This window comes from Sulfitobacter sp. HNIBRBA3233 (genome assembly GCF_040149665.1).
Classification (GTDB): domain Bacteria; phylum Pseudomonadota; class Alphaproteobacteria; order Rhodobacterales; family Rhodobacteraceae; genus Sulfitobacter; species Sulfitobacter marinivivus.
In genome coordinates, this window is sequence record NZ_JBEFLP010000001.1 from 1 (window position 1) to 56,638 (window position 56,638).

The following is a 56,638-nucleotide window of genomic DNA, read 5'->3' on the forward strand; positions in this document are numbered from 1 at the left end:
CGACATCGTCTGATCCCCGACCGACTCCGCCCCCGACGCGAAACACCCGCCGCTCCCCGAAAGGGGGGCGGCGTTTGGCTTGGCAAACCGGCACAGGCCCTTGTGCGGTGCGGTGCTGGCCAGGACCGCGACAAATGCGTTGCCCAGACACCGTCACGTTGCTGTGCTCCGCTCGCCACTGTCCGCAGCGGCACAGGGATGGGTCAGACGTCAGTGCCGGGAAAACTTTGTCAAACTTGAGCTCGGTGCGGAGGCTATGAACTTTTGAATGATCGACGGGATGAATGGGCTCGCGAATTGCTCTTTAAAACGACAAGCAGCGCCCGTTTCCGGGGAGAGCTGCTTGGTGGAGAATCCTTCACCACGTTGCCCCAAATCGAAATCCTGATCGAAAAGTGTCGCCATTGAGATATGATCACATCGCAACGCGCCGAGGGCTACCGGAGGGCAATGCGCAAAATCACCGGCCCGATAGACCAAAGTCCGCGCATGCATTAACACTTGAACCGGACCAATCGACGGGGCAGTCCACTGGCGTAATTATGCTGCATAAACGGCAAGGCGGTGATGACGTCTGCGGAAACGGCTTCGCTCGCGAAACTGAATAATTGAAGCCACGACAAGAAGTGAGGAGGAGTATTCGATGACTGATCTGGACGGGCGCATCGCTTTGGTAACGGGGTCCGCCACGGGACTTGGTCGCTCAATCGCGGTCAAGCTTGCGGAACGTGGTGCGGATGTGATCATCAACTACTCACGTTCCTCTGCAGAAGCGGAAGAAGCCGCTGATCTGTGTCGGGCAGCGGGGTCGCAGGTCGAAGTCATCCAGGCGAACGTTGCCGATCCGGCGGGCTGCAAGGCACTCGCCGAGGCCGCCGCGCGGCGGGGGCGACTGGACATCCTTGTCAACAACGCAGGAATAACACGCCACGCGCGCGATCATTCCGATCTGGATGCCTTGTCCAAGGATGATTTCATGGACACCTACGAAGTCAACGTCGTCGGCCCTTTCATGATGCTGCAAGCGACCAAACCCCTTCTCGAAACGGCGCATCAAACCACAGGACGCGCCAGCGCTGTGCTCAACACCTCTTCCATCGCCGGTATCAAGGGCATCGGATCCTCCGTTGCCTATGCCGCCAGCAAAGGTGCGCTGAACACCATGACAGTTTCTCTGGCCCGTGCCCTTGCCCCGGCCATTCGTGTCAACGCCATCTGTCCGGGGTTCATCGGCACACGTTGGTTCAAGGACGCAATGGATGAGCAGGCATTCGAAAAGACGGTGCGCGCAGTCGAAGCAAAGGCCGCTCTGGGCGTTGCTTCGGGGCCGGATGACATTGCGGACGCCGCACTGTTTTTTGTGTCGGATGCATCACGCCACGTGACCGGTGAACTCCTGCTCGTCGATGCCGGGATGCATTTGAACCGATAGCCGTCATGATCCGGTTGGCCGTTTTTTGTCTAAAGCGAAGAGATAAAGAGCTTTCGGGTAGGTGAGGTGCCGTTATCGGCGCTTCCCTACCTGCATCTTGCGATCAGGCGCTTCGCTGCGGTCCTCAAAGAGCTGGATATTTGGGTATCGCGTTTCCTGCATACGGGGCAGTTTCTGGGACTGAAATGCCCCCTTGGAGGTCGCAGGTATCAGGTCGCGTGGTTCTGGTTTCGGCCCGCCACTGCTTGTTGGTGACACGATGGTTTGTCACTAGCCGGTTCTTCACGTTCACGGGACGCAGGTTGCATGCATCGCGGGGCGCACCGCCACGCGCCGAAACTCGCCCGGTACCGCTGGCATCTCGTGCAGTGGCACAGTTCTAGGAGCCAAGACGAAAGTACGTCCACACACACTTGTCTTCAGAGGTGCTCGGTGGCCTTTCAGCGGTCGGCTGCAGCAGCTTCAATCAACTCGCGAAAGCCAGCAATACGGAGGAAGCTGTCGTTGTCCACAGACGCCCAACTTGCGCGCATTCGAAAGTCCAGAGAATACTTGCCTATGACCAATTTTGAAAAACGTCTTGCGGCAATCATTGGAAGGCCGTCTACGCAAAGACCTTTTGTTTGCGACGGTCATCCATCGGATTGCTCGGTTTGGATCGTGGGCTACAACGCGGCAACGGAAGGAGGCGATTGGTGGCGCTTCTGGTCTTCTGAGGACGGCTTCGATCTTGCAGCATGGCGCAATGATTACAATGCTGAACGGGCAGAACGTGGCAAAGGAACTTCAGCAACGCGCCGCCGTATTGATCGCTTCAAAGCATCGGTACCCGATATATTGGAAACCAATATTTTCGCCACGCCATCAACCAAAATGACAAATATGCCAAAGAGTAATACAGAAGCATTTGATCTATTGCTGGCAGCGTTCAAACCCCGGGTAATCATTTCGCATGGCGTGCCATCAACAAGGTATCTTGAAGGCTGGACTGACGGAAAACTAATAACTCTTCCTCATCTGTCTCGGACTGGGTATGCAAAGGTTGATGACACCATAAACGAGCTTCGGTCAAACTAGACCGGTCTCAGCGCGAAATAGCGATTATTATCGCGAATTTCGTTAGCGGAAACTACGAGATCACCAAGCAAGAATGCCAAAGATATGTTCTCATCAAACCCAACTGGTTTGGTGTTTACACGTTTCTTGCAGCCTCCTGCGCGTTTTTGGGGGAGCTCGAAGAAGCAGGAAAGGCGGTTTCTCGACTGCTGGATATCATTCCGGGCTATACGCGAACCAAACACGAGGATCGGATGTGGCTACAGCGCGAGAGTGACAGGCAAAGGTTGCTTGAAGGTTTGGAACTGGCCGGGTTGCCCGAGTAGTGCGGCATGAAAGGCGTGCCGCCAACGATTGTTTGCCGGGCAGGGGCGGGTTGCTGAAACAGCCAACGACCGGCACCTATTGTCGATGTGATTGCGCTGAAACTGACTGATTAACGCTTATCGGATCGGGATGAAGATGTCTGTTATGAAAATACTCCGCTGGCTTGCAATCGCGTGCATATTTTCGGGATGTGCAAATTACGAAATCAGAACGGCCGCCCTGCAACCTGTTGAGCGATCCGAGCAGCCTTCCTCTCTGTCCGTTACTTTCCTTGGAACCACGTCTTTCTTGATTGAAACCTCGACTGAACAATTCTTGCTGGATGGGTATCTCAGCCGTTCTCGTCACCTGCTGACCCTCCCGATTCAGCCGTCGGCTGAACGCCTGGATCCCCTTTTGCATGACCTGTCGATCTGCAAGTCTGCGAGCGCCCGAAACCTGTCGGGCCAAAACGTAAATTGCCTCGTACCAGAACATCAGCGCCTGTCACTGGTGCTGACACTGCATGGCCATTACGACCACGTCATGGACGCCCCTTATATTGCTGGCTGGGCTGGGGCGCCTATGCTTTTGGACCAGTCTGCGGTGCCGCTTTGGAACGAAACCCGAAGAGTGACGCAAAACCGGGCCGAGGAATTCAACTGGCCTCAGGCGGAGGCCAGCCGGCTCTCACTTGGCGAATATGTAGGCTCTGACGCAGCACCGGTCCCGTTGGAGAGTATGAAGGTTCGTTTGTTCAAGACAGAGCATAACGAGAACCTTATTTCGGGCTTGATCGAAGACAGAACGCCGAGCAGTTTCCGGTTTCCCAGTCCCATCTGGGACATGGGTCTTGGTCATAACCTGTCGGTTTGGATCGAACACGATCGCAGAAGAATCCTGTTCGTTGGAAGCGCAGGAAAGATTGGGACGGTCTTTTCCGACGCAGATATCAAAGCTGATGTTGTCTTTCTGAGTATCGGCGGTCTGTCGCTGCGACCGCGTGAAGAGTGGGATGCGTATTGGTCGGATGTTGTCCGCGCGACCGGGGCCAAACGGGTCTATCTGACCCACTGGGACAATCATCAAAAACCGCTCGAAGCCCCTGACTACAGGCTCACGCCAACCGTTTTCGAGAACCATGACGCGGTTTACAAACACTTCAGGTTCCTCGCGGCGGAGGATCGGGTGGACATCGTGTTTGCGCCGGTGGCCGAACGTTTCGATCCGTTTTGAACCAGCCCTATACCCAATAGCGCGGCAATCAGTCGACGTATTCTATGTTGATCAACGGACAGCCATCTGATTTCGCGTCTTCAAGGTCGCTGATTTGTTTTTCGACGACCTTCCGGCTCAGCATTGGCAGCGCCTTTTTGGCAATTGGCTGCCGGTCCCTGCTTGTAATGGTTTTTCGAGCCTTCAGCCAGTGCTCGACAGACGTGTGTATTTTCACCTCGCAAGGCCGCCCGGACCCCGTGGACAACATCTCGGCATTGTCGAGTGGGGCGGTTACAGGCCGCTCCGCGGGTTGCACAAACAGGCTGACGGTACGCAGTTGCCGCTTGAACACCGTTTGGAAAAATAGATCTTGCCGCTCTGCGTCTTTCACGAAGTCCAGAGGTTGTTCATACACGCGCGCGTGCTTTGGAAACAGGGGCTGATTGTTCACACCAACATCGGCAGCTTTGCTCAACATCCAGTTCAGAGATACGCCCGACAGATAACCTAGATCCTCGGTTCCACCGATCTGCCCATGGTCGCCGGCAAACCAGACTTCCTCAACCCGATCAAAAAGCGCCTCCCGAACGCCAGGATCGCGTGCCCCTTCACAATCGCGGACCAGCCTGTTTCTGGTCATCAGGATCGGCGTATATGTTGTGGCCCTGTTGTCGTGTAGCGATACGGCGTGCAAAACTCTGTCCATATTGCAAATCTGGTCAGAGTACCGGTGATTGTATTCGTCCGGGTCTTGCGTGCCGTTGGGCAATCCCAGAGTTTCGACCGTATCCCACAAGCCGACGATGGAAAACCTGACGTCCTGATGCGCGCCGCTTGGCTTGACGTTGACCCCGTAGGCTTTGCGAACCGCTTTGGTGGCGCAGCGCCGAAGGGCGATCGACTCCTGTAGTCTATCCACGCCGGCGGTGCAGTCCCTTGCCGTTAGACCTCTTGCCGGAAATTTATAGGCGGTAAACAGATCAGACAAAAACTGTTCGCGTTCCTTTTGGGTCTTGAGTACCGAAAGATCGACCAATCCTACCGTGTGAACCAATCCGGCCAAAGCGCGCGCCGCGAATGCGCCCCTGGAGTATCCGTAAAGGTGGATGACATCCTCGGGCCGTTCATAGCTATCGGACAGAAACCCGTACGCCTCTTCAACATCGTTGCGAAATCCCAAGCCAGTACCAAGACCAATGGCGCCAGTCCTGTCCGCCCCTACACCGGACGTGTAGAAAACCGCATTGTCAGTTCGATCCTGATTGACGACGAGTTGATGAAGACGGCCCACATTTGTGGTCGAATTCAGATTGTTTCCCGTACCGTCGAAAAATATCGCCACGTTGATCGGGGTGCTGCGCGGTGAATGATCTGCGGGGTCTTGGCCATCGGTGGACCGCAGTAGAAGCATATCGTCGCCAGTCGGATTGTGGATCTTGGTCACGCCTCCGCATCCGAAAAGAACCAGTGAAAGGATTAATAAAATGATTTTTGGTCGCATGGTACGGTCTCAGCAGCTTTCTTTGGATTTAGGCTAGGAGGTTTTTTCCGCTCAGGAAAGTATAATCAGGATATGTGGAAAAGTGCGGGTATCTGCATCAACCGGATTATCAAAATGAAGAAACCTCAATTCCAAGGGGCCCATGTTTGAAATGCAGCGGCGCAGTTTTACCGTAACACCGACCCAAAGCGGGCATTTGCTGAAACGACGTCGCTTACAATTTTCCGTACGATTGGAAGATGAACTGGCGTGCCAAGGGTCGGGCAAATGGTGCTGGGGTATCCGCGTGGCGGGGAAGGGATCTGCGATTTCGTTCTTCTTGAAAACATCACAACCGATTTGCCTGCAATCTGCCTCAATCTGCAGCTTCCCAGCATTGCGCGAGAGGGAGCATTGTCCTGTGCGACAAATTCCATCTTCGATTCCGCAGCGAGAGCTTGTGCTGCGGAAAGTTGCAGAGCGCATCGATATGCTTGCCGAGGCCTCGGCCGCGCAATGAAGGATCGACTGTCAGTCGCGACCACGATGGCAAGATGGGTCGCCCAGGCACTGCGCGGGACATATCGGACTGGAACGTACAAGGCTTTCGGTTCTGCCGCCTGCCTTACGTGCCCCAAATCACCGAATTCTCGTGACGCAGGATGATGGCGCGCAAATCGTCAAAGGCCACGCCTATGAAACGTTGAAGTTTCTCCGACGCTGGCAAGACAGGCGCATCTTTCAGCCGCAGAAAACCCAGCGACCGGTCCGGCTGCGGGATCTTGATTGGTATCGTCCTGAACAGCCGCGACTGGCGGAAGGCGAACAGCACGCTTTGCGGCAGGACCGTCAACGCATCTGTTTCTTCCAGATAGTTCAGCACACTCATCAGGGATCCGCCCGTGTAGCGGACGTTGATCTTGCTCATGCCGATGGCCAGAAGAATTGAATGCAGGTCGGACAGCAGCGGCGAGCCGGGTAATGGTCCGATCCACGGATAGCGCAGCAGATCATTTGTCGTGACCGCCTTTTTCCCGAACAGGGGGTGCCTTGCGCGGGCGGCAACGACGTTTCTGCCCGGCAGGATCTGGGTAAATTGCAGCTCTGACCCGGCGTCGACCACGCCGAGCGGACAGACCGCCAGATCCAGTTGCCCCGATCGCAACCCCGCTTGGATTTCCGGGAGGTTCCCGTAGGACTGGTCAACGCGGATGTCCGGTTCCTGTTGTTGGAACTGGCCGATCATACGTGAAATAATCGCATCCATGAAGAAAGGGACACCGCCAAGGCGCACCGTGCCGGCAGAACCGGCCTGAAACCCGACGACGGCTTCTGATGCCTTGCGCCCTGCCTCCAGGATCACCTTGCCGCTCGCGGCCAGTTGCTGGCCGATGATTGTCGGCACAAGCGGCCTGCGCCCCGGCAGAAACAGCGGCTCACCGAGCCGCTTTTCAAGCGTCGATAATGTGCGCGAAACGGCTGGCTGGCTGAGGCCCAGCATCTTCGCCCCTTCCGTGACGCCGCCTGCCTCGACCACGGCGGCGAGTTGGGCCAGATGTCTTTCATCGATCTTCATAACAATATGTTATACCAGACTATAGTATTTCGATACTATCATATGATTGCGGTGCGCATAATTTTATCAGGAGGAGATTCGTTTGTTCATTATGTGAGCAAACGAGCGGTTGCGGTACGCACAAGGCGCTACCGTCATTCGTGTTCAAACCTCCCTTACAGAACTGACCGATCACAGACGGTCCCAAATAAAAACTGACGCTCTTGGAGGAGAGATCATGGCACAGATCAGTGGTTATCATCACCTAACGCTTAGCACACACGGCGTGCAGGAAGATTTCGACTTCTACACCAAGATGCTCGGGCTTTATTCAGTCAAGCGCACAGTGCTTTTCGACGGCGTGCTACCTGTCTATCACTTGTACTACGGGGCCAAGAACGGCGACGCATCGACGATCATCACGACCTTTCCGTTCAAAAAGCCCGGTATTTATGGCCGCCGTGGCTCGAACCAGTCAAAAATCGTCATGCAGGCCATTCCTGTCGGCGCGAGCGATTTTTGGGTGAATCGCCTGAATGAAATGGGCGTTACTGCCACCAAAACAACGCGCTTTGGCGCTGACCGCGTGGTCTTCGAACATCCCTGCGGCATTCCGCATGAACTGGTCGAAAACCCAAACGACAACCGCACACCGATCGCCAATGAAGCACAGGGCGTGAGCGCCGAACATGGCATCAAGGGGATTTACGGGGGTGCGGTGTCCGTCATGGACCGGTCGGCCATGGACGATTTCCTGACGATTGCGCTGCCCATGGAAAAGATCGCCGACAACCATGAAGGTCTGGCTTTTGCAGTGCCCACGAATGACGGTGCCAAGTCCATCGTCGAGGTGTTGCATGAACCCGAAGTGCCCCAGGGCACATGGACGCTGTCGGGGGGCACGATTCACCACCTCGCGCTGAACACCGGTGACGAAGAAAACCAGATGGCGCTGCGCGCGCATATCGAAGGATTGGGGTTCACGGATATTTCCGAACAGAAAGACCGGATGTACTTCAAGTCCTGCTATGTGCGCAGCCCCGGCGGTGCCTTGTTTGAACTGGCATGGACCGTACCCGAAGGTTGGGCCAAGGACGAACCGGCCGATGCAATTGGGCAGACGCTGGTGTTCCCGCCCTGGTTCGAAGATCGCCGCGCCGAGATGGAAGCTGGTCTCGAACCAGCCGAATTCTGAGCCCGATTATGGCGGAAACCATTTTTCGTGGGGCCAGTTCCGACGATGCAGAGGTAATCTGCATCGTCATACATGGACGCGGGCAGACACAGGCAGACATGATGGCATCGATTGTCGATCGTCTGTCACTGCCGAAGGTGCGTTTTGTCCTGCCCAAATCCGATGACGTCGGTTGGTATGCCGCCCGCGCCATTGATCCACTGACGGATGAGACATCCCGGGAACTGGAGGCGGCGATCGATGCGGTCTCTGAAGTGATCGCGCAAGCGAGGGCCGAAACGCCGGACCGTCCGCTCCTGCTCTGCGGGTTTTCCCAAGGCGCCTGTCTGGCGGTCGAACTCTTGATGCGCCAGCCTGAAATCGCTGATGCGGCGTGTTTGCTGACCGCCTGCCGGGTTGGCGCTGCAAGCGATAAGCTGCCGCAGGCGCGACTGACCGATTTGCCGGTATACGCCAGTTGCGGTGATGAAGATCCGTGGATCCCGGAAAATGCCTATCATCATATGCTGGGCGATCTCACCCGCGCAGGCGCGCGGATCCGTTCCGATCTCTTCCCCGGCAGACCCCATGAGGTGACGGACACAGAGATTGCAGTCATTTCTGACATGCTGGCCAATCTTGCGCAGAAGCGCCCATTGCTGGGGGCGGCTGTATGACGGGTCTCGGCGGTTTCGTCTTTCCGGGCATCCAGACCCGCGTGGTCTTTGGCCGTGGAACGCTTGCCAGTGTCGGTGAGGAACTTCTGGCGTTGGGGCATGAAAGCGCATTGGTGCTTTCCACTCCGCATCAGCTGAATCAGGCCGAAGCAGTCGCGGGCCATCTGGGAAAAGCTGCTGCGGGGCTGTTCACGCAGGCCGCGATGCATACGCCGGTTGACGTGACGGAAAGCGCCATCGAGGCCTTCCGAAAAAGCGGTGCAACCTGCGTGGTCGGGATCGGCGGCGGATCTACTGTCGGGCTGGCCAAGGCTATCGCCACGCGTACGGGGGCCGATCAGATCGTGATCCCGACCACCTATGCCGGATCTGAAATGACCGACATTCTGGGAGAAACGACCGACGGCGAAAAAACGACCCGCCGCGATGCATCCATCCGGCCCGAGGTCGTAATCTATGATGTTGACCTGACACTCAGCCTGCCCGTGGACATGACTGTCACCTCGGCGCTGAATGCGATCGCCCATGGCATCGAAGGGCTTTATGCCGCCGACGCCAATCCGATCACGGATATGATGGCGCTGGACGCGATGCGGGCGTTCAAGGATGCGCTGCCGGATGTTGTCAGAGACATGAACGACGCCGAGGCCCGATCCAAGGTGCTGTATGGTGCATGGTTGTGTTCCACGGCGCTTGGGTACGTGTCCATGGCGCTGCATCACAAGCTTTGCCATGTTCTTGGCGGGTCTTTTGGCCTGCCGCATGCGGACACCCATGCGATCATGTTGCCCCATACTGCCGGTTTCAATGCGGTCGCCGTGCCGGACAAGCTTGCCCCTGTGGCCGAGATTTTCGGTGGCAGCGTCGGTGGGGGCTTGTGGGATTTCGCCAAGGCCCATGGCGCGCCACTCAGGCTCGCGGATCTGGGGTTCAGCGCGGACGACCTTGACCGGGCCGCCGAAATCGCAACGCGCAATCCCTACGACAACCCCCGTGCGTTTGACCGCTCCGATATCCGAGACTTACTGGAGGCCGCGTGGGAGGGGACGCGTCCCGATAACTAGGAATACGAAAATCACAGAGGGAGGAACTCAGATGATTACACGGCGCAAATTGATCAAGACAGCCACCGCAACCGGACTTCTGGCAGGTGCATCTGGGCTGGCGATGCCGGCGATTGCGCAGGGCAGGGCGGTCCGCATCGGCTATGTCAGCCCGCAAACCGGGCCGCTTGCCGGTTTCGCAGAGGCTGACAGCTTTACCATCGACATGTTCAACCGCGTGATGGCCGAACAGGGCATCGCGGTCGAGGTGATTGTCAAAGACAGCCAGTCGAACCCGAACCGCGCCGCATCGGTCGCGCAGGAACTCATCATCGACGACGAGATTGATTTAATGCTGGTGGCGTCGACGCCGGAAACCACGAACCCTGTCGCCACGGTCTGCGAGGGCGAAGAAATTCCTGTGATCTCCACCAAAGCCCCGTGGCAGCCGTTCTTCATCGGCCAGCAGGGCAATCCGGGGAATCCGTCGTCCTGGCAGCCGTTCGAGTTCGCTTACCACTATTTCTGGGGGCTCGAGGACGTCATCGGCGTGTTCACGAATATGTGGAACCAGCTGGACACCAACAAACAGGTGGGTGGGCTGTTTCCCAACGATGCGGACGGCAACGCATGGGGTGATCCAAATGTCGGCGTCGCGCCCGGCTTTGCGGCTGCAGGCTATGATACGGTCGATCCGGGCCGGTATCAGAACCTGACCGATGATTTCAGTGCGCAGATCAACGCCTTCAAGGCCGCCAACGCAGAGATCGTCACCGGTGTGGTCATCCCGCCGGACTTCACCACGTTCCGCAATCAGGCGATCCAGCAGGGGTTCAGCCCGAAGGCGATCACCGTTGCCAAGGCGATCCTGTTCCCGCAGTCGGTCGAGACCTTGGGGGAGGCCGGGCACAATCTGTCGTCAGAGGTGTGGTGGTCGGCCAGCCATCCGTTCACATCGTCGCTGACCGGTGAAAGCTGTGCCGATCTGGCCGCCGGGTTCACCGATGCGACGGGGCGCCCCTGGACCCAGCCGATCGGGTTTGTTCATTCGCTGTTTGAAATGGCGGCGGACGTGATCAAGCGGGCCGATGATCCGACCGATCCGGAGAATGTCGTGGAAACGATCCGCGCCACCGATCTGGATACGATGGTTGGCAAGATCGCCTGGAACGGCGAAGGCGTCCCACCCTTCGCCGCGCAAAACGTGTGCAAGACACCGCTCGTAGGGGGGCAGTGGCGGCGGCAGGAAGACGGGTCGTTCGAGCTTGTCGTTGTCGATAACACCACCGCCCCCAACATTCCGACCGGTGGCGTCATGGAAGCGCTCAGCTAGCGCTCGAACCAGCGGGCCCCGCGTGTTCTGCGCGGGGCCGGCACCTCATCCTGAAAGCGGCCCATGACTATTCTGTCCTTGCAAAATGTATCGAAATCCTTCGGGGCCCTGACGGTCACCGACGACGTCAGCTTTGACGTGCCGCAGGGCGAGGCCTTGGGCATCATCGGACCGAATGGCGCGGGCAAATCAACGCTCTTCAACCTGATTACCGGCAACATTCCGGCAGATCGGGGTCGCATTGAATTCGACGGCATAGATGTGACCAACGTGTCGCCGATGCAAAGATGTCTGACGGGGGTCGGGCGGTCCTTCCAGATCCCGCAGCCGTTCTCACAGTTGACAGTGTTCGAAAACCTCGTCGTGGCCGCGACCCACGGCCGCAATCTGTCAGAACGAGAAGTGACGGATGACTGCGCCGCGATACTGGAGCGGACCGAGTTGATGGACCGCGCAAATGCCTCTGCCGGATCCCTGAGCCTGTTGCAGCGCAAGCGGTTGGAGCTGGCCCGCGCGATGGCGACCCGCCCCAGGCTTTTGCTGCTCGACGAGATCGCGGGCGGGCTGACCGAGGCGGAGTGTCAGGCCCTGATCCAGACGATCCGCGCCATCCACGCCGAAGGGGTCACGATCATCTGGATCGAACATGTCCTGCATGCGCTCAATTCCGTGGTCGAACGTCTGTTGGTGCTGGATTTCGGCAAGATCATCGGTCTGGGCGAACCGGCGGCGATCATGGACAGCCGCGAGGTCAAGGAAATCTACCTGGGGATCGACATATGAGCCTGCTGGAGACCCGCAACCTGACCGCGCATTACGGTGACTTTCAGGCCCTTTTCGGCGTCGATATCACCCTGAACGAGGGAGAGACCATCGCCATCATCGGCGCGAACGGGGCAGGCAAGACTACCCTGATGCGGTCCATCGCCGGCGTGTTGACCAATGCGCCTGAGATGGTTGCGTTTCAATCCGGTCCGATCGGCGCGCGTCCAGCGAATGAGATACTAGGCCTCGGGATCGCGATGGTGCCCGAGGGGCGCAAGCTCTTTCCGTCCCTCAGTGTCGAGGAAAATCTGCTGATCGGGGCCCACAGCCGGAAGGTTGATGGTCATTGGACGTTGAACACAGTTTACGAGTTGTTCCCGATCCTGCGTGAAAAACGCAGCGCCCCCGGCACCTCGTTGTCGGGTGGTCAGCAACAGATGGTGGCCATCGGGCGCGCACTGATGAGCAACCCGCGTGTGCTGCTCTGCGACGAGATCAGCCTTGGCCTTGCCCCGGTGGTCATCCGCGACATCTACAAGGCGCTCCCGCAGATCCAGAAGTCAGGCGCCTCGGTGATCGTGGTTGAGCAGGATATCGGGCAGGCGATGAAAGTCGCTGACCGGGTCTATTGTATGATGGAAGGCCGCATCACGCTGACAGGCACGCCCGATCAACTGAGCCGTCAGGCCATTCACGACGCCTATTTTGGAGCAACAGTATGATTTGGCTTGATACAATCGTGCAGGGCATTCTTCTGGGAGGGCTCTACGCGCTTTTCGCCGCCGGGCTCAGCCTTGTATTCGGGATCATGCGGCTGGTGAATCTGGCCCATGGCGATTTGATCGTTCTGGGGGCCTACATCATTCTGCTGGTTGTATCCTTTCTTGGGATCAACCCCTTTCTGGCCGCGGCCATCGCGATGCCGGTGATGTTCGCATTCGGCTGGATCTTGCAGCGTGTCGTGCTCAACCGGGTGTTGGGAGAGGATATTCTGCCACCCCTGTTGGTGACTTTTGGTCTGTCCATCGTCTTGCAGAACGTCTTGTTAGAGGGGTTTTCGGCCGACAGCCAAAGGGTCGGTGCAGGGGCGCTTGAAACCGCATCGGTGGATTTGGGGCCGGTGACGCTGGGTGTGATGCCGGTTCTGACCTTTGCGTCGGCCATTCTGGTGATCGTCGCGCTGAACCATTTGTTCTACCGCACGGCCCTTGGTCGCGCGTTTCGGGCCACGTCGGACGATCCGGTGACCGCAAGCCTGATGGGGATTAAACCTGCCAGCGTCTTTGCCACAGCGACAGGCATCGCGATGATCGTCGTGACGATTGCGGCGCTCTATCTGGGAATGCGCGCGAATTTCGACCCCACGATTGGTCCTGCGCGGCTTATCTACGCGTTCGAGGCCGTCATCATCGGCGGCCTTGGGTCCCTTTGGGGGACGCTCGTCGGGGGGACCATCATCGGGGTGGCGCAGACCGTTGGAGCGGCCGTCAACCCTGAATGGCAGATCCTCGCGGGTCACGTCGCGTTTCTGGTGGTGTTGCTGTTCCGGCCGCGCGGGCTGTTCCCGCGTGCTTATGACTGAAGGGTATGGGGATGGCTAATCAATCGCGCTATCTGGTCGAGACCAGGACGAAGGCATCTCAAGCGGCTGGTATTGCCGGTCTAATCCTGTTGGCCGTGGCCTTTGCGATGCCGATCTTTGCAAGCCGCAGTCTGATACAGGATTTGTTCTTCATCCTGACGATGCTGACGCTGGCGCAATTCTGGAACCTGCTTGCGGGCTATGGCGGGTTGGTCAGCGTTGGTCAGCAGGCCTTTGTCGGGCTGGGCGCCTACGCGCTTTTCGGGGCGGCGATCCTGTGGGGCATGGACCCGGTGCTGGCGCTTCTTCTGTCGGGGGTTGCTGCCGTCATCGTCGCTGTGCCCACAGCCTTCTTCGCATTCCGTTTGCAAGGGGCGTATTTCGCGATCGGCACTTGGGTCGTGGCTGAAGTCGTGCGCCTGTCCGTGGCGCAATGGAAAACTGTGGGCGGGGGGACAGGCACATCCCTGCCACGGGAGGCGCGCGATTTTCTTGGGGTCGAATGGGTCGAGGCCGCGTTCGACGTGCGCGCCAGTGCCGCGCGGGACATCGTCACCTACTGGCTGGCGCTGGTATTGGCGTTGCTGACCATCGGGGGCATCTACTGGCTTTTGCGCACCAAACGCGGGCTGGCGTTGGCTGCGGTGCGCGACAATATCGAAGCCGCCAAATCCGTCGGCGTGGACGCGGTGCGGATGAAGTGGCAGGTGTTTCTGGTTTCCGCCTTCGGGACCGGTGTCGCCGGTGGCCTGATCTATCTGCAAAAATCCCGGATCAGCCCGGATGCCGCCTTCAGCGTCACGGACTGGACCGCCTATGTGATTTTCATCGTCGTGATCGGCGGCATCGGCACGATCGAAGGGCCGATCATCGGCGTGCTGGTGTTCTTTGTCCTCCAGCGTTTTCTGGCAGATTTCGGCAGTTGGTATCTGATGATCCTCGGCGGTCTGGGGATCGTCGTGATGCTCTTCGCGCCACGCGGCCTCTGGGGGCTGATTTCGGATAAATCAGGCATCCAGTTGTTTCCCATCAGGCGCACGCTCCGGCGGCCGCGGTGACCGTTATTCACACAACAACCAAGGAGGAGACTGCAATGACCGATGACATGAAAGAAATCGACAGCACGGACCGTCGTGCACTGATTGTTGGCGCCGCAACCTTGGCTGTCGCGGCAGGTGTTTCCGGCCCTGCCACAGCGCAGGATGCTGCGGAGGACGCCCGCAAGGCGGTCGCCGAAAGCTATCTCAAGGCGTTGGATGCCGGCGGCGTGTCGCCAACCACAGGGCTGGGCCTGTTCGATCACTTCGCCCAAGACGCCGAGGTCTATTTTCCGAAGTGGGGCATCGCCCGCGGCATGGACGAAATTGTGCAGATGTTCTCGGATGTCGGCGGAACGCTGAAGTCCATCACCCACCACTACGAGGGGTTCAACTGGTACATGACCGGCACCGACCGCTTTGTCGTCGAGGGAACAAGCGAAGGGCAGCATCGCGATGGCCCGTGGAGGGCAGACGAGGTCAAATGGGGCGCGGGCCGTTGGTGTGACTGCTTCGAGGTAACCGACGGCAAGATCACCCGCCTGTTCATCTATCTCGACCCAGACTACGCGGGCCGGGATACAGAGCGTTACGACTGGATTGACGCCTAATAATTCCGTGCCACCGGCCGGGTTCCGGAACCGGTGGCACTTGTACCATCAGGGAGACTTTCATGGCTGATATGGAAACAGATGTATTGATCATCGGGACGGGACCTGCCGGATCAGCGAGTGCGGCGCTCTTGTCGACCTACGGGATCGAGAACATCGCTATCAACCGCTATCGCTGGCTGGCCAACACGCCGCGCGCCCACATCACCAACCAACGCACGATGGAGGTGTTGCGCGATCTGGGCCGCGAGGTCGAGACGGAGGCCTACATGCATGCCACCGAGCAGGAGCTCATGGGCGAGAACGTGTTCTGCGAAAGCCTCGCTGGCGAGGAAATCGGACGGATGAAGAGCTGGGGAACACATCCGATGTCCAAGGCCGAGCATCTACTGTCCTCGCCCACTTTCATGAACGATCTGCCCCAAACCTATATGGAACCCTTGCTGTTCACGACCGCTGCCAAACGCGGCAGCCAGACCCGGATGAGCACAGAGTATCTGAGCCACGTACAGGACGCCGATGGCGTCACTGCGACCGTGCGCGACCGTCTTACCGGGCAGGAACTGACGATCCGTGCCAAATACCTGATCGGCGCGGATGGCGGCAATTCTTTGGTCGCCGAGAATGAGAATCTGCCGATCGAAGGCCAGATGGGCGTAGGCGGGTCGATGAACATTCTGTTCAAGGCGGACCTTACGAAATACGTCGCCCACCGCCCGTCGGTTTTGTACTGGGTCATGCAACCCGGTGCCAATGTCGGCGGGATCGGCATGGGATTGGTCCGGATGATCCGGCCGTGGAACGAATGGTTGATCGTCTGGGGCTATGACATCAACGAGCCCGCACCGGACGTCACACCAGAATATGCAACCGAGGTCGCCCGCCAGCTGGTTGGCGATCCGGAGCTCGAGATCGAATTGTTGAGCGCCAATACCTGGACCGTCAACAACGCCTACGCCACGCAGATGCAAAACGGTCGCGTGTTCATCATGGGGGATGCCGCACACCGGCACCCGCCCTCGAATGGGCTCGGTTCGAACACCTCGATTCAGGATGCGTTTAATCTGTGCTGGAAACTGGCGGCTGTCCTGAAGGGGCAGGCCGGCCAAGGTCTGCTGGACAGCTATACCGCAGAGCGCGCCCCTGTCGCGAAAAAGATCGTGACCCGCGCGAACCAATCGATCGGGGAGTTTGGTCCGATCTTCGACGCACTTGGCCTGACAGGATCGGTGGATCCGGTGAAGATGCAGCAAAACATGGACGCAAGGACCGAAGCGAATGCGGCGGCCGAAAAGCAACGCGCCGCGCTGCGCGAGGCCATCGCCTTCAAGAAGTACGAGTTCGACTGCCACGGTGTCGAGATGAACCAGCGCTACAGCTCAGATGCCGTGGTCACCGATGGGCAGCTGGAGCCCGCGTTTTCGATGGACGAGGAACTGCACTATCACCCGACCACCTGGCCGGGCGCACGGTTGCCGCATGTCTGGGTGTTCACGTCCCAAGGGCAGAAGGTCTCGACGCTTGACCTTGCGGGGCACGGTGCCTTTTCGCTGCTCACCGGGATTGGCGGTGAAGCGTGGGAAGACGCAGCCCGTGCAATCAGCGCCGAGCTTGGTGTGACCGTGAATGTCCATTTGATCGGCCCCCGCCGCGCCATTCAGGATCATACAGGCGATTGGGCGCGTGTGAGCGAAATCCGCGACAGCGGCTGTATCTTGGTGCGCCCGGATCACCACGTCGCATGGCGTGCGGACGAGATGGTCAAGGATCCGGAAACCGAACTGCGCCGGGTGCTGACGACAATTCTGCAACCGGGAGAAGCCCAGGATATCAGAGGTGCCGCATGAGCAATCCCACAGAACAAGGCTATTTCACCGAGGAAAATTCTGCTGAGGTCGTCGTCAGCCGGAATGCAAAGGCCAAGGACGCTCGGCTGGCGGAGGTGATGTCGTCGATTATCAAGCACCTTCACGCTATGGTCAAAGAAGTGGAGCCAACGCAGGAAGAATGGCTCGAAGCCATCAAGTTCCTCACCGAAACCGGCCATAAAAGCGATGACTGGCGGCAGGAATTCATCCTTCTGTCCGATGTGCTGGGGGTGTCGATGCTGGTGGATGCAATCAACAACCGCAAGCCGTCCGGTGCTTCAGAAAGCACCGTGCTGGGTCCGTTCCACGTGCCCGACGCGCCGGATCGGCCCATGGGGTCGAACATCTGCCTCGACGGCAAAGGCGAGAAGATGCTGGTAAAGGGCCGGATCCTTGACGTTGATGGCAACCCGATCGCGGGCGCCAAGATTGATGTCTGGCAGACCAATGACGACGGATTCTATGACGTTCAGCAAAAAGGCATACAGCCCGATTTCAACCTGCGCGGTGTGTTCAGAACAGGTGACGACGGGACCTATTGGTTCTGGGGCGCCAAGCCGCGCTTCTATCCCATCCCGGATGACGGTCCGGTCGGCAGGCTTCTTGGCCAGCTTGGCAGGCATCCGTTTCGACCTGCGCACCTGCACTATATTGTCGAAGCTGACGGGTATGAGCGGCTTGTGACGCATATATTCGATCCCGACGACGACTATATTCACTCCGATGCGGTCTTCGGGGTCAAGGAATCGCTGATGGCAAAATTCGAAAAGATCGAAGATCCCGGTCGGATCGTAGCCGAAGGCGTTGATGGCCCATTCTACGAAGTCATTCATGACTTCGTGCTGGCGCCAGAGAAATGACCACGCCTGCACCGGACTAAAGGACAATGTGCAACTCGACAAACATGCTCTCGCACCATGCAGCGCCGCCGTTGTAGGGCGGTGCGTGTCCTCGTGCGAGCCATACCAACGGCCCGTTGCAGATGCTGCAACGGCTCGACAACTTCCCGGGCTGTGAGCCTGGATCAAAGAACGCGTTCGCTTTCCCAAAACCTCTGAAAGGATATGAAAATGACCAAAGTACTCGTGCTCTATTATTCGTCTTACGGCCACATCGAAGCCATGTCTGAAGCGGTTGCCAAAGGTGCAGCCGAGGTGGATGGCGTGGATGTGGTGATCAAGCGCGTGCCCGAAATCATGACAGACGAGCAGACCTCCGCTGCCGGGTTCAAGACGGATCAGGCAGCTGAAGTCGCCACAGTCGATGAATTGCCCGACTACGATGCAATTATTGTCGGAACACCAACGCGCTTCGGCAACATGGTCTCGCAGATGCGAAGCTTTTGGGACCAGACAGGAGGGCTCTGGGCAGGGGGCAAGCTGATTGGCAAAGTGGGTTCGGTCTTCACTTCGACAGGCACCGGCGGCGGCTCTGAAACCACGATCACATCGTCATGGAACAATCTGGTCCATCACGGCATGGTGATTGTCGGTCTGCCTTACTCCTCGTCGGAACTCATGGATATCTCTGAAGTGCGCGCCGGATCGCCCTATGGGGCCGCAACGATCGCGGGGCCCGACGGATCGCGGATGCCCAGCGAGAAAGAGCTGAAACTGGCGGCAGATCAGGGTCGGCATGTCGCGACAATCGCGACGAAACTTGCGAGCTAAATTTTGCGAATGGGCCATCCCGGCGTGAGGCGCCGGGATGGCTTGAGCCGCGATCGAGTGCAGGGCCGTGAAGATGCCTCTGCCAAACCAGTCCGGTTTCTTCATTTTGCTCAGGGCGCACGAACATGCCCCTGTTCGGCGAGTCCCCCTTGGCTATATCGCCCAATGCTCCGCAAAGCGCACTGATGCGGATGCATGCACAAACGCAGCGAACGCAACTTTTACCCTGCGCGCCTGACCTCCCGGCGCTGATGCATTGCGCCCCTGCAGCGAAGGTCCAGAATGCGGAAGCCCTCGGTCGGCTAAGAGCTTGAGGCCGCCCCTCGATACGCTCACATACCACTTGGCTGGCCAGCTGTACTTGACGCCTCCATAGGTATGAAATACTAACTGAATTCGTTGAGCGGGCGTTGTGTAATGGTAAGACCTCAGCCTTCCAAGCTGATGATACGGGTTCGATTCCCGTCGCCCGCTCCAGACCACTCCGACACATTGGACAGCATCCATTCCGACCCCGACGCAGGGGCCGTTGCGGCCTGTGTCGGGGCGTCTATGCCGTCGCGCGCGGGACGGAAGGGACGCCTGCGACCTTCGCTGCGCTTGACCCTTGCCAGCCGGTGCGCCAAGTAGCGCGGGCAAAACCCAACGAGGAGCGCGCATGGCCCGTTCGCCCACGCTGCCGAACACACAGTCAGAAGAGCGCGAGAAATCGCGCCAGATAAGCGCGCTGCGTGCGCTGATGCCGTTCCTGCGGCCCTACCGGGGCCTGCTGGTCGCGGCGATGGCGGCACTGGTCGTCACGGCGATCATATCGCTGACGCTACCCCTGGCTGTGCGCCGTGTGGTGGACAACTTCGAAACGGCGGAAATCGCGCTTCTGGACCAGTATTTTCTGGCCGCGCTGGGCATTGCGGGGCTTCTGGCGATCGGCACCGCGCTGCGCTACGCCCTGGTCACACGGTTGGGCGAAAGGGTCGTGGCAGACATCCGCAAGGCCACCTTCGACCGCGTCATCTCGATGAGCCCGGTGTTCTTCGAGAAGATCATGACCGGTGAGGTCCTGAGCCGGATCACCACAGACACCACCCTCATCCTCAGCGTCATCGGCTCGTCCGTCTCCGTTGCATTGCGCAACGTGCTCATCTTCTTCGGCGGGATGGCGTTGATGCTTCTGACCTCTCCCAAGCTGACGGGGCTGGTCTTGCTGATCGTGCCGCTTGTCGTGTTTCCGATCCTGATCATGGGGCGTCGTTTGCGGGTGCTGAGCCGTGAAAACCAGGACTGGATCGCGGCGTCTTCCGGCAACGCCTCAGAAAGCCTCGGTGCGGTACAGACGGTACAGGCCTTCACGCACGAGGCGGCAAGCCGCGCCCAGTTCGCGCAGATGACCGAAAGCTCCTACCGCGCGGCGCGGGCGCGGATCCGCACGCGGGCATTTCTGACCACGATCATCATCTTTCTCGTCTTCTCGGGCGTGGTTGGTGTGCTCTGGGTCGGGGCGCGGGATGTGCGCGCCGGTGACATGACACCGGGCATGTTGGTGCAGTTCCTGATCTACGCGATTCTGGTCGCCGGTGCCGTCGCGGCGCTGTCGGAAATCTGGTCCGAACTCCAGCGCGCCGCCGGCGCGACCGAACGTCTGGTCGACCTGCTGGAGGCGCGCGATGCCGTCGTCGACCCTGCCAACGCGCAGAGGCTTGCGGCGCCCGTGCGCGGCCATATCCAGTTTCACAACGTGGCGTTCAACTATCCTGCGCGGCCCGAAATCCCGGCGCTGGATGGCATCACGCTGGACATCGCACCGGGAGAGACGGTTGCCTTTGTGGGCCCGTCCGGTGCGGGCAAGACCACGATCATCCAGATGATCCTGCGGTTCTACGATCCGCAATCGGGACGGATCACATTTGATGGCGTCGATCTGACGGCCCTTTCGCGGCCCGAGCTGCGCAGCCACATCGCGCTTGTGCCGCAGGATCCGGTGATCTTCGCGGCGTCGGCGCGGGAAAACATCCGCTTCGGCCGCCCCGACGCCACCGACGCCGAGATCGAAGCGGCGGCGCAAGCGGCTGCGGCAGACGGTTTCATCCGCGCGCTGCCCGATGGCTACGACAGCTACCTTGGTGAGCGCGGTGTCATGTTGTCGGGTGGCCAGAAACAGCGCATCGCAATCGCCCGCGCCATCCTGCGGGACGCGCCGGTGTTGCTGCTGGACGAGGCGACAAGCGCGCTGGACGCCGAAAGCGAACGTGCCGTGCAGGCCGCTGTCGAAGACCTCAGCGCCGGGCGCACCACCTTGATCGTCGCGCACAGGCTTGCCACGGTAAAGAAGGCGGACAGGATCGTCGTGCTGGACGCGGGCAGGGTCGTCGATGAGGGAACGCACGATGCGCTGGTGGCGAAGAACGGCCTCTACGCGCGGTTGGCGCGGTTGCAATTCACCGACGGGCTCGCCGCAGAGTAGAAGGCGCTTGCCTTGCCCTTTGCGGACGGCGAACATCGCGCATCATTCCAAACAGGGAGAGTGTGATGGGATTGTGGAGTTTCGTAAAAGGCGCGGGCAAGAAGGTTTTCGGCGGCGATGACGATGCCGAGGTTACGGGTGCCGCCCTTCAGGACGAGTTGAAGGATCTCGGGCTTGAGGCCGAGGGGCTGGACATCACCGTCGAAGGCGACAAGGTGAAGGTCAGCGGCAAGGCTGCCAGTCAGGAGATACGCGAGAAAGTGATCCTTGCGGTCGGAAACGTCGAAGGTGTGGCAGAAGTCGAAGACGACATCGAAGGCGGCACGGGCGATCCGGTTTTCCATACGGTCGAAAAAGGCGATACGCTTTGGGCGATTGCGGAAAAGACGCTCGGCAACGGCGCGAAATACGAAAAGATCTTCGAGGCGAACAAGCCGATGCTGTCGCACCCGGACAAGATTTATCCCGGTCAGGTGCTGCGTATTCCGGTCGCCTGACAGCGCTCTTTCGCGCGGTGCAGCCGTCACCGCGCGAACAGGTCACTTACGGTCGCTGGGCGTTAGCGCTCGCACGTCCGCGGGGAGGGCGATGACGTTGCGTAGCCTGCCAGCGATCGCTTGTATTTCGCCTGATGAAACTGCATCTTTCGTCAATATAAACGTAAAAGCCGCAACCAAGCGGCCCCGGGGGAGGAGACACCATGGGATTTTCAGGAATTGCCGATCGTGATGCGATCGAGGCGGAATGCGCGTGGGAAGATCGCGATCTGCCAAAAACACTCTACGGCGTGCTGGCCAACACGACGTCGAAATTTCCAAACCATAACGCGATCAGCTACCAGCTGTTTTCGGGGCCGACGGACCCTGCCGAAACGCTGACGTGGCAGCAGTTCCACGACAAGAGCGTCCAGACGGCGAACCTGTTCCGCTCGCTCGGCGTGGGGCCGACCGATGTCGTGGCCTATGTACTGCCGAACGCCAATGAAACCGCGCTGAGCCTCGTGGGCGGTGCAATCGCGGGCATCGTGAACCCGATCAACCCGCTGCTCGAAGCCGAACAGATCGGCGCGATCCTGCGCGAGACCAATGCCAAGGTCGTCGTGACCCTGCGGCCCTTCCCCAAAACCGACGTCGCCGAAAAAACGGCCGAGGCCGTGGCGCTTGCTCCGAACGTCAAGACCGTGCTCGAAGTTGACCTTCTGCGCTATATCACCGGTCTGAAAAAATTCATCATCCCGATGATCCGCCCCAAGCGGAACACTCAGAACCAGGCGACGTACAAGAACTTCAACGAGGAAATCAACAAGCAGCCCAAGACGCTCCAGTTCGAGGACCCGCAGGAAGACCGCGTGTGCTGTTATTTCCATACCGGTGGCACCACCGGCATGCCGAAAGTCGCGCAGCACAAGTATTCCGGCGTCATCTACAATGGCTGGACCGGCGCGCGGCTGCTCTATACCGAAAACGACGTGGCCATGTGCCCGCTGCCGCTGTTTCACGTCATGGCCTGCCACGCGGTTTTCATGGGCGTCATCTATTCCGGTGCGCATATCATCTTCCCGACGCCGCAGGGCTATCGCGGCGAAGGAGTGTTCGACAATTTCTGGAAGCTGGTCGAGCGCTGGAAGGTCACGTTCATCATCACGGTGCCCACGGCCATCTCCGCCAAGATGCAGCGCCCGATCAACGCCGATGTCTCCAGCGTGAAAACCGCCTTCTCGGGCTCTGCGCCGCTGCCGGTAGAGCTGTTCCGCCGCTTCGAGGAAGCAACCGGCGTCAGCATCGTCGAAGGCTACGGCCTGACCGAGGCGACGGTTCTGGTGTCCGGCAACCCCACCGACGGGCTGAAGAAGATCGGTTCTATCGGGGTCGAGTTTCCCTATTGCAAGGTACGCATCATCAAGGAAACCGCCGATGGCCACGCCGATTGTGACGTCGACGAGATCGGCGAGATCTGCGTCAGCAACCCCGGCGTCTATCCCGGCCACACCTATACCGAGGCGGACAAGAACAAGGACCTCTACTATGACGGCAAGTTCCTGCGCACCGGCGACCTGGGGCGCAAGGACGAAGACGGCTATATCTGGATCACGGGCCGCGCCAAGGATCTGATCATCCGCGGGGGCCACAACATCGACCCCGCCGAGATCGAAGAGGCGCTTCTGGGTCACGACGCGGTGGCCTTTGCAGGGGCCATCGGCCAGCCGGATGCCCACGCGGGCGAGGTGCCCTGCGCCTTCGTCGAACTGGTGGAGGGCGCGTCGGTCACCGAAGCTGAGCTTCTGGAGTTCGCCAAGTCCAAGGTTCAGGAACGCGCGGCGCATCCCAAACACATGACGATCATGAAAGAACTGCCCAAGACCGCGGTCGGCAAGATCTTCAAACCCGATCTGCGCCGCCACGCGATCAACCGTGTCTTCAACGAAGAGCTTGAGGCTGCGGGCGTACCGGCGCGCGTCGATCATGTCATCGATGACAAGAAACGGGGTCTTGTGGCGATCATCGCGATGAACGGCGCCGACGAGAAAGCCGTCGGCGGTGTTCTGGGCGGGCATGTCTTCAAGTGGGAACCCGCTTGAGCGGACCGGACTATGGCGCGCTCCTCGATGCCGAGGTGCGCGCCTATATCGCGCGGGGGGCGGAGTTCTATCCCCCCGGCGCAGTCGGACTGACGATCGAAGATCAGCGCGCGACCTACGATGCGATGTGCGCAGCGTTTCACGCGGGCCGCCCCGAGGGTGTCCGCACACAGGACGAGACATGGGGCGGCGTTGCCTGCCGCCGCTACGAAAGCGGGACCAGCGATGTCACGGTGATCTACTACCACGGCGGCGGTTTTGTCGTGGGCGGCCTGCACAGCCACGATGACGTCTGTGCCGAGCTTTGTGCCCGGACCGGATACCGCGTGATCTCGGTCGATTACGGTCTGGCACCCGAAGTGGTCTTTCCCGGCTGCTACAATGACGCGCGCGCGGCCTTCACCGCGATCCAGACCGCCTTTTCCGGCCCTGTGGTGATGGTGGGCGACAGCGCTGGCGGCAATCTGGCCGCGGCGGTGACCCACGGCGCGCGGGCGCGGGTGACCGGTCAGGTGCTGATCTATCCCGGTCTGGGCGGGGACCGCACGCGGGGCAGCTATGTCACCCACAGCCACGCGCCGGAACTGACCGTGCAGGATATGGAATTCTACCAGACCGTCCGCACCGGCGGGGCCGCGCCACCGGTCGGTGACCCGCGCTATGCACCGTTGCAGGACAGCGATTTCAGCGCCCTGCCGCCTACGGTGATCGTTACGGCGCAATGTGATCCGCTGTCCTCGGACGGCGAAAGCTACCGCGATGCGATCCTCGCAGCCGGGGGGCGGGCCGTCTGGTTCGAACACGCCGGTCTGGTGCACGGCTGCCTGCGGGCCCGCACCATGAGCCGCCGCGCCGCCGCATTCTTTGACCGGATTGTCGACGCCACGCGGGCGCTGGGGCAGGGGGAGTGGCCCTACTGACCGCGCGCGACGCGGCGTCAGGTCAGGAAAGGGGCGGCCTTCATCGTGTCGGGGATCGGTGCGCCGAGCCGGTCCAGAATGGTCGGTGCAAGTTGCAGCTGGTCGATCACGTCATCGGCGCCTGGCCCTTGCGCATCGCCGAAGTAATACAGCGCCGCCTCTTGCTGGAGCGCACCGCGCCCTCCGTGGTGGCCGCGTTCGTCCTGTCCGTGATCGGCGGTCACGATGATTTCGTAGCCCGCCTTGCGCCACTGGCGGATGAAGGGCGCCAGCATTTCGTCCATCACGGCGCAGGCATGATCCATTTCCTGACAGTCGTGGAAATACCGATGCCCCATACTGTCCAGCGTGCAGGTATGCAGCATGCCGTAGTCCAGATCGAACCGCTGGCACAGGTTGGTCAGCGTCGCGAACAGATCGACGTCGGACGGGGTCATCTGGTTGACCAGACCGTAGCCGGTCATCGTGTGAAAACGCCCGTGATTGATCGTGTCGCTGTCCGGCTCGTCGTATTCGATGTCGCGGACGTAATCGAACGGCGCGCGGTTGAAGAATTCCGACCAGAAGCTGTGGGCCACCGCGCCGGTCACGCCGCCACCCTTGCGCACCTGCGCAAAGACATCGGGATGATCCAGCCGGAAGACATTGCCGTTGCCGGTGCACCCGTGTTCGGCAGGCGCGACACCTGTGTGGATGGACGCATAGCACGAGGCCGAGATCGAGGGCAGCACGGCGCGCACCTTCCAGACCCGCGCATCGCCGCTGTCGACCCACCCTTCGAGGTTGCCGAACAGCCTGCGCCAGTTGCGCCATGGAACCCCGTCCAGAATGATCAGAAGCAGCTTGCGTTTCATTCCCGTCTCCTTCGGATTTTTGCGCAGTTGACCTGAACCGGCCACCGGACGCAAGTTGACGTAATGCGACAGGGCCCATTCAATCGCTTTGAGAATTGCTGCGTCGCTGCTATGTATGGTTGTAAGGGGGATGCGTGCCGATTTCGGCCCGCGTACGGAGACATCACGGGTGACCAACAACGACAGCGGACGTGCCACCGGTCTCAGCGATGCTGACTACAGGCGCCATTTCAGATCACTTCCGGCGCAGCTGATCATTCTGGACCGCGACCTGCGGGTGACGGACGCAAACGATACTTTCGTGGACAATACCATCGGTGACCGTGACGCCCTGATCGGGGCCTATGTGTTCGATGTGCTTCCGTCACCGGACAACCTGCGCGAACCGATCGAAACAGCATTGCGCGCGGCGCTGGAGGGGGAGGAGACGCATGTCGAGGAGTTGTATTATCCGGTGCCCGACCCCGATGCCGGCCCGGGCGCTGTGCGCGATGTCTGGTGGCGTGCCACCCACCGCCCCTTGCGCGACACCGACGGCAACATCACCCATGTCGTCCAATTTGCCGAACCGATCACCGAACGGATCCGCGCGCAAAAGCTGAGCGCTGCCATTCTGGACGAACTCGAACACCGGATCGGCAACCTGATGGCGCTGGTGCTGACCATCGCCAAGCGCATCGGCCGCGCCTCCGGTGATTTCGACAGTTTCATGCCCCGCTTCGAGGCGCGCGTGATGTCGCTGGCCGCCACGCAGAAGCTGCTGACCGGCGAAAACTGGCGTCAAGTCACAATGCAGGAGCTTGCAGAGAAACATCTCGCGCCCTACCGCTCTGCGTCGGCAAGCTCTGAGATCGTCATGCGCGGTCCGCGCCTGAACGTGACCGCGCCGCAGGCGCAGGCGATCTCGATGGCGCTGCACGAGCTGACGACAAACTCCGCGAAATACGGCGCGCTTGCGACGGCGGGGGCGATTCTGGAAATCGAATGGTCCGGCGTGCCGGAAGAGGATTTTCGCCTTGAGTGGAAGGAAACCGGCCTCTCGCTTGGCGCACCGCCCACCCGCACCGGCTTTGGCAGCGAGATCCTGACCACGATCTTTCCCGCCCAGATGTCCGCCGACGCGCACAAGCACATCGACGGCAGCAGCTTTACCTACATGCTGGAAACCGCGCCGCGCTAGAGGGGCCGGCGGTCAGTTGCCCGCACTTTCCATGCGGCGGTTCTCGATCGTTTCTTCCAGCCAGCCGATGCGCATTTCGGGCACGGAGCTGAGCAACAGATCGGTATAGGCGTCGAAGGGCGGCGACAGCACCTGGCTCTTGGGGCCGTAGCGCGCCACTTCGCCCTGATACATCACGGCGATGCTGTCTGCGATGGCCTTTACCGTCGCCAGATCGTGGGTGATGAACAGATAGGCCACGTCCTCGATCTTTTGCAGGTTCAGCAGCAGCTTCAGGATGCCATCCGCCACCAGAGGATCGAGCGCGCTCGTCACCTCGTCGCAGATGATCAGCTTGGGCTTGGCGGCCAGTGCGCGGGCGATGCACACGCGCTGCTTCTGCCCGCCGGACAGCTCGGCCGGATAGCGGTCCTGGAAACCGTCGCCCAGTTCGATCTCGTCCAGAAGCTCCTGAATGCGCTCCTGCTTTTTCTTGCCCTTCATGCCGAAGTAGAACTCCAGCGGTCTGCCGATGATGGTGCCGACTGTCTGGCGCGGGTTCATGGCGGTATCGGCCATCTGGTAGATCATCTGCAATTCGCGCAGATCCTCGTGACTGCGCGTCTTGAGACCGGGCGACAGAACGCGACCGTCAAAGGTGATCTGCCCCTGCGTGGGCGGCAGGAGGCCGGTGATGACCCGCGCCAGCGTCGATTTTCCCGATCCGCTTTCGCCGACCACGGCCAGTGTCTGGCCAGGATACATATCCACGCTGATGTTTTTCAGGACGTCGAAATTGGTGCCCGAATACCGCGCGGTGATGCCTTCGACACGCAACAGCGGGCTCTCTGTCGGGGCTTTTTCCTCGTGGCGGATCGACCGCACGGATACCAGCGCCTGCGTGTATTCCTCTTGCGGGTTGTTGATGATCTGGTCGGCGGTGCCGTATTCGATCATCTCGCCCATTTTCAGAACCATGATGTGGTCGCTGACCTGTGCGACCACCGCTAGGTCGTGGGTGATGTAGAGGGCCGCAACGCCGGTATCGGCGATCGCTTCCTTGATCGCGGCCAGCACGTCGATTTGCGTGGTCACGTCCAATGCGGTCGTCGGCTCGTCGAAGACCACGAGATCGGGCTCGGGGCAGAGCGCAAGCGCCGTCATGCAGCGCTGCAACTGGCCACCGGACACCTGATGCGGATAGCGGTTGCCGATGATCTCGGGCTCTGGCAGGCCCAGCTTCTCGAACAGGCGGACGGCACGCGCCTCCGCCTCTTTCTTCGAGAACTTGCCCTGCCTGATCGCGGCTTCGGTCACCTGCTCCATGATCTTCTTGGCGGGGTTGAACGACGCGGCAGCCGACTGGCTGACATAGGTCACCTCGCCGCCGCGCAGGCGGCGCACGTCGCCCATGCGCGATTTCAGGATGTCGCGACCGTTGAGTTCCACCTTGCCGCCGGTGATCTCGACGCCGCCGCGCCCGTAGGCGAGCGTCGCCAGACCGATGGTGGATTTGCCCGCGCCGGATTCACCGATCAGGCCCAGCACCTTTCCGGCCTCAAGCTCGAAATCCACACCATGAACGATATCGATATCGTGGGGCTTCTCGCCGGGCGGATACACCGTTGCGCCGATCTTCAGCCCGCGAACCTTGAGAACTTTCTCGCTCATCCGCGACCGCCTTTCAGTGATGTTGTCCGCCCGAGGATCCAGTCAGCCACAAGGTTGATCGAAATACACAAGGTGGCGATGGCGAAGGCGGGATAGAGGGCCGCGGCGATGCCGTAGTTGATGCCCTCCTTGTTCTCTTTCACGATGCCGCCCCAGTCCGCCTGCGGTGGCTGCACACCAAGGCCGAGGAACGACAGGGTCGACACGAAAAGAACCATGAAGATGAACCGCAGACCCATTTCCGCCACCAGTGGCGAAAGCGCGTTGGGCAGGATCTCGCGGAAGATGATCCAGGCGATCTTCTCGCCGCGCAGGCGTGCTGCTTCGACATAGTCCATCACGGTGATGTCCACGGCCACCGCGCGGGCGAGGCGATAGACTCGGGTGCTGTCCAGCAGACCCATCAGCACGATGAGCGTGGTCATCGTGGTCGGCATCACCGACAGCACGACCAGCGCGAAAATCAGCGACGGGATCGACATGATCAGATCGACAAGGCGCGAGAGCGCCTGATCCACCCATCCTCCCGATACGGCGGCGAAAAAGCCCAGCACCGATCCGGTGATAAAGCTGAGCGCCGTCGCCATCGTGGCGATGAAGATGGTCGTGCGCCCGCCGTAGATCATCCGGCTCAGAAGGTCGCGGCCGATGCTGTCGGTGCCCAGCAGGAACTGGTCCGAAGGGGCCTCCCACACGTCGCCCACGACCTCGGCCATGCCATAGGGGGAAATCCACGGCGCGAAGATGGCGCAGAAAAAGAACAGGATGGTGAAAAACAGCCCGATAAGGGCGGCGGGGGGGATACGGATCATGGCAAAACCCTCTGCGATAGGGGGAGGGGGCGCGCGGGGAACGTCGGGGCAGGCACAGTCTTCATTTGGGGTGCCTCAGCCGCGGATTGGCAAGGATCGACACGATATCCGCGATCAGGTTCAGACCGATATAGACCGCGGCAAAGATCAGCCCGCAGGCCTGCACGACCGGAACATCGCGTTTGCTGACGTGATCGACAAGGTACTGGCCCATGCCGGGATAGGCAAAGACGACCTCGACCACGACCACGCCGACGACAAGGTAGGCGAGGTTGATCATCACGACGTTCACGATGGGCGCGATGGCATTGGGGAAGGCGTGCTTGCGAATGATGGTGAGCAGGCGCAGGCCCTTCAGTTCCGCCGTTTCGATATAGGCCGACTGCATCACGTTCAGGATCGCCGCGCGTGTCATGCGCATCATATGGGCGAGAACGACGAAGGTCAGCACGATGACGGGGATCGCGATGGCGTTGAGCTTCTGGAACAGATTCATGGAATCGTTCATCAGGGCCACCGACGGGAACCAGCCCAGCTGGATGGCGAGGAAGTAGATCAGGATATAGCCGATCATGAACTCGGGGATCGAAATCGTTGTCAGCGTGATCGCCGAGATCAGCTTGTCAGGCCAGCGATCCTTGTAGCGCACGGCCAGCAACCCCAGAAAGATCGCCAGCGGGACAGAGATCACCGCAGCCCAGAAGGCAAGAAACAGCGTATTGCCGAGCCGTCCCGAAATGCTTTCGGTGATGTCGCGGCCATTGGTCAGCGCGGTTCCGAGATCGCCTTGGAGAACACCGCCGAGCCATTCGAAATAGCGGGTCACAGGCGGCGTGTTCAGGCCCAGTTCCTCGCGCAGGTTGGCAAGGGATTCGGGTGTCGCGGACTGCCCGAGAATTTGTTGTGCCACATCGCCCGGCAGCATGGTGGTGCCCGCAAAGATCAGGATCGACGCAGCGATGAGGAGCAGGAAGCCCAGCGCGAGGCGCTGGGCTACCAATTTTACGACCGGGTGCATCAGGCGTCTTTCAGCCAGCACTTGATGTGCGACCGGTTGTTCATCACAGGACCGTTCGGATCGTTGTTCCAGCCGCCGATGTTGTCGGAGACACCTGCAACGAAGTCGTTGAACATCGGCAGGATCAGGCCGCCCTCGTCACGCAGCATCTTCGCCATGTCGGAGTAGATCTCCGCGCGCTTGACCGCGTCGAGCTCGCCACGGGCGTCCAGAAGCATCTGGTCGAACTCGGGGCGCTTCCAGCGCGTGTCGTTCCAGTCTGCGGTCGACAGATAGGCTGTCGAATACATCTGGTCCTGCACCGGACGACCGCCCCAGTAGGACGCGCAGAAGGGTTGCACGTTCCACACTTCGGACCAGTAGCCGTCGTTTGGCTCACGCTTGATTTCCAGCGGGATACCCGCCGCCTGTGCGGACTGCTGGAACAGCGCCGCCGCATCGACCGCACCGGGGAAGGCACCGTCGGCGACGCGCAGCACGATGGGCGATCCGTCGTGACCGGACTTCTCGTAGTGCTCGCGCGCCTTCTCGATGGAATGCTCGCGCTGGGGGATCGATTCGTCGAACAGCGGATAGGCCGCGTTGATCGGGAAGTCGTTGCCCACCGACCCGAAGCCGCGCAGGATCTTGTCGACCATTTCTTCGCGGTTGATGGCGTATTTCAGCGCCAGCATCACGTCGTTGTTGTCGAACGGCGCCGTGTCCTTATGCGCGATAAAGACATAGTGACCACGACCGGCGACCGATTCAATCCGCAGGTTCGGCGCGCGGCCCAGAAGGTCCGCGACCTTGGGATCGACGCGGTTGATGATATGCACCTGACCGGACTGCAGCGCGGCGGTCCGTGCGGTTGCGTCGTTCAGCACCAGCTGCTCGATTTCGTCGGCCCAGCCACGGTTTTCGCTGTCCCAGTAATCTTCGCGACGCTTGAAGGCGTGGCGCACGCCGGGCTCGTCGATCTCGATCGTGTAGGGGCCTGTGCCGATGCCGGCGGCCGGATCGTCCATGCCGCCATTGGGCTGGATCATCAGGTGGTAGTCGGCCATCAGATAGGGAAGGTCGGCGTTAGGCGTGTCGAGGTCGACGATGAAGTTGTCACCATCGACCTTCATGCCCGAGATCCCCTTCATGATGCCCAGAGCACCGGACTGGCTTTCCTCGTTCGAGTGGCGCTGCATCGTTTTCAGCACGTCGTCGGGGGTCATGTCCTTGCCGTTGGAGAAGGGGATGCCCTTGCGGATCTTGAAAACCCACTGCTTGGCGTCGGCGGATGCTTCGACGCTTTCCGCCATGCGGTATTCGATCTGACCTTCGGGGTCGACCTCGACCAGCGTTTCACCCCATGCGCGCAGGTTGTTCAGGGGCACTTCGGATGCGGTCAGTGCGGGGTCTTGGGTGTTGGTGCTCTCGCCCCCGGACGAGCCGATGCGCAGCATGCCGCCGCGCTTCGGCGCTTCGTGCGCCGCGGCTTGTGCATGGCCCGCGATCATCGCGTTGGCGGCGGCGGCTGTCACCCCGAGCGCAGCTGCGCGGGTGACGAATTCGCGACGCGTCATCGATCCTGTCGCGACGCGGGCGCTCATCTGTTCCAGTTGTTCGTTCATGGTGGTCGTACTCCCATTAGTTGAGTTATTGCGTCTGATGTCGCGCAATTTTATTGAATGATGCGTCAAACTTGCGCATTTCACACTACGCTGCAAGGCTTAATGCCCGCCCTTTACGTCGCAGATGTTATGCCGCGCCTAGAGATTGTTGCGCTCTATGGTATCGCTCACATCGCGGCTGTAGATCAGGGTATCGTTCTCGTAGGCCTCCACGCGCGCCTCGAGAAAGAAGCTCTCGCGGTCCGACCACATCTTGCAGGTTGTCTCGGTGCGCAGGCGGATGTCATCGCGGATGATCTCGTCGCTCCAGTGGCAATTGCCCCGTGCGGACAGCGGGTCGTCGGGGTGGATGTCCCACCGCTCGCGGGCGATCGAGCCGGTGATCAAACCGTGCTCCAGATCGCGCGATTTGCCGAAACCATCCTCGATCACAAGGCTGTGGACGCCGGTGACCATATCGGTTTCCTGCCGTCTGACGTGGTTTTCCTCGCGCAGGGTCTCGCTGCGGTGCGGGGGCGCGGCGTCGGGCGGCGCAAAGCCGATCTCGTCCGCGTCCGAACCGGGACGCTGCGGCAGCGCGATGCTGCCCTGCGCGATGCTCAGGGTCGCGGCTTCGGGCGCGGGCCACAACAGCGGCCAGTAGGCTGTCGACACGGACACCCGCAACCGGTGGCCGGCGGGCACGCGGTAGGCGATATGGTCCAGATCGAGCGTGATCTCGAAAGGTTTTCCGGGTTCGAGCGGGGCGGGATTGGCGTGGCTGTCGCGGTGGCTGAGGTTCAGTACCCCGTAGGTGATCCGCGCGGTGGCACCATCGGGCTGGACGTGGTTGAGCCGCACGGCAATCTGCCCCTGCGGCTTGTCCGAGGTCATCTGGAGCGTGATCCGCGGTGCCCCTACGATATCCATGTTCGCCGACAGCGGCGCGCTGTCCCAGGTGGCCGACAGCGCATCGTCGCCACGCTGGTCCGCCGGCATTTCAGGGCCCAGCCAAATCGCGCAATACTCGCCCGCTGCCGCGCCACAATGGGCGGGCGACGAGATATCCGTTGCAATCGCCTCGGGCGAATCGCTCAACCGCCCCTCGGCGCCAAGGTGCAGGGTCTGCACCGGCAGATGGCTCGTTGCGCCTTCCTTTTCGGCGATCCAACGCCCGGGGCGTTCGCTGTACCATGCCGCGGGGGGCAATCCGTCCATCAGATAGGCGCGGTAATCGGGATCGTCCTCGACACCGGTGGGAATGTCCTTGAGCCAGCGGTCCCACCACCGCAAAGCTTCCTGAAGAAAGCCGATGCGCGGTTCGGGAACGGCGAAATGGGGGTATTTGTGCACCCATGGCCCGACAATACCCTTGCTGCCCGGCACCTCTTCTACAAGGCGCGGCACGGTGTTCTTGTACGCGTCCCCCCAGCCGCCGACGGCCAGAACCTTTGCCTTGATCGCGCTGAAATCCTCGCAGACCGATCCGTGCTGCCAATAGGCGTCGCGGGTCTGGTGGCGCAGCCAGGTGGCGGGCAGAAACGGCTCCGCTTCCAGACGCTCCAGCCACATCTCGCGCCAGTTCTCGCGCAGGGCCGGATCGGGTGCGCGGCTGGAGAAGCTCCACATCGTGGCCCCCCAGCCCAGATTTTCGTTCAGCAGGCAGCCGCCCTTGTAGTGGATGTCATCGGCAAAGCGGTCCGTGGTGGAGCACAGCGTGATCACCGCCTTCAGCGGCTCGGGCGCGAGGGCGGCAACCTGCAATCCGTTGAACCCGCCCCAGCTGATTCCCATCATGCCCACCGTGCCGCTGCACCACTTTTGCTTGGCGGCCCAATGGATGACCTCGACCGCATCTGCGAGCTCCTGCGGCGTATATTCGTCCTCCATCAGCCCTTCGCTGTCGCCATTGCCACGCATGTCCACGCGCAGGCAGGCATAGCCGCGTTGCGCGAAATAGGGGTGGGTCAGCGCATCGCGGACGACGGTGCCGTCGCGTTTGCGGTAGGGCAGGAACTCGAGGATCATCGGCACCGCCGTCTCGTCCGATCCTTCCGGCCGCCACAGCCGCGCCGACAGGCGGGTGCCATCGGACATCACGATGGGGTGGTCGGGATCTTCGATCAGGGCGGGCAGGGTATTGGGTGTGTCGGTCATGCGGGCAGGTAACGGTCACCCGGCGCAGCCTGTCAACCGGATTAAGGCAAACTGCAGGTTAACCCACTGAAAAGTTGCGTAAAGCTGGCGGCGAGATGTTTGATCTTTCAACTACCGCCACGGTTGAGCGTGTGACATTCATCGCACACCACTGAATATACGGGGAAATTCTCGTTCAATAAACACTGGATTAAGCCTCCCGTTCCTGCCTATTGTGGCGACATAAAGGTGAAATCACGGCACGATTGAACGGGCCGGGTATCAGAAACACAAAAACAATAACCAGGCGACCCGCGGCAAGACGGGCGTTTTGAGGTAGAGTGGTAGAGCAATGAAGGCGATTGATTTCGTCGTCCGCAACAGTGCGGGCGGTTTGCAGCGTGGCACGATGTCCGCTGAAACGGAAAACCAGACCATCGTGGCCGGCGCAGGCCAGGAAATCTCCATTAACGTACGTCAGACCGACTTCCAAAGCCAGGTGCGCTCGGGGGATCAGTTGATCATCACGCTGTCCGACGGACGTGTGCTGACCATCGACAATTTCTTCAACGAGACCGGCGAGGCGAACCGCCTGTTCATCTCGACCGATGGCTACCTCAACGAGGTCAGCTTTGCCGAAGCGGGCGAGGGCAACCTCTATGCCCAGTACGGGCCGACATCCGAATGGGGCAAATGGAGCCCGTCGGATAACCTGATCTTCCTTGGCGACAGCGATGTCGCCGGTGTGCCACTGGCCGAAGGCGAAGGCGAAGACGTCTCGATGCTCGGCGCGGCCCTGCTGGGCGGCAGTAGCCTTCTGGGCTCCGGCGGCGCGATTGCCGCGGGCCTTGGCGGCGCCGCGCTCATCGGCGGGGCGAGCGGTGGCGGCGGTGGCAGCAGTGCCCGCGCCCCTTACGTCAACGACCCTGAATCGAGTGTTGAAATCAACGGTGAGGGCGAAAAGGTCCTGACCATCACCGGCGGCGGCGAACCCGGCGAAGCCGTGAAGGTCACAGTGGGCGACAAGGTGATCGAAACCGAGATCGATGAAGAAGGCGAATTCGAAGCGGTTTTCGAGGGCGAGACATTCCCCGTGGACGGCGAGCACGAGGCCGTTGTGATCGTTACGGATGAGGACGGCGACGAGATCGAACTCGACGGTCCGACCTTCCTGATCGACACCATCGCCCCCGAAATCACCGTGACCGAAGGAACCGAATCCGTCGGTGATTTCTTCAACAGTGTCAGCTTTGCAACCGGGGTCAGCATCTCCGGCACCGGCGAAGCGGACGCAACCGTCGACGTCACCATCGCGGGCATCACGCAAAGCACGGTAGTCGGCGCCGATGGCGGCTGGTCGGTCTCCTGGGAGGCCGGCACGCTGGACGCGGGTGAATACAACTCCGACGTCGCGATCGTGACAACCGACAGCTTCGGCAACAGCCGCAGCTATACCGAGGTTCTGGTCGTCGATACCGTCACAACCGTGACCGTCGACAGCACATCCGTCACCGGCGACGGGGTCATCAACGGCGTCGAACACAGCGCCGGCGTGACCTTCGCGGGCACGGCGCAGTCCGGCTCGACCGTCGAGGTCACAGTCGGCAGCGTCACGCATATCGTGACCGCAACCGCCGAAGGCACCTGGGAGGCGTCCTTTACCAGCAGCGAGATCACCACGGGTGAATACGCGGGCGTTGTGTCGGTTCTGTCCACGGACGTGCATGGCAACACGGCGACAGCATCGGGCAGCTTCGACGTCGATACCTTCGTGCGCGACTTTGCGATCACCTCGTCCACCGGCGGCGCGGACGGTGTCATCAACGCCAGCGAAGCGGGCGAGCCGCTGACCGTGACCGGCACCACCGAACCCGGATCGACCGTGACGGTCGAACTCGGTGGCGTGACACAGACCGCGACGGTTTCGGCCTCCGGCAGCTGGTCGGCCACGTTTGCTGCGGGCTCCATCGCGGCGGGCACCTACACGGCCACGATGACAGCGACCGCAACGGACGCGGCGGGCAATATCGACACCGCCAGCACCAGAGTGGTGGTTGATACGGACGCGGGCACGCTGACCATCGACCCCGATCCGGTCGAAGGCGATGACATCGTGAACAAGAGCGAAGCCTCCGATGGTGTTGTTCTGACAGGCACCGCAGACGCAGGCGCGATTGTGACTGTCACGCTCGAAGGGGTCAGCCACGATGTGGTCACTGCCGCCGATGGCACATGGGAGGCATTCTTCAGCGCGTCCGACGTGGCACCCGGCGTCTATACCGCCGAAATTACCGCCACCACGACCGATGACTACGGCAACAGCCGCTCGGCTTCGGACAGTGTCGAGGTCGATACCCGTGTCGACAACCTGAGCGTGGGCGCAGATCCGATCACCGCCGACAACATCATCAACCTTGCCGAAAGCGATGACGGTTTTGCGGTCACCGGCACCACCGAAATCGGATCGACCCTTGTCGAGGTGACGCTGGGCGCGGAAACGGTCGTCGCCAGCGTCGATGCGGATGGCAACTGGAGCGCGGATTTCTCCGCCGCCGCTCTGGCGAAAGGGACATACAGCGCGGACATCTCAGTCACGGCGACCGACCGCGCGGGCAACCTGAAAACCATCAGCGGGTCGGTCGATGTCGACACCGAAGTTGCGCCATTCGCCATGACGTCCAACTCTGCCGGTGCAGACGGGATCGTCAACGCGGATGAGGCGGCAGCGGGTATCGACCTTGGCGGCCAAGTCGAACCGGGATCGACTGTCAAAGTCACATTCGACGGTACATCCTACGCGGCAAGCGTCGATGCGGCGGGCAACTGGTCGCTGACAGTGCCGGCCTCCGACGTGCGCGAAGGTGCCTATGCGGCACAGATCGTGGTCGAGGCGACGGATCATGTCGGTAATACCGCCGTGATCGAGGACACCCTCTCCATAGATACCGAAGCCCCCGACGGGCCGGTCATCGCCTCCTTCACGCGCGGCGGTGACGGTATTCGCGGGATCTCCATCGAGACGGTGATGGAAGACGGCGCACCGACCGAGGATGTACAAAGCGTCGTGCAGGTAGCGTCCGATGGCAGCATCACCGAGGTTGCGGGCATGCAGGGCTACAACACCCTGCGCGGCGAGACCGATTTCGTCTTTGACGAGAATGTACCGAACGGATCGCAGTTGATCGTGAACGCCACCGACGCGGCGGGCAATACCTCCGGCACCTTCCTTGTACTGGATGACGAATCCACGACCAATACCGTGGATCTCAGCAGCGTCGCACTTGGCGAGTACCAGATCGAAAACCTCGATCTCGATTTTGCCGAAGCCGCGTCCGTCACCATCGACGAGGCAAGCCTGGTGGCGCTTTCGACCGAAACCAACACCCTCACGATCCGCGGATCGGCAGAGGATCAGGTGACGATCACCGACGGCACGCTTCAGGGGACGCAGGACGTGGATGGGCAGACCTACAACGTCTACAGCGTGGGCGCCGAAGGCACCCTGCTGATCGATCCGGAAATCCCCGTCACAATCTGACGGGGCAGGGCCGCTACGGCCAGACACCAGAAAACGGGATGCGGCGGGGCAAAATCATCGCCGCACCCGCAAGCAAAAATAATAATAAAAACAATGTAGTGCAGGCACCTAAAAAGGCGGGTTATGGGGCAGTTGACAAAAAGGGCAGCGGGACTGTGCGCAATGGCGTTCGGTCTTGGCGGTTGCCTGTCTGACGCGGAGCATGCCGCGCAGGACGGGAATTTTGTCGCCCGTCTGCGCGCCCCGGATGCAAGCGTGGCGGCCACACCGACCCATGCGGAAAAGATCAACGCCGAGAGCATTATCATCCAGAACCTGATGGCCCGGCGGTCGGTGCTGGACGAAAACAGCGCCTTCGACCGCGTCGCGACCTCCGTGCTTGCGGCAAACGCCAGATCGGCGGAAAGCGAGTTGCGGGCCGCGCAACTGCGGGCCCGTGCGGCCTCAAAGAACTGGCTGCCCCAGATCGGGCCGAATGTCAGCCTGACGTCGCTGGGGACGGTGGTGGCCAATCTGGTCATCGAACAGGTCGTCTATGACAACGGGCGCCGCAAGGGCGAGCGCGAATTCGCCGTGGCGGACGTCGAAGTGGCCGCTGTCACGCTCGCCGCCGATACCAACGACCGCGTTGCGACAGCGCTGGCGCTCTACCTGTCGGCGGCCGAGGCGCAGGAGAAACACGCGCTTGCCGAACGGACCGCGAAGGACATCGGCCAGTTCGCATGGGTGATGGAGCAGCGGGTGAGGGGTGGTGTTTCCGATCCGTCCGATCTGCATATCCTGCGTCAGAAGCTGGGCGAGATTACCGCCGACCGGGCCGCGCAGTCCGAAGCTGCGGCCACCGCGCGGGCCGAGCTTGGCGCGATGTCCATCGGGGATCTGTCGGGGGTCAGCGGCCTGTCCGCCGTGGACGTGCGCCCCGATGCGGCGCAGCCGCTGTCGGTCACGCTGGCCGAAGCCGAGAAAATCCGCGCCGTGGCCGCCGCGAAGGTCGACCGTGCAAACCAGTTGCCGGGCATTTCCGCCACCGCACAGGTTGGCGAAAACGGCGGTGCGGGTCTGACCACAACGTCCGGCACCTTGCTGGGCTTGGGCACTGGCGACCGCCTGCGCGCCATCGAAGCAGCGCGCGAGGCGGCGGCCCGCCGCGTGGCGCAGGCGCAGGAAGACGCGAACCGCGAATTGCGCCGCCTCGACGGGGCCATCGCCTCCAAGGAGCGGCAGGCGGCAGAGGCGGCGAAGCTGACCGCACAGGCGAAACGCAACCTCGATCTGTTTCAGGCGCAATACGATGGCGGCCAGAGGCAGGTCATGGATGTGGTCGGCGTCTACGAGACCTACGCCCGTCAGGCCGAAACCGAGATCGCGTTGAAATACGACGCCCTGCGCCTGCGGGTTGAAATGGCCGAACGGCTCGGCCTGCTGGCGGACGGATCGCGGATATGAGCAAGGCTTTCACCCTTACCATCGTCAATGGTGCGTCGGCCCGGCTGCGCGCCGCCACTCCGGACACGGGCGCGCCCGGCCAGCCTTCATCGGGTTTTGACGAAAAGCTGCGCGCCCGCGCGGCGCTGGTAGCGGCCTACGCGGGCGTTCTGGGGCGCGAGACGGCGCAATCGGATCTGGCCGAAGCGCTTGGCCGCCAGATCACGCCCGACACCGATGACCGGCAGGAGGCACGCGTGATCGCGTCCCTGCTGGAACACGCAGGGCTGACCGCCGCACCGCGCACCGTTGCCACCATCGAAGACGCCGCACTGCCCGCGCTGGTCTACATGACGTCGGGCCAGCTGTTGCTGGTTCTGTCCCGCGACGATGCTGACATGGTGATTTTCGATACCACCTGTCAGGACAACCGCGCACGGGTGCCCGCCGCCGATTTCCTGCCTTACTTTTCCGGTCATGTCCTCGAAGCGCGGATGCCGGTTGCAACGCTGGACGATATCCACAAGACCAAGGAAAAACCGGCGCATTGGTTCTGGGGACAATTTGCGCGGTTCCGCCGCCAACTGGGAGAGGTGGCGCTGGGCTCGTTTGTGGCCAACCTTCTGGCAGTGGCTGTCGCGCTATTCTCTCTTCAGGTCTACGACCGCGTGATTCCGCACCAATCCGAAGCGACCCTCTGGGTGCTCGCGGCGGGGGCGGGCCTTGCGCTGTTGCTGGAAGGCTTCATCAAGGTCGCACGCGCGCAGCTGATGGACGGTGCGGGCCGCCAGATCGAACTGGGCGTGCTGCGGCTGCTGATGGACCGCGTGCTGGGGATGCGGTCGGACCGGCGCCCGCAGGCACCGTCCGATCTGTTCTCGTCCATGCGCGAGTTTTCGTCGGTGCGCGAGTTCTTCACCGCGTCAACCATCGGGACCATCGCGGATATTCCCTTCATCTTCGTCTTTCTGCTGCTGGTCGCCTCCATTGCGGGCAACGTGGTCTGGGTTCTGGTTCTGGGCGGCATCCTGATGGTGGTGCCGGGATTTTTCATGCAGCGCCGGATGATCCGCCTGACGCAGGAAACCCAAGGGGCGACGGCCAAATCCTCAAGGCTGTTGCAGGAAACGATTTTCGAGCTCGACACCGTGAAGACCCAGCGCGGCGAAGAGCGGGTGCAGCGGCTCTGGTCTGAACTGACGACGCTCTCGGCTCTCAAATCTTCCGAGCAGCGCAAGCTTGCCTCTGCGCTTACCTTCTGGAGCCAGGGCGTCCAGCAGGCGACCTATGTCGCGGCTGTCATCATGGGGACGTACCTTGTGTTCGCCGGGCAGTTCACCGTGGGGTCGATCATCGCCACCGGCATCCTTACGTCGCGCACGCTGGCGCCGCTGACGCAACTGGCGGGCACGATGGCGCGCTGGGGCAACGTGAAATCGGCCCTCGACGGGTTGGAGCATATCGCGGGATCGGATCAGGATGCCGCCGAAGGGCGCAGCTATCTGCGGCGTGACGAACTGGCCGGCGGGTTCGAGCTGCGGGATGTGACATTCCGCTACGACGAGGAAAGCGCACCGGTCCTCGAACTTGGCGGTTTGCAGATCGTTGCGGGCCAGCGCGTTGCGGTGCTGGGGGCGAACGGATCGGGAAAGTCTTCGCTGCTGAAGCTTCTGAGCGGCCTTTACGCGCCCACAACCGGACGGGTCCTGATCGACGGGACAGAGATGGGCCAGATCGCCCCGCGCGACCTGCGCAGGCTGGTCGGCTATCTGGGACAGGACGTGCGGCTCTTCTCGGGGACGTTGCGCGACAACCTGAACCTGACCCTGCTGGAACGCGACGACAAACGCCTGATGGCGGCACTGGATTTCGCGGGACTGGGTGATTTCGTGCGCCGTCACCCCAAGGGGCTGGATCTGCCGATCCTCGATGCGGGCGCGGGTCTGTCCATCGGTCAGCGCCAGTCCATCGGCTGGGCGCGGCTGTGGCTTCAGGATCCCAAGGTCTGCCTGCTGGACGAGCCGACTGCGGCGCTGGACCAGCGGCTGGAAACGGCACTGGTTGGCCGGCTGGAGACATGGCTGAGCGGTCGCACGGCGGTGATCGCCACCCACCGCGCGCCGATCCTGTCGCTGACCTCGCGGACACTGGTGCTGGCCGATGGCCGGATGCGCGTCGACGGCCCGCGTGACGAGGTGCTGGCCCATCTGAGCGCACCGAGGGAGGGCGCGGCATGACCGGTCCGTTCGAAGACGAAATCGGCGGCCGGATGCGTGGACCGTCGATGGTGGTCTGGCTGTCCTCCGGTGCCGTGGTGGTCTTCGTGCTCTGGGCCGCCTTTGCGTGGGTGGACGAGATCGTGCGCGCCGAAGGCGCGATGATTTCCAGCTCGCGTCCGCAGATCATCCAGAACCTCGAAGGCGGCATCTTGGCCGATCTTGCGGTGGGCGAGGGCGATATTGTCGAGGCGGGCGCGACTCTTGCGCGGCTGCACGCGACGGGCTTCCAGTCTGCGGTGGACGATCTGCAGGACCAGATCAGCGCCTTCGAGATCCGCAGGCTCCGGCTGGAGGCCGAGATGGAGGGCGATCTGGATTTCACCGTCCCCGACCAGTGGGCCAGCCGGACACCGGATATCGTGACCTCGGAGGCGGCGCTGTTGCAGGCGCGGCAGTCGGATTACCGGTCCTCCGTGGAGGGCGCACGGCAGGTGCTGGCAGAGGCACAGGCCGAGCGCGACCTGATGGAGCGTCTGCTGGGCAACAACATCGTGTCGCTGCTCGAGGCGACACGCGCGCGCAAGGGCTATGCCGACGCCAAGATCCGCTATGACGAGGTTGTCACCAAGACCGAACTGGAGCGCGCACAGGAGTATTCCGATGTCCTGAAAGAGCTGTCGACGCTGCGCCAGAACCTGCGCGCAAGCCTCGACCAGCTGGATCGCACGGTGCTGAGAAGCCCGATGAAGGGCGTGGTGAACAACCTGGCGGTCACCACCATCGGGGGCGTGGTCCGCTCCGGCGAGGAGATCATGCAGATCATCCCCGTGGGCGAAGCGCTGTTTGTCGAGGCGCGCGTGAAGCCCGAGGATATCGCGGGCGTTCGGCGCGGGCAGGCGGCGACGGTCAAGCTGTCGGCCTATGACTACACGATCTTCGGCACGCTGAAGGGGGAGGTCACGCTGATCTCGGCCGATACGTACAAGGACGACCGTGCGCGCGATCCGGACGGCGACCCGCATTACAAGGTGACGCTGGCCGTGGATACCGAAAACCTGACCCCGCGCCAGCGCGCCCTCGAACTGCGGCCCGGGATGCAGGCGAGCGTGGAATTGCACACCGGATCGAAAACGGTCCTGCAATATCTGCTGAAGCCGCTCTACAAGTCCAAGGAAGCCTTTCGCGAACCGTAGGGCCGGCGCGCGCTCTCCTGCGCGGACGCGCAGATCGCCCGCCCGCCGACCCGATCAGCTTTCGGTGTCGAGCCAGAGTGTCACCGGCCCGTCATTGACCAGCGCAACCGCCATATCCGCACCGAAGCGCCCGGTTTCCACAGGCACCGACAGATCCCGCAGGGCCTGCGCGAAATGTTCGTAGAGGGTATGCGCCTGTTCGGGCGCTGCGGCCTGTGAAAAACCGGGCCGGTTGCCGCGCGAGGTGTCGGCGGCCAGTGTGAACTGGCTGACCACCAGCGCCGCGCCGCCGGTTTGCACAAGCGACAGGTTCATTTTTCCGTCCGCATCGCTGAAGAGGCGCAGTTTCGAAATCTTGAGGGCCAGCGCCTCTGCGGTGGCTGCGTCGTCTTCGGGCATCGCGCAGACAAGGATCAGCATCCCCGGACCGATCTGTCCGATGACGGTTCCGTCGACGGTGACCGACGCCTCGCTCACCCGTTGCAAAAGCGCTCTCATGTGTCGATCCAGTCGATGATATCCGATGTATCCGCCCGCGCGGTACGAAAGCCGTTCGCGGGGTGGTCTTCGTCCGCAAACCCCAGCGAAATCGCGCAGAGGATCAGCCGGTCCTCCCCGATGTCCGCAGCCTCGCGCAGCAGTGGCGCGTAGGCCGCGATGGCCGCCTGCGGCACCGTCGCCACACCCAGCGCCGTCGCCGCAAGGGTGAAGGCGGTCACGAAGCCGCCGGTGTCCATCGCGCCGTAAGGGCCGAGTTCGGCGGGGGAATGGACGATCGCCACATGGGGCGCATCGAAGAAGCTGTAGTTGCGCAGCATCTGTTGCATCCGCCCCTGCCGGTCGGATTTCTCGATCCCCACGGCATCGTAAAGCTGGAAGCCGCAGGCGCGGCGGCGCTCGGCGTAGGCGCCGGTGTATTTCGTGGGCCAGTCGAGATCGGGCGCGGGCGCGGTGCCGTTGCTTGCCGCCTCCATCAGCGCCTGCCGCAGCCTTTCGGTCCCCGCGCCACGGGTCAGCGTCACCTGCCACGGCTGCGCGTTGCACCACGAGGGCACATGACGGGCGGCATCGACGATGCGCCTCAGCGTGTCGTCGGGGACCGGATCGGGCCGGAACGCGCGGCAGGAATACCGCTCCTTCAGGAGGTCTGAAAGCGTGTCGTATCGCATGGATTTATCCTTGTGTGGCCATGACCGCGCCAATGGCACCGGCCACGAGCAGACCCAGTACCACGGCCACGGCGATCTTGATAGCCGAGTAGGGCCGTTCGCCCTGCACCCGCCCCGTGGTGCCATTGACGACAAACCGGTAGCTTTTGCCCCGGTAGCGGTAGGCCGCCAGCCAGACCGGCAACAGGATGTGTTTGAACGTCATATGGCTCAGATCGACGTCCATGGCGTGGATGCGCTGCCGGTCGCCGCCGATGTCAAAGCGGATGTCACGGCGGATCATCGCATCCATATGCGCGCGCGCCTCGTCAAAACCTTCGTCGAGCGAGACGGTATAGCCCTCGGCGCGAAACCCCGCGAGGTATTCCGGCGCGTAGGGCTCCAGCGCTGTCAGGTCCCACGGTTGCAGCGCGTCGGTAAACCGCTTGGGCAGCGACCGCGACGCCAGAACCAGCACATCGTCGAAAAACCGGTAGACCCGGCCCGACGCAGGGCGCCAGCGCACCTTCGGCACCTGCACCTGCGTGCGCTTGCCGTCGCGCATCACGGTGCGTGTCTCGAAGTAGACGGTGCCGCGTTCGCCGGTATAGCGGGTGTCGGTCTGGGCATCGTAGGTCCAGTAGGGGACGTAGATGCCGCTCATCTTCCGGCCCTTGCGTGCGTAGGCTTTCAGCCCCGAGGGGGCGAACCACAGGCTGCCCAGCCAGTCCGACATCGCGTCACGCGCGACCTCTTCGGTCAGGGCGAAAGGCAGCACCGCGCGCGGTTTGATGTGCCGGTGGGTCCCTGTGTCGATCACGACGGGGGTCGCACAGAACGGGCATTCCGCAGCATGGGCGTCGGGATCGAATTCGACCTGTGCCGCGCAGTTGGGGCAGGTCGTCACCCGCGTCTCTTCCATTTCGGCGGCGTCGATGTTCTGGGCCAGTCCGCGCCGTAGGTCCAGTTCGGCAATCTTCGGGCGCGCCGTATCGCCCTGGCCGACGGGCTGCACATTGCCGCAGTGGTCGCACTGCAGCACGGCCTTGGCAGGATCGAAACGCAGGTCCGATCCGCACATGTCGCAGGGAAAGCGGTGTTCCTGTAGGGGGGCTGGCATGTCGGGCAAGGCGAGGCCTCTCGATCGGTCTGGGCCTCTACAATGGCGCTTGCGCGCACAGGGTCAAGGTGTGCTCAGAGAAACCGGTGCAGGACTTTCGGCGCCATGATCCTGAGCGCGTTGTCACGCAGCCTGATGTGCCGCCAGATGTGAAATGCGGCGTGAAATGCGATGACCACACCCAGAAGGTAGAACTGGTAGATATGCAGGGTGCCGATGATGTCGTTCGCCCGGTCCCACCCCATCGGCGGTGCGATCGGCAGCCACATGCCCGCGCGCAACTGCGTCGCCGAGGTCAGCCCCAGAAGGAACCCGCCCAACGCCACAAGGAACAGCCCCCAGATGATTGTCAGGTGCAACGGGCGATGGATCGCCCGCGCTATACCGCGCAGTTTCGGGCCGGGCCGCGAGGCCAGTCCACGGCGCATCAGGTCGGCGGTCCACAACAGGCACAGGGACACGAAAATCAGCGCGAGGTTGGAATGCAGCGCGAACCACCCGCGCCCCATCGGCACCACCACATCGGGCGTGACCAGAAGAAACCAGATGAACAGCGGGATCATCAGCCCGTGCATCCATTTCAGCGCCACACGACGTGGGGGCAGATATCTGGCCAAGCGTTTCATATGACCGATCACGTAGCGACGGGGGGCAGAGTTTCAATCGACCGCGATGCAGCGCGGCGTGTGCAAGCAAGGGCCGGTAGCGCGGGATCCGCGCAAGCCTCGCCCCTGCTGCCAGCCCGGAGGCCGCCCGCGCGGGGTTACGCCCCGGGCGGCGGCGGTGGCAGCACGGTAAAGAGCTGTGCCAGCTCGGCCACGTCCTCGGCCCGCAGCCAGCCGTCCTGGCCGGGCGTCCAGACATAGGTTTCACGGGTCAGCCCGCCCTCGGCGGCCATGCGGCCCATCCGGGCCTTGGAGAACGGGCCTTTCGTCTCGCCGCCTTCTGCGATGTGCCAGACGTGTTCGACCGGTGGCGGCGGGGGCGTTGCTGCCCGCGCGGCGGGGGCGGCACCCCATGGACCGGCGGCTGCGGCCTGCGCGCCCATCTGCATCCCCAGACCCGCGCCAAGACCGGTCTGGATCGCGGCCGATGCGGCACCGTCACGGCCAAGCACTTCGGCAGTCTGGAACTGGGTGTATTCGTGCAGATTGCCGATCACCCCCATGGATGTCCGCTTGTCCATCACCTCTTCGACAGCCGGTGGCAGCGAGATGTTCTCGATGTAAAGCTCGGGTAGGGCGAGGCCGTATTCGGCCAGCGTCGCCTCGATCTCGCGCCCGACAAGCTGGCCCAGTTCACGGGTGTTTGCAGCCATGTCCAGCACGGGGATCTGCGCCCGCGCGATGGTGCGCGAGAATTCCTGCACGATGATGTTGCGGATCTGGAAGCTGATCTCGTCCATGGTGAATTCGCCGTCCGTGCCCACGATCTCGCGCAGGAAAACCGCCGGGTCGGTCACGCGCACGCTGTAGGTGCCGAAGGCGCGCAGGCGCACGGGGCCGAATTCGGGATCGCGCACGATGACGGGATTTTTCGTGCCCCATTTGAGATTGCTGAACCGTGTGGTGGAGACGAAATAGACTTCGGATTTGAACGGGCTCTTGAAACCGTGATCCCAATGCTGAAGCGTCGTCAGGATCGGCATGTTGTTGGTTTCAAGCATGTAAAGACCGGGGGTGAAGACGTCCGCGAGCTGGCCTTCGTGCACGAACACCGCTGCCTGCCCCTCGCGCACCGTCAGCTTGGCGCCGTATTTGATCGCGTGACCGTGCCGTTCGAACCGCCAGACCAGCGTGTCGCGGGTATCGTCCGTCCAGTGAATGACGTCGATGAATTCACCTGAGAGAAAGTCGAAGATGCTCATGGGTGTGGTCCTTTGCAAGCGGTGCGGGCAGCCTAGTGCAGGCGCGCCGGCGGGATCAAGAAAATGCGCCTAGACGGGCCCTGCTTCGGTCAGCTCGGTCGCGATGGTCTGCACGATGGGGCGCGCTTCGGCGGCGCTCATCCCCGGCGACAGGCGCGGGTCGTAGAGCATCCGCAAGAGCAGCTCGTCGTGGCGGGTCAGAAGCGCGAACTCGTCGTCGTCGTTGAAGATCGAGGGCCGCGCTGTGGGGCTGTCATTGGCAAGGCCCATGCCCTGCGCCAGTTCCTCGTGAATGCACGACAGGCGCAGCAGATCGGGGTTTTCCGCGCGGATCACGGCCAAGGCGGCGGTATAGGTGTTCGCCCCCACACCGGCGGCATAGGCCGCAACAACACAGTAGGTATCGCGCCGCATGTTGGTCAACGGACCAAGGCTCGCGGAGGAGATCCCCGGCACCCGCGCCGCCGCTTCGGCCAACGCATCGGCGCGGTCGTCCTCGCCGGCGACGATGACGATGAAATTCGGGCGCGCGGCGATGGCCACGGGGTGGCCCGTTACCCGGTCAAGCCGGGCCGCGTAATTGCGGATCGCTGCCGTGTCGCTGCGCACTTGCGAGGGCGGCACACCGTCGCCAAAGATGATCTGCATCCGCACCGGACCGGCCCATCGGCGCAACGGGCTTGCACCGCCCCGACCGGCAAAGTTTCCGTCGTATTCGTTGAAAAAAGCGATCTGCTCGAAATTTCGGGCCAGCATCGTCGCGGTAAATGGCGTGTCTGACCCGCCGCCGTCGCGGCGCAGCAGGCCCTGTCCCATCTGGGCGCGCTGCACTTCGTTCAGATAGCTGCGCAGCGCGGCGCTTTCGGGGGATGTGGGGCGCGCGACCTCCACCGGCACCTCGGGCGCGGGCTTGTCAGGGCGCGCGACCGGTTTGAGGACCGGATCGGGCGGCATGAGGTCGGTGCAGCCGGACGCCAGTGCCGACAGGCACAGCGCGCCCAGTACATGTCTGATACGTGCCCCGCGTCCCATGATCAGCGCGGAACGCTGCCGCCAGCGTTCTCGCCGAGGCCGGTCTTGTGGGACTTGGCGGAGGCCAGCGTGTCGCGCAGCTTGGCTTCCATTTCCTTGAGGTCCTTTTCCGCCGCAGCGCGCTTGGCCTTGCCTTCGTCGGCGATTTGCAGGCTTTCCTCGATGGTGCCGATCAGATCGGCGTTGGCCTGTTTGACCGCTTCGATGTCGAAGACGCCGCGCTCCATCTCCTGACGGATCATCTTGTTGCTGTCGCGCAGGTTCTTCGCATTCGAGGTCAGCAATTCGTTGGTCAGATCGTTGGCTTCGCGCACGGCCGCCGCGGCCTCTGCCGACCGCTGGATCGTCACCGCCTGTGCCAGCTGGGTTTCCCACAGCGGTACGGTGTTGACGAGGGTCGAGTTGATCTTGGTCACGAGGCTCTTGTCGTTTTCCTGCACCAGCCGGATCGAGGGCAGCGACTGCATGGTGACTTGACGTGTCAGCTTCAGATCGTGGACACGGCGCTCTAGATCGTCGCGTGCGGCCCGCATGTCGCGCAATTCCTGCGCCTTCATCACCGCCTGCTCTTCCGGGGCGTCCTCGACCTCCTTGGCCTTGGCGGGGATCACAGTCGCGTCCAGCTCTTCGAGCTTGGCTTCGCCCGCGGCGATGTAGAGCGCCAGTTCGTCATAGAACTGAAGCGTCTTTTCGTAGAGCATGTCGAGCGACTTGATGTCCTTGAGCAGCGTATGCTCGTGGCTCAGCAGATCGTCGGTGATGCGGTCGATCTGGGCCTGAACCTTCTCGAACTGGGCGGTGAATTTGGCGAAGGGCGCGGCGCGGCCCAGCAGTTTTTCCCACCAGGACCGTTCGCGGCGCACGTCCAGTTCCGAGACCGAGAAACCGCGGATCGTGCTGACGATCCCGCGCAGGCTGTCGCCGGCGGGGCCTACGTCCTTGTTGCGCACGTCCGCCAGCATCGACTGGCTGATTTCCTGCAACTCGGCCTGCGCCGCCGAACCGAAGGAGATGATGGACTGCGTGTCGGCGATATCGATCTCTTCCATGCGCGCACGGATCTCGGCGCCCTCGGCGGGGCTTGCCTTTGACAGCGGCACCACGGCACCCGCCTCCTTGGGTTCGGGCAGCACGATCGCGTTGACTTCATCCACCATGGCCAAAGTCTGCGTGGCCTTTTCTCGTGTTTCGTTGGACATGGGCTGGTTTCCTGTTGATTAGCTGTCTGTGCTCCGCTCCAGACGAACGCCCTCGCGGGCAAGTCGTTCGCGCAGAACGTCGATTTCCACGGTCAGGTCGCTGCGGTCTTCCAGCAGCGACTTGGCATTGCGCGCGGCGAAATTCTGGTCGAGGTCGTCCAGAAGCGCAAGATAATCGGCCTTTGCCTGCGGGTCGCGGCTGCGGCTGTAGATGTCGGCGAACTTGGCCGTCGCATCGCGCGCGCCCTGCAGGTAGACGCCCAGATACTTGCGCGCGCCGGTCAGATCGCGTGGGTCTTCCTCGACCGTGCGGATCAGGTTGCGCGCGGTGCCGATGAACGCATCGAGCCGCTCTTCCGCCTGCCGGTCACGGGCACGCGCGATGGTCTCGCGCATGGTGGTCAGATGCAGTTCGGCCTCGTCGACGACGCGCGCCACGCGGTCCTGCTGGAAGGTGTCGACACCGTCCAGCCCCTTGTGGCGCAGCGGGTCGATGCCAAAGGCTGCCACATGCAGTGCTGCGGCGGCCAGCCCGTAGATCACCGGGCTGAGCGGCTCGAGGGTAATGGCATGGGCCGCCACACCCAAGGCGGCACCGATCCCCGCAAGGGCTGCGGCGAAAATCTTGCGCGGAATCGCGGGGCGGCGGGCCACCTTGCGCTCGGCAAAGGCTGCCTCGGCCCGCATCCCGTCGCGCAAAAGCCATGCGCCCAGGGCAAGCGCACCCGACCCGACAAGCCCGAGCCCGAGTGCCGTCGCACCGCCGGTCAGGGTGGTGGCCAGAAGAATGACAGGGGGAATGAACAGCAGGTTGGCCCGCGCGCCCACCGGATCGGTGCGCAGCGGTGCCGAAGGCGTGGCGCGCGGCACGCCGGGCCCACCGGGGCTGTATTTGCCGCCAAAACGTTGCGCCATCGGCTCAGAGCCCCCCGAGCCAACCGGCGGACACGCCCGTCAAAAGCACAAGCAATGCGACATAGGCGATCTTCTGCAACTGTGTCGGGGCCAAGATATTCTCCTCCGCGTTCTTTCGATGCGCGCGCCGGGCCGATGCCGTCGTCCGCGCCAAGAATGACCCGATAATCGCCGCAAAGGCAACGATCACGCCAACAAAGACCAAGATTAACAGCAATCTGCCCACGATACCCTCTTTCCCCTCTCTAGATAAGCAATCCCGAGGGGCTTACCAGTCTCCCCGGCGGGAATGCGCGGGCTGTTTTCCCCCGTTTATTGCGCCCCGATCAGGTCTTTCGGCTGCGCGGGGGCGACTTGGGGCGCCGCGCGCCCGCGGGTTTGCCGCCTGCCGGTTTTTCGCGCCGCCCGCCGGCGGGTTTGCTGCCTGTCGGCTTTTTCCCGGCGCCCCGGCGTTTGGAGGGCGCGTCGTCGTCATCGGTCTTGGGGCGGGGCAGTCCGGGCTGTCCGGGGCCGCCGTATTGTCCCTTGCGGGGCGGGCGGCGCTTGGGGGCGCGGCGCACTTCGGTCGGCGCGGCCGGAGGATCGCCCACAAGCGTATCGGCGGCAGGGCCAAGCTGATCGCGCAGAACCTTGCGGCGCACTTCCTCCACCGCCCCTTGCGCCATTTCACCCAGCTGGAAAGGGCCATAGCTGACGCGGATCAGGCGGTTCACCTTCAGCCCCACGACTTCCATCGCGCGGCGAATCTCGCGGTTGCGGCCCTCGCGCAGCCCGACCGTAAGCCACGCATTGGCCCCTTGCTGGCGGTCAATCGTCACTTCCATCGGCTGGAAGGGCTCGCCATCCGCGATCACCCCCTGACGGAGCGGCTCTAGGACCTCGTCGGTGGGCCGTCCGTTGACGCGCACGCGGTAGCGCCGCAGCCATCCCGTCGAGGGCAGTTCCAGATGCCGCTTGAGCGCACCGTCGTTGGTCAGCAGCAACAGGCCTTCGGAATTGAGGTCGAGCCGTCCGACGCTCATCGTGCGCGGCATGTCCTCGGGCAGCGCGTCGAAAATCGTCTCGCGGCCCTTTTCGTCCTTGGCTGTCGTCACCAGACCCGCAGGCTTGTGGAACAGCCACAGCCGCGCAGGATCGGCAGGGCCCACCGGCTTGCCGTCGACGCTGATGCGATCGCTCTCCGTGACGTTCAGCGCGGGGCTTTCGATGATCTTGCCGTTCACCGCGACGCGGCCATCGGCGATCATGCGCTCCGCATCGCGGCGGCTGGCGACACCGGCGCGGGCAAGCACCTTGGCAATACGGTCGCCGGGCGGCGGGGAAGGGGGTGTTTGTGACATGCGCGACCCATAGACTACTGCGCCCCCTTGCGAAAGAGCGTGGTTTGCCGCCATCAAGGGGGATGCGATTTTCCTCTCATATGGCGCGCGCGCTCGACGCCGCGCGCGATGCCGCCACCCGCGGCGAGGTGCCGGTGGGCGCGGTGGTGGTCTCGGCCACGGGCGAGGTTCTGGCCTGCGAAGGCAACCGTACCCGCGAGTTGGCCGATCCGACGGCCCACGCCGAAATGCTGGCAATCCGCGCGGCCTGTGCGGGATCGGGGCAGGAGCGTCTGGTCGGCGCGCATCTCTATGTCACGCTGGAGCCCTGCGCGATGTGCGCGGGCGCCATCGCCGCGGCCCGCATCGCACGCCTTTACTACGGCGCGGGCGACCCGAAATCGGGCGGCGTGGCGCAGGGCGCGCGCGTTTTTGCGCATCCGCAATGTCACCACGCGCCGGAGGTTTTCGATGGAATCGGTGAGACCGAGGCCGCAACGCTGCTGAAGGATTTCTTCGCGGCGCGGCGCGGGAAGGGCGATTAGCCCAGAAAAGCCTTCGCGACCGCTTCGGGGCTGCTGCATTCGGCGGCCTCGTGGCGGGCGATCGCGGGGGTACGGCGCAGCCAGTCTCCGCTTTCCGCGAGCGACACCATGAAGGCGGCCAGATCGGCATGTCGGGTGCGGATCATGCCTTCGGGGATCACATTGGCCTGCACGGTATAATCGTCGGTGCGCGCACCCTCCATCAGCCAGCCGGGGCGCACGGCGGTCCAATCGATGGTGTCGCGCGCCAGAAGGTTCGATTCCATCTGTGCCATCTGGTCGAAAATCCGGCTCAGCCCCGCCATCGCGGGCAGCTTGAACCACAGCGGACCGCGATTCTTCTCTTCGACAAAACTGGCCGAGATGACCACCAGCCGCCTGCATCCCACGCCGTCCATCGCATCGCAGATCGCTGAGGTGCCTTTGGTGTAGAGAGGCGGCGGATCGAGCAGCGTTTTCGCATCGTTGCCGACGCCGAGGCAGGAGATAACCGCATCCACCCCGCGCAGCTGCGGTGCCAGATCGTCCGACAGCACATCGGCGGCGCGATACTCCGCCCCGTGGCGCCGGTCCGCCGCGTCTGGCAGATCGCGCTCCAGCGCGCACACACGGTGCCCGCGCGCCAGTGCGATGTTGACGGCAGCGTCACCGGTGACGCCGCCCGCGCCGAATATGGCAAGGGTGAGCGGGGAGGGGGCGGGAGTATCTGCGGGATTTGTCATACCGGCCAACGCCGGCCCTGCGGCGATGTTCCCGCCCTGCGTCATTATGCCGACCGGCTAGAGCTTGATCGGGTGCATCACCTGCGGCTCGATCACTGTTGTGCCCGGCAGCACGCCCGACGACAGCTTTTCTGCCGATTGCTCCAGCGCGCCGAAGGTGCGGTAGTGGCAGGGGATCACGACGCGGAAATCGAAATACTTCCGTGCCGCGAAGGCCGCCATTTCCATATCCATGGTAAAGTGGCCGCCGGCAGAGAGGATGCCGATATCGGGTTTGTAGTATTCGCCGATCCACGCCATGTCTGCCATCAGGCCGGTATCGCCCGAAATGTAGATACAGCGGCCCTTGCCGCGCAGGATAAATCCGCTTTCGTTGCCCATGTACCGCTTCGCGCCCTCCACATCGATGCTCGACGAATGGCTGGCGGGGACCATGCTGACGCTCACGCTGTCGCCCAGCGAAATCGTCCCGCCCATGTTGAAGGCCTGGCCCTCGGTCGCGCCGAGCCCGTGAAGGTGCTGGGCAAGCTCGACCATGCCCGATACCGGCGCACCGGTGTCTTTCGACACCTCGACGATATCGGCGGTGTGGTCGAAATGCCCGTGGGTGACGAGGATATGGGTCGCTCCGGTGGTCGCGGCGGTGTGCTGCTCTTCGTCGAGCATGGGATTGCCGTTAAGCCACGGATCGACCAGCACGACCTGATCCTCGATCTCGATGCGGAAAGAGCCGTGGCCAAGCCAGATGATATTCATGTGCAGGATCTCCTGTGCGCTGTGTTTCTTAAGCTCGGGACAGGATAGACGAGTTGAGCCGCGTGGCGAGGGGGCGAGGGGTGTTTTTTGCGCTCTCTCGCGGATCGGGGGGCGGCGCTGGGCGCCCGTTTGCACGCCATGGTGGCGGTTTTCGCGGCGATGCGGCCGCTGGGGCGGCCTGCCGACTTGCGGGCCGCGTGGCATGGGGGTAGACGATCCAGAGCACTGAGAGGGGACGCCCATGTCGATTGATGAAACCACCGCAGCCCGCGTGGCGAAACTTGCCCGCATCAAGGTCGAGCCGGACGCGCTGCCCGCGCTCGCGCAGGAGTTCAACACGATCCTGGGCTTTATCGAACAGCTGGCCGAAGTGGATATCGAGGGCGTCGAGCCGATGACAGCGGTGACCCCGCAGCGCCTGACCAAGCGCACGGACGAAGTGACGGACGGCAACCAGCAGGACGCTGTGCTCAAGAATGCACCGGACGCGCGCGAGGGGTTCTTCGCGGTGCCCAAAGTGGTCGAGTGATCGGCGCGCGCGCCAAGCTTTACAGGACAGATTGACATGACGGAACTGAACAAACTGGGTCTGGCCGAGGCACGCGATGCGTTGCGCAGCGGCGACACCACGTCGCGCGAATTGACCGAAGCCTGCCTGAAGGCGATCGAGGGCGCGGGCGCGCTCAACGCCTTCGTGCACCACACGCCGGAAATCGCGATGGAGCGCGCGGTGCAGGCCGATGAGCGCCTGAAAGGCAGCGAAGAGGCCCCGGCCATGTGCGGGCTGCCCATCGGGATCAAGGATCTTTTCTGCACCAAGGGTGTCCCGAGCCAGGCGGCAAGCCGCATCCTCGAAGGGTTCCGCCCCGAATACGAATCCACCGTCAGCCAGAAACTCATGGACAGCGGTGCCGTGATGCTGGGCAAGCTCAACATGGACGAATTCGCCATGGGCTCGTCGAACGAGACATCGGTCTACGGCAACGCCGTGAATCCATGGCGTCGTGGCAACGAGGATACGGCACTCACACCCGGCGGCTCTTCGGGCGGCTCCGCATCCGCCGTGGCGGCGGATCTGTGCCTTGCGGCAACCGGCACCGATACGGGCGGCTCCATTCGCCAGCCCGCCGCCTTCACCGGCACTGTCGGGATCAAGCCGACCTACGGGCGCTGTTCGCGCTGGGGCGTGGTCGCCTTTGCCTCCTCGCTCGATCAGGCCGGACCGATGACCAAATCCGTCCGCGACGCCGCCATCATGCTCGAGGCGATGTGCGGGCACGACCCCAAGGACAGCACCAGCGCCGATCTGGCGGTCCCGGATTTCGAAGCGGCGCTCACCGGTGACATCCGCGGCAAGCGGATCGGCATCCCGCGCGAATACCGCATGGACGGCATGCCGGACGAGATCGAAAAGCTGTGGCAGGACGGCATCGCGATGATGAAGGACGCTGGCGCCGAGATCGTGGATATCTCGCTGCCGCACACGAAATACGCGCTGCCCGCCTACTATGTGATCGCCCCGGCCGAGGCCTCCTCGAACCTCGCGCGCTACGACGGCGTGCGCTACGGACGCCGCGCGCGCATCGATCAGGGCGACGGCATCACCGAGATGTACGAAAAAACCCGCGCCGAAGGTTTCGGCGCCGAGGTCCAGCGCCGCGTGATGGTGGGCACCTATGTGCTCTCCGCAGGGTTTTACGATGCCTATTACAACCGCGCCCGCAAGGTGCGCACGCTGATCAAGAAAGACTTCGACGATGTTTTCGCCGACGGGATCGACAGCATCCTGACACCGGCCACCCCCTCGGCGGCTTTCGCTCTGGGCGAGATGGTCGATGCGGACCCGATCCAGATGTATCTCAACGATGTGTTCACGGTGACGGTCAACCTTGCCGGGCTGCCCGGTATCGCGGTGCCCACGGGGCAGGATTCCAAGGGGCTGCCATTGGGTCTGCAACTGATCGGCCGCCCGTGGGAAGAGGCCGATCTGCTGTCTTCCGCCTATGCGCTGGAACGCGCGGCGGGGTTTGTGGCCAAGCCCGAGAAATGGTGGTAAAACCCCGCGATCGTGACATGAATTGCAGGCAGTATAGATGATGTATCGTTCTTTCGCGGGTTTGTGCGCTGTTGCCCTGTTGAGCGCCTGCCAACCGGCGCCACCCGATGACACCCGTTTTGGCGTGGGCTTTGACCAGACCTTTGATGCGCAGCGCGCGAACCGTGACGCGGCACTGGCCGGGACCGGTGTGCCGCCCGCGCCGGGCGTAAGCGCACAGCCCCTGCCGGCGCCCGGCTCCGCCGAGGCGACAGCGGCTGAAACCTCCGCCATTCTGGCGCGCACCGCCAATCAGGACGCATCCGCCCGCGCGGCGGCGCTGAACTCCGGCGTTCCACCGGTAGAGGCCGCCCCCGGAAACCCGCCCCCTGCTGTGGTCGACAGCAACACAGGCATCAGCCGCGAGAACAACTTCGACGCGGTGTCGAGCCAGCGCAGCATCGACGCCGATGCCGCGCGCGTCGCCGCGAACCGTGCGCAATATACGGTGATCCCGCCCACTGCCTTGCCCGAGCGGACCAGTGCAGGCCCCAATATCGTGGCCTACGCTCTGCAAACATCGCATCCGGTCGGCACGAAGCTCTACAGCCGGTTCAGCCTGAATGCGTCGGGCAAATACAATCGCAACTGCGGTCAGTACCGGCACCAGGACCAGGCGCAGATCGCCTTTCTCGAAGCGGGCGGGCCCGAGCGTGACCCCAAGGGGATGGACCCCGACGGCGACGGCTATGCCTGCACATGGGATCCGACGATCTACCGCAACGTGAACGGCTGATTTGATCGGGATCGAAGAACGGCCGTCGCCCAACTGCGGCGCACGGCGCGATGGGTTGCAGCCCGAACTCGTGGTCATCCACTATACCGCCATGGAAAGCGCCGAAGCGGCGCTGGATCGCCTGTGCGATCAGCAGGCCGAGGTTTCGGCGCATTACCTCATCACCCTGTCCGGCAAGGTGGTCCGCCTTGTGGACGAAGCGCAGCGCGCGTGGCACGCGGGTGCGGGCCACTGGTGCGGCGCGGGGGATGTGAATTCCCGCTCCATCGGGATCGAGCTTGACAATCGCGGCACGCACCCTTTTCCCGCCGCGCAGATGGATGCGCTTTGCGCGCTTCTGGGCGGTGTGATGGCGCGGTGGGATATTCCCGCCGGTGGCGTCATCGGCCATTCCGATATGGCGCCGGGCCGCAAGGTGGATCCCGGCCCGCGGTTTGACTGGGGGCGGCTCGAACGCTGCGGGCTTGCGGCGCCCGCGAAATCCGTCGCACCGCAGGAGATCGGAGAGGACAGTTTCCGCGCCGCGGCGCGGGAGGCGGGCTATACCGCCGATGTCGCCTTCGATGTCCTGCTTGCCGCTGTCCGGCTCAGGCGTGCGCCCTGGCGCCGTGGCCCGCTGACGGTGGATGACTACCGGTTTTAGACGCCTTGCCCATTGACCGCGCGCGGCCCGCGGCATAGGCGATGCCCTGTGCGGAAGGCTGGATGGTCGCTGCGTTCTTGCGGGCAACCGCAGGCGCGGAGGAAAGTCCGGACTCCAGGAAGAGACGGTGCCGGGTAACGCCCGGGCGGGGTAACCCGACGGAGAGC

52 protein-coding genes, 1 tRNA gene and 1 other RNA gene (1 of these 54 cut by a window edge) are annotated in these 56,638 nt (G+C 62.4%); 33 read left to right on the top strand and 21 right to left on the bottom strand.

What is annotated here, in order from left to right; genetic code table 11:
• Window positions 1-210: 210 nt before the first annotated feature.
• On the bottom strand, window positions 211-405 hold the full coding sequence (locus ABMC89_RS00005; protein WP_349563911.1) for a hypothetical protein: 195 nt from the start codon (window positions 403-405) through the stop codon (window positions 211-213).
• Between the two features lie 238 nt (window positions 406-643).
• On the opposite strand from ABMC89_RS00005, the gene ABMC89_RS00010 reads away from it, so the two are divergent.
• The 3 genes from ABMC89_RS00010 (at window position 644) to ABMC89_RS00020 (ending at window position 4,030) form a co-directional block, all read left to right on the top strand.
• Window positions 644-1,432, top strand: a complete 789-nt coding sequence (locus ABMC89_RS00010; RefSeq protein WP_349563913.1) for an SDR family NAD(P)-dependent oxidoreductase — start codon at window positions 644-646, stop codon at window positions 1,430-1,432.
• A 558-nt stretch (window positions 1,433-1,990) separates the two neighbouring features.
• Complete coding sequence (locus tag ABMC89_RS00015; protein ID WP_349563915.1) at window positions 1,991-2,509, top strand: hypothetical protein; 519 nt, start codon at window positions 1,991-1,993, stop codon at window positions 2,507-2,509.
• Window positions 2,510-2,959: 450 nt separating this feature from the next.
• Window positions 2,960-4,030 carry an MBL fold metallo-hydrolase gene (locus tag ABMC89_RS00020; RefSeq protein WP_349563917.1) on the top strand — a complete coding sequence of 357 codons (1,071 nt, stop codon included), beginning with the start codon at window positions 2,960-2,962 and terminating at the stop codon, window positions 4,028-4,030.
• A gap of 28 nt (window positions 4,031-4,058) precedes the next feature.
• Here ABMC89_RS00020 and ABMC89_RS00025 read toward each other — a convergent pair whose 3' ends face one another.
• Window positions 4,059-5,456 (bottom strand): phospholipase effector Tle1 domain-containing protein, encoded by a 1,398-nt coding sequence (locus tag ABMC89_RS00025; RefSeq protein ID WP_349563919.1) that lies wholly within the window; start codon window positions 5,454-5,456, stop codon window positions 4,059-4,061.
• Window positions 5,457-5,655: 199 nt separating this feature from the next.
• Here ABMC89_RS00025 and ABMC89_RS00030 point away from each other — a divergent pair, with 199 nt between their 5' ends.
• Entirely contained in the window at window positions 5,656-6,012 is a 357-nt protein-coding gene (locus ABMC89_RS00030) for a hypothetical protein (RefSeq protein ID WP_349563921.1), read from the top strand.
• A gap of 105 nt (window positions 6,013-6,117) precedes the next feature.
• On the opposite strand, the gene ABMC89_RS00035 is transcribed toward ABMC89_RS00030, so the two are convergent.
• Window positions 6,118-7,068, bottom strand: a complete 951-nt coding sequence (locus tag ABMC89_RS00035) for a LysR family transcriptional regulator (protein ID WP_349563923.1) — start codon at window positions 7,066-7,068, stop codon at window positions 6,118-6,120.
• Window positions 7,069-7,285: 217 nt separating this feature from the next.
• On the opposite strand from ABMC89_RS00035, the gene ABMC89_RS00040 reads away from it, so the two are divergent.
• The 18 genes from ABMC89_RS00040 to ABMC89_RS00125 all read left to right on the top strand — a co-directional run bounded on the left by ABMC89_RS00040 (window position 7,286) and on the right by ABMC89_RS00125 (window position 24,766).
• On the top strand, window positions 7,286-8,242 hold the full coding sequence (locus ABMC89_RS00040; RefSeq protein ID WP_349563925.1) for a VOC family protein: 957 nt from the start codon (window positions 7,286-7,288) through the stop codon (window positions 8,240-8,242).
• Window positions 8,243-8,250: 8 nt separating this feature from the next.
• Complete coding sequence (locus ABMC89_RS00045) at window positions 8,251-8,898, top strand: alpha/beta hydrolase (RefSeq protein WP_349563927.1); 648 nt, start codon at window positions 8,251-8,253, stop codon at window positions 8,896-8,898.
• Window positions 8,895-9,962, top strand: a complete 1,068-nt coding sequence (locus ABMC89_RS00050; protein ID WP_349563929.1) for a maleylacetate reductase — start codon at window positions 8,895-8,897, stop codon at window positions 9,960-9,962. The genes ABMC89_RS00045 and ABMC89_RS00050 overlap by 4 nt, the downstream gene beginning before the upstream one ends.
• A gap of 31 nt (window positions 9,963-9,993) precedes the next feature.
• Complete coding sequence (locus tag ABMC89_RS00055) at window positions 9,994-11,274, top strand: ABC transporter substrate-binding protein (protein WP_349563931.1); 1,281 nt, start codon at window positions 9,994-9,996, stop codon at window positions 11,272-11,274.
• Window positions 11,275-11,337: 63 nt separating this feature from the next.
• Entirely contained in the window at window positions 11,338-12,057 is a 720-nt protein-coding gene (locus ABMC89_RS00060; protein ID WP_349563933.1) for an ABC transporter ATP-binding protein, read from the top strand.
• Window positions 12,054-12,761, top strand: coding sequence for an ABC transporter ATP-binding protein (locus ABMC89_RS00065; RefSeq protein WP_349563935.1), 708 nt, complete (start codon window positions 12,054-12,056; stop codon window positions 12,759-12,761). The genes ABMC89_RS00060 and ABMC89_RS00065 overlap by 4 nt, the downstream gene beginning before the upstream one ends.
• Window positions 12,758-13,621 carry a branched-chain amino acid ABC transporter permease gene (locus ABMC89_RS00070; RefSeq protein WP_349563937.1) on the top strand — a complete coding sequence of 288 codons (864 nt, stop codon included), beginning with the start codon at window positions 12,758-12,760 and terminating at the stop codon, window positions 13,619-13,621. Before ABMC89_RS00065 ends, ABMC89_RS00070 begins: the two co-directional genes overlap by 4 nt.
• An 11-nt stretch (window positions 13,622-13,632) precedes the next feature.
• Window positions 13,633-14,679 carry a branched-chain amino acid ABC transporter permease gene (locus ABMC89_RS00075; protein ID WP_349563939.1) on the top strand — a complete coding sequence of 349 codons (1,047 nt, stop codon included), beginning with the start codon at window positions 13,633-13,635 and terminating at the stop codon, window positions 14,677-14,679.
• Between the two features lie 35 nt (window positions 14,680-14,714).
• A complete protein-coding gene (locus ABMC89_RS00080; protein WP_349563941.1) occupies window positions 14,715-15,269 on the top strand; it encodes a nuclear transport factor 2 family protein in 555 nt (184 codons plus the stop codon).
• A 62-nt stretch (window positions 15,270-15,331) separates the two neighbouring features.
• A complete protein-coding gene (locus ABMC89_RS00085) occupies window positions 15,332-17,116 on the top strand; it encodes an FAD-dependent oxidoreductase (protein WP_349563943.1) in 1,785 nt (594 codons plus the stop codon).
• Window positions 17,113-17,997, top strand: coding sequence for an intradiol ring-cleavage dioxygenase (locus ABMC89_RS00090; protein ID WP_349563945.1), 885 nt, complete (start codon window positions 17,113-17,115; stop codon window positions 17,995-17,997). The genes ABMC89_RS00085 and ABMC89_RS00090 overlap by 4 nt, the downstream gene beginning before the upstream one ends.
• The gene (locus ABMC89_RS00095; protein ID WP_349563947.1) at window positions 17,969-18,154 is read left to right on the top strand and encodes a 3-keto-5-aminohexanoate cleavage protein; all 186 of its coding nucleotides are present in this window, start codon (window positions 17,969-17,971) and stop codon (window positions 18,152-18,154) included. The genes ABMC89_RS00090 and ABMC89_RS00095 overlap by 29 nt, the downstream gene beginning before the upstream one ends.
• A gap of 53 nt (window positions 18,155-18,207) precedes the next feature.
• Window positions 18,208-18,807: an NAD(P)H:quinone oxidoreductase gene (gene wrbA / locus ABMC89_RS00100; protein WP_349563949.1), complete on the top strand. Its 600-nt coding sequence runs from the start codon at window positions 18,208-18,210 to the stop codon at window positions 18,805-18,807.
• Between the two features lie 403 nt (window positions 18,808-19,210).
• Window positions 19,211-19,284, top strand: a tRNA-Gly gene (locus ABMC89_RS00105).
• 181 nt (window positions 19,285-19,465) lie between these two features.
• Window positions 19,466-21,268 (top strand): ABC transporter transmembrane domain-containing protein, encoded by a 1,803-nt coding sequence (locus ABMC89_RS00110; RefSeq protein ID WP_349563951.1) that lies wholly within the window; start codon window positions 19,466-19,468, stop codon window positions 21,266-21,268.
• Window positions 21,269-21,333: 65 nt separating this feature from the next.
• The gene (gene lysM, locus ABMC89_RS00115; RefSeq protein WP_349563953.1) at window positions 21,334-21,765 is read left to right on the top strand and encodes a peptidoglycan-binding protein LysM; all 432 of its coding nucleotides are present in this window, start codon (window positions 21,334-21,336) and stop codon (window positions 21,763-21,765) included.
• 203 nt (window positions 21,766-21,968) lie between these two features.
• Window positions 21,969-23,846: an acyl-CoA synthetase gene (locus ABMC89_RS00120; protein WP_349563955.1), complete on the top strand. Its 1,878-nt coding sequence runs from the start codon at window positions 21,969-21,971 to the stop codon at window positions 23,844-23,846.
• Window positions 23,843-24,766 carry an alpha/beta hydrolase gene (locus tag ABMC89_RS00125; RefSeq protein WP_349563957.1) on the top strand — a complete coding sequence of 308 codons (924 nt, stop codon included), beginning with the start codon at window positions 23,843-23,845 and terminating at the stop codon, window positions 24,764-24,766. The genes ABMC89_RS00120 and ABMC89_RS00125 overlap by 4 nt, the downstream gene beginning before the upstream one ends.
• Window positions 24,767-24,783: 17 nt before the next feature.
• Here ABMC89_RS00125 and ABMC89_RS00130 read toward each other — a convergent pair whose 3' ends face one another.
• Window positions 24,784-25,620, bottom strand: coding sequence for an alkaline phosphatase family protein (locus tag ABMC89_RS00130; protein ID WP_349563959.1), 837 nt, complete (start codon window positions 25,618-25,620; stop codon window positions 24,784-24,786).
• Between the two features lie 130 nt (window positions 25,621-25,750).
• Here ABMC89_RS00130 and ABMC89_RS00135 point away from each other — a divergent pair, with 130 nt between their 5' ends.
• Window positions 25,751-26,800, top strand: coding sequence for a sensor histidine kinase (locus ABMC89_RS00135; RefSeq protein WP_349563961.1), 1,050 nt, complete (start codon window positions 25,751-25,753; stop codon window positions 26,798-26,800).
• 12 nt (window positions 26,801-26,812) lie between these two features.
• Here ABMC89_RS00135 and ABMC89_RS00140 read toward each other — a convergent pair whose 3' ends face one another.
• From ABMC89_RS00140 to ABMC89_RS00160, 5 genes are all read right to left on the bottom strand, one after another.
• Entirely contained in the window at window positions 26,813-28,450 is a 1,638-nt protein-coding gene (locus ABMC89_RS00140) for an ABC transporter ATP-binding protein (RefSeq protein WP_349563963.1), read from the bottom strand.
• Window positions 28,447-29,262, bottom strand: coding sequence for an ABC transporter permease (locus tag ABMC89_RS00145; RefSeq protein ID WP_349563965.1), 816 nt, complete (start codon window positions 29,260-29,262; stop codon window positions 28,447-28,449). The genes ABMC89_RS00140 and ABMC89_RS00145 overlap by 4 nt, the downstream gene beginning before the upstream one ends.
• 61 nt (window positions 29,263-29,323) lie before the next feature.
• Entirely contained in the window at window positions 29,324-30,280 is a 957-nt protein-coding gene (locus ABMC89_RS00150; RefSeq protein ID WP_349563967.1) for an ABC transporter permease, read from the bottom strand.
• Complete coding sequence (locus ABMC89_RS00155; protein WP_349563969.1) at window positions 30,280-31,884, bottom strand: ABC transporter substrate-binding protein; 1,605 nt, start codon at window positions 31,882-31,884, stop codon at window positions 30,280-30,282. Before ABMC89_RS00155 ends, ABMC89_RS00150 begins: the two co-directional genes overlap by 1 nt.
• Before the next feature lie 138 nt (window positions 31,885-32,022).
• Window positions 32,023-34,020: a CocE/NonD family hydrolase gene (locus ABMC89_RS00160; RefSeq protein WP_349563971.1), complete on the bottom strand. Its 1,998-nt coding sequence runs from the start codon at window positions 34,018-34,020 to the stop codon at window positions 32,023-32,025.
• 331 nt (window positions 34,021-34,351) lie between these two features.
• Here ABMC89_RS00160 and ABMC89_RS00165 point away from each other — a divergent pair, with 331 nt between their 5' ends.
• From ABMC89_RS00165 to ABMC89_RS00180, 4 genes are all read left to right on the top strand, one after another.
• The gene (locus tag ABMC89_RS00165) at window positions 34,352-37,537 is read left to right on the top strand and encodes an Ig-like domain-containing protein (RefSeq protein ID WP_349563973.1); all 3,186 of its coding nucleotides are present in this window, start codon (window positions 34,352-34,354) and stop codon (window positions 37,535-37,537) included.
• Window positions 37,538-37,699: 162 nt separating this feature from the next.
• Window positions 37,700-38,983 (top strand): TolC family protein, encoded by a 1,284-nt coding sequence (locus tag ABMC89_RS00170; RefSeq protein WP_349563975.1) that lies wholly within the window; start codon window positions 37,700-37,702, stop codon window positions 38,981-38,983.
• On the top strand, window positions 38,980-41,199 hold the full coding sequence (locus ABMC89_RS00175; protein WP_349563977.1) for an ATP-binding cassette domain-containing protein: 2,220 nt from the start codon (window positions 38,980-38,982) through the stop codon (window positions 41,197-41,199). The genes ABMC89_RS00170 and ABMC89_RS00175 overlap by 4 nt, the downstream gene beginning before the upstream one ends.
• A complete protein-coding gene (locus tag ABMC89_RS00180) occupies window positions 41,196-42,374 on the top strand; it encodes a beta-barrel domain-containing protein (RefSeq protein WP_349563979.1) in 1,179 nt (392 codons plus the stop codon). Before ABMC89_RS00175 ends, ABMC89_RS00180 begins: the two co-directional genes overlap by 4 nt.
• 54 nt (window positions 42,375-42,428) lie before the next feature.
• Here ABMC89_RS00180 and dtd read toward each other — a convergent pair whose 3' ends face one another.
• The 10 genes from dtd to ABMC89_RS00230 all read right to left on the bottom strand — a co-directional run bounded on the left by dtd (window position 42,429) and on the right by ABMC89_RS00230 (window position 50,995).
• Window positions 42,429-42,872 carry a D-aminoacyl-tRNA deacylase gene (gene dtd / locus ABMC89_RS00185; protein ID WP_349563981.1) on the bottom strand — a complete coding sequence of 148 codons (444 nt, stop codon included), beginning with the start codon at window positions 42,870-42,872 and terminating at the stop codon, window positions 42,429-42,431.
• Window positions 42,869-43,543: a nitroreductase gene (locus ABMC89_RS00190; RefSeq protein ID WP_349563983.1), complete on the bottom strand. Its 675-nt coding sequence runs from the start codon at window positions 43,541-43,543 to the stop codon at window positions 42,869-42,871. The genes dtd and ABMC89_RS00190 overlap by 4 nt, the downstream gene beginning before the upstream one ends.
• A 4-nt stretch (window positions 43,544-43,547) precedes the next feature.
• Entirely contained in the window at window positions 43,548-44,642 is a 1,095-nt protein-coding gene (locus ABMC89_RS00195; RefSeq protein WP_349563985.1) for a TFIIB-type zinc ribbon-containing protein, read from the bottom strand.
• A gap of 74 nt (window positions 44,643-44,716) precedes the next feature.
• The gene (locus ABMC89_RS00200) at window positions 44,717-45,268 is read right to left on the bottom strand and encodes a cytochrome B (protein ID WP_349563987.1); all 552 of its coding nucleotides are present in this window, start codon (window positions 45,266-45,268) and stop codon (window positions 44,717-44,719) included.
• A gap of 137 nt (window positions 45,269-45,405) precedes the next feature.
• Window positions 45,406-46,509: an SPFH domain-containing protein gene (locus tag ABMC89_RS00205; protein WP_349563989.1), complete on the bottom strand. Its 1,104-nt coding sequence runs from the start codon at window positions 46,507-46,509 to the stop codon at window positions 45,406-45,408.
• Window positions 46,510-46,578: 69 nt separating this feature from the next.
• Window positions 46,579-47,541 (bottom strand): DUF2927 domain-containing protein, encoded by a 963-nt coding sequence (locus ABMC89_RS00210; RefSeq protein WP_349563991.1) that lies wholly within the window; start codon window positions 47,539-47,541, stop codon window positions 46,579-46,581.
• Between the two features lie 2 nt (window positions 47,542-47,543).
• On the bottom strand, window positions 47,544-48,740 hold the full coding sequence (locus ABMC89_RS00215; RefSeq protein ID WP_349563993.1) for a toxic anion resistance protein: 1,197 nt from the start codon (window positions 48,738-48,740) through the stop codon (window positions 47,544-47,546).
• An 18-nt stretch (window positions 48,741-48,758) separates the two neighbouring features.
• Window positions 48,759-49,655 carry a 5-bromo-4-chloroindolyl phosphate hydrolysis family protein gene (locus tag ABMC89_RS00220; RefSeq protein ID WP_349563995.1) on the bottom strand — a complete coding sequence of 299 codons (897 nt, stop codon included), beginning with the start codon at window positions 49,653-49,655 and terminating at the stop codon, window positions 48,759-48,761.
• Window positions 49,656-49,659: 4 nt separating this feature from the next.
• Window positions 49,660-49,881, bottom strand: coding sequence for a hypothetical protein (locus ABMC89_RS00225; protein ID WP_349563997.1), 222 nt, complete (start codon window positions 49,879-49,881; stop codon window positions 49,660-49,662).
• A 100-nt stretch (window positions 49,882-49,981) separates the two neighbouring features.
• On the bottom strand, window positions 49,982-50,995 hold the full coding sequence (locus ABMC89_RS00230; RefSeq protein ID WP_349563999.1) for a pseudouridine synthase: 1,014 nt from the start codon (window positions 50,993-50,995) through the stop codon (window positions 49,982-49,984).
• Window positions 50,996-51,057: 62 nt separating this feature from the next.
• Here ABMC89_RS00230 and ABMC89_RS00235 point away from each other — a divergent pair, with 62 nt between their 5' ends.
• Window positions 51,058-51,519: a nucleoside deaminase gene (locus ABMC89_RS00235; protein ID WP_349564001.1), complete on the top strand. Its 462-nt coding sequence runs from the start codon at window positions 51,058-51,060 to the stop codon at window positions 51,517-51,519.
• On the opposite strand, the gene ABMC89_RS00240 is transcribed toward ABMC89_RS00235, so the two are convergent.
• Entirely contained in the window at window positions 51,516-52,241 is a 726-nt protein-coding gene (locus tag ABMC89_RS00240) for an NAD(P)-dependent oxidoreductase (protein WP_349564003.1), read from the bottom strand. The two genes, ABMC89_RS00235 and ABMC89_RS00240, sit on opposite strands and share 4 nt — an antisense overlap.
• Before the next feature lie 57 nt (window positions 52,242-52,298).
• Window positions 52,299-52,997 (bottom strand): metal-dependent hydrolase, encoded by a 699-nt coding sequence (locus ABMC89_RS00245; RefSeq protein WP_349564005.1) that lies wholly within the window; start codon window positions 52,995-52,997, stop codon window positions 52,299-52,301.
• Window positions 52,998-53,238: 241 nt separating this feature from the next.
• Between ABMC89_RS00245 and gatC the strand changes: the two genes are divergently transcribed.
• The 5 genes from gatC to rnpB form a co-directional block, all read left to right on the top strand.
• The gene (gatC, locus tag ABMC89_RS00250) at window positions 53,239-53,526 is read left to right on the top strand and encodes an Asp-tRNA(Asn)/Glu-tRNA(Gln) amidotransferase subunit GatC (protein ID WP_349564007.1); all 288 of its coding nucleotides are present in this window, start codon (window positions 53,239-53,241) and stop codon (window positions 53,524-53,526) included.
• A gap of 36 nt (window positions 53,527-53,562) precedes the next feature.
• On the top strand, window positions 53,563-55,053 hold the full coding sequence (gatA, locus tag ABMC89_RS00255) for an Asp-tRNA(Asn)/Glu-tRNA(Gln) amidotransferase subunit GatA (protein ID WP_349564009.1): 1,491 nt from the start codon (window positions 53,563-53,565) through the stop codon (window positions 55,051-55,053).
• Window positions 55,054-55,090: 37 nt separating this feature from the next.
• Window positions 55,091-55,828 carry a hypothetical protein gene (locus tag ABMC89_RS00260; protein WP_349564011.1) on the top strand — a complete coding sequence of 246 codons (738 nt, stop codon included), beginning with the start codon at window positions 55,091-55,093 and terminating at the stop codon, window positions 55,826-55,828.
• A gap of 10 nt (window positions 55,829-55,838) precedes the next feature.
• Window positions 55,839-56,471 carry an N-acetylmuramoyl-L-alanine amidase gene (locus ABMC89_RS00265; RefSeq protein ID WP_349568474.1) on the top strand — a complete coding sequence of 211 codons (633 nt, stop codon included), beginning with the start codon at window positions 55,839-55,841 and terminating at the stop codon, window positions 56,469-56,471.
• Window positions 56,472-56,521: 50 nt separating this feature from the next.
• Window positions 56,522-56,638, top strand: an RNA gene (gene rnpB, locus ABMC89_RS00270) — RNase P RNA component class A (it continues 310 nt past the right edge of the window).

Excerpts from the sequence above, each read along its gene's own strand:
- ABMC89_RS00090 (WP_349563945.1), top strand. The coding sequence starts at position 17,113 with ATGAGCAATCCCACAGAACAAGGCTATTTCACCGAGGAAAATTCTGCT.
- ABMC89_RS00180 (WP_349563979.1), top strand. The coding sequence starts at position 41,196 with ATGACCGGTCCGTTCGAAGACGAAATCGGCGGCCGGATGCGTGGACCG.
- ABMC89_RS00060 (WP_349563933.1), top strand. The coding sequence starts at position 11,338 with ATGACTATTCTGTCCTTGCAAAATGTATCGAAATCCTTCGGGGCCCTG.
- ABMC89_RS00240 (WP_349564003.1), bottom strand. The coding sequence starts at position 52,241 with ATGACAAATCCCGCAGATACTCCCGCCCCCTCCCCGCTCACCCTTGCC.
- ABMC89_RS00080 (WP_349563941.1), top strand. The coding sequence starts at position 14,715 with ATGACCGATGACATGAAAGAAATCGACAGCACGGACCGTCGTGCACTG.
- ABMC89_RS00095 (WP_349563947.1), top strand. The coding sequence starts at position 17,969 with ATGACTTCGTGCTGGCGCCAGAGAAATGACCACGCCTGCACCGGACTA.
- ABMC89_RS00035 (WP_349563923.1), bottom strand. The coding sequence starts at position 7,068 with ATGAAGATCGATGAAAGACATCTGGCCCAACTCGCCGCCGTGGTCGAG.
- ABMC89_RS00120 (WP_349563955.1), top strand. The coding sequence starts at position 21,969 with ATGGGATTTTCAGGAATTGCCGATCGTGATGCGATCGAGGCGGAATGC.
- ABMC89_RS00165 (WP_349563973.1), top strand. The coding sequence starts at position 34,352 with ATGAAGGCGATTGATTTCGTCGTCCGCAACAGTGCGGGCGGTTTGCAG.
- ABMC89_RS00010 (WP_349563913.1), top strand. The coding sequence starts at position 644 with ATGACTGATCTGGACGGGCGCATCGCTTTGGTAACGGGGTCCGCCACG.
- ABMC89_RS00140 (WP_349563963.1), bottom strand. The coding sequence starts at position 28,450 with ATGAGCGAGAAAGTTCTCAAGGTTCGCGGGCTGAAGATCGGCGCAACG.
- ABMC89_RS00210 (WP_349563991.1), bottom strand. The coding sequence starts at position 47,541 with ATGGGACGCGGGGCACGTATCAGACATGTACTGGGCGCGCTGTGCCTG.
- ABMC89_RS00170 (WP_349563975.1), top strand. The coding sequence starts at position 37,700 with ATGGCGTTCGGTCTTGGCGGTTGCCTGTCTGACGCGGAGCATGCCGCG.
- ABMC89_RS00195 (WP_349563985.1), bottom strand. The coding sequence starts at position 44,642 with ATGCCAGCCCCCCTACAGGAACACCGCTTTCCCTGCGACATGTGCGGA.
- ABMC89_RS00200 (WP_349563987.1), bottom strand. The coding sequence starts at position 45,268 with ATGAAACGCTTGGCCAGATATCTGCCCCCACGTCGTGTGGCGCTGAAA.
- ABMC89_RS00220 (WP_349563995.1), bottom strand. The coding sequence starts at position 49,655 with ATGGCGCAACGTTTTGGCGGCAAATACAGCCCCGGTGGGCCCGGCGTG.
- ABMC89_RS00130 (WP_349563959.1), bottom strand. The coding sequence starts at position 25,620 with ATGAAACGCAAGCTGCTTCTGATCATTCTGGACGGGGTTCCATGGCGC.
- wrbA (WP_349563949.1), top strand. The coding sequence starts at position 18,208 with ATGACCAAAGTACTCGTGCTCTATTATTCGTCTTACGGCCACATCGAA.
- ABMC89_RS00085 (WP_349563943.1), top strand. The coding sequence starts at position 15,332 with ATGGCTGATATGGAAACAGATGTATTGATCATCGGGACGGGACCTGCC.
- ABMC89_RS00055 (WP_349563931.1), top strand. The coding sequence starts at position 9,994 with ATGATTACACGGCGCAAATTGATCAAGACAGCCACCGCAACCGGACTT.
- lysM (WP_349563953.1), top strand. The coding sequence starts at position 21,334 with ATGGGATTGTGGAGTTTCGTAAAAGGCGCGGGCAAGAAGGTTTTCGGC.
- ABMC89_RS00075 (WP_349563939.1), top strand. The coding sequence starts at position 13,633 with ATGGCTAATCAATCGCGCTATCTGGTCGAGACCAGGACGAAGGCATCT.
- ABMC89_RS00190 (WP_349563983.1), bottom strand. The coding sequence starts at position 43,543 with ATGCGATACGACACGCTTTCAGACCTCCTGAAGGAGCGGTATTCCTGC.
- ABMC89_RS00020 (WP_349563917.1), top strand. The coding sequence starts at position 2,960 with ATGAAAATACTCCGCTGGCTTGCAATCGCGTGCATATTTTCGGGATGT.
- gatA (WP_349564009.1), top strand. The coding sequence starts at position 53,563 with ATGACGGAACTGAACAAACTGGGTCTGGCCGAGGCACGCGATGCGTTG.
- ABMC89_RS00235 (WP_349564001.1), top strand. The coding sequence starts at position 51,058 with ATGCGATTTTCCTCTCATATGGCGCGCGCGCTCGACGCCGCGCGCGAT.
- ABMC89_RS00230 (WP_349563999.1), bottom strand. The coding sequence starts at position 50,995 with ATGTCACAAACACCCCCTTCCCCGCCGCCCGGCGACCGTATTGCCAAG.
- ABMC89_RS00045 (WP_349563927.1), top strand. The coding sequence starts at position 8,251 with ATGGCGGAAACCATTTTTCGTGGGGCCAGTTCCGACGATGCAGAGGTA.
- ABMC89_RS00015 (WP_349563915.1), top strand. The coding sequence starts at position 1,991 with ATGACCAATTTTGAAAAACGTCTTGCGGCAATCATTGGAAGGCCGTCT.
- ABMC89_RS00145 (WP_349563965.1), bottom strand. The coding sequence starts at position 29,262 with ATGATCCGTATCCCCCCCGCCGCCCTTATCGGGCTGTTTTTCACCATC.
- ABMC89_RS00030 (WP_349563921.1), top strand. The coding sequence starts at position 5,656 with ATGTTTGAAATGCAGCGGCGCAGTTTTACCGTAACACCGACCCAAAGC.
- ABMC89_RS00150 (WP_349563967.1), bottom strand. The coding sequence starts at position 30,280 with ATGCACCCGGTCGTAAAATTGGTAGCCCAGCGCCTCGCGCTGGGCTTC.
- ABMC89_RS00065 (WP_349563935.1), top strand. The coding sequence starts at position 12,054 with ATGAGCCTGCTGGAGACCCGCAACCTGACCGCGCATTACGGTGACTTT.
- ABMC89_RS00040 (WP_349563925.1), top strand. The coding sequence starts at position 7,286 with ATGGCACAGATCAGTGGTTATCATCACCTAACGCTTAGCACACACGGC.
- ABMC89_RS00070 (WP_349563937.1), top strand. The coding sequence starts at position 12,758 with ATGATTTGGCTTGATACAATCGTGCAGGGCATTCTTCTGGGAGGGCTC.
- ABMC89_RS00135 (WP_349563961.1), top strand. The coding sequence starts at position 25,751 with ATGCGTGCCGATTTCGGCCCGCGTACGGAGACATCACGGGTGACCAAC.
- ABMC89_RS00110 (WP_349563951.1), top strand. The coding sequence starts at position 19,466 with ATGGCCCGTTCGCCCACGCTGCCGAACACACAGTCAGAAGAGCGCGAG.
- ABMC89_RS00215 (WP_349563993.1), bottom strand. The coding sequence starts at position 48,740 with ATGTCCAACGAAACACGAGAAAAGGCCACGCAGACTTTGGCCATGGTG.
- ABMC89_RS00005 (WP_349563911.1), bottom strand. The coding sequence starts at position 405 with ATGGCGACACTTTTCGATCAGGATTTCGATTTGGGGCAACGTGGTGAA.
- ABMC89_RS00155 (WP_349563969.1), bottom strand. The coding sequence starts at position 31,884 with ATGAACGAACAACTGGAACAGATGAGCGCCCGCGTCGCGACAGGATCG.
- ABMC89_RS00260 (WP_349564011.1), top strand. The coding sequence starts at position 55,091 with ATGATGTATCGTTCTTTCGCGGGTTTGTGCGCTGTTGCCCTGTTGAGC.
- dtd (WP_349563981.1), bottom strand. The coding sequence starts at position 42,872 with ATGAGAGCGCTTTTGCAACGGGTGAGCGAGGCGTCGGTCACCGTCGAC.
- ABMC89_RS00175 (WP_349563977.1), top strand. The coding sequence starts at position 38,980 with ATGAGCAAGGCTTTCACCCTTACCATCGTCAATGGTGCGTCGGCCCGG.
- ABMC89_RS00160 (WP_349563971.1), bottom strand. The coding sequence starts at position 34,020 with ATGACCGACACACCCAATACCCTGCCCGCCCTGATCGAAGATCCCGAC.
- gatC (WP_349564007.1), top strand. The coding sequence starts at position 53,239 with ATGTCGATTGATGAAACCACCGCAGCCCGCGTGGCGAAACTTGCCCGC.
- ABMC89_RS00205 (WP_349563989.1), bottom strand. The coding sequence starts at position 46,509 with ATGAGCATCTTCGACTTTCTCTCAGGTGAATTCATCGACGTCATTCAC.
- ABMC89_RS00050 (WP_349563929.1), top strand. The coding sequence starts at position 8,895 with ATGACGGGTCTCGGCGGTTTCGTCTTTCCGGGCATCCAGACCCGCGTG.
- ABMC89_RS00245 (WP_349564005.1), bottom strand. The coding sequence starts at position 52,997 with ATGAATATCATCTGGCTTGGCCACGGCTCTTTCCGCATCGAGATCGAG.